The organism is Bacillus sp. R45 (assembly GCF_021729365.1).
GTDB classification, from domain to species: domain Bacteria; phylum Bacillota; class Bacilli; order Bacillales; family Bacillaceae; genus Bacillus; species Bacillus velezensis.
Genome location: NZ_CP091421.1, coordinates 1,878,069 through 1,935,739 on the forward strand (window position 1 = coordinate 1,878,069; position 57,671 = coordinate 1,935,739).

The 57,671-nt window shown below is 49.5% G+C and carries 29 protein-coding genes (2 of these 29 cut by a window edge); 3 read left to right on the forward strand and 26 right to left on the reverse strand.

What is annotated here, in order from left to right; all coding sequences use genetic code 11:
* The 12 genes from bamA to L3V45_RS09070 form a co-directional block, all read right to left on the reverse strand.
* Nucleotides 1-106, reverse strand: the 5' end (the start) of a protein-coding gene (gene bamA, locus L3V45_RS09015; RefSeq protein ID WP_236837360.1) for a bacillomycin D hybrid PKS/NRPS BamA. 11,843 nt of this gene lie to the left of the window's left edge; 106 of the gene's 11,949 nt are visible here — the first part of the coding sequence; the start codon lies at nt 104-106; its stop codon lies beyond the left edge, outside the window.
* 19 nt (nt 107-125) lie between these two features.
* Nucleotides 126-1,328 carry a bacillomycin D biosynthesis malonyl-CoA transacylase BamD gene (gene bamD, locus L3V45_RS09020; protein WP_014305096.1) on the reverse strand — a complete coding sequence of 401 codons (1,203 nt, stop codon included), beginning with the start codon at nt 1,326-1,328 and terminating at the stop codon, nt 126-128.
* Between the two features lie 555 nt (nt 1,329-1,883).
* A complete protein-coding gene (locus L3V45_RS09025; RefSeq protein WP_014305097.1) occupies nt 1,884-2,669 on the reverse strand; it encodes a 3-hydroxybutyrate dehydrogenase in 786 nt (261 codons plus the stop codon).
* Between the two features lie 12 nt (nt 2,670-2,681).
* Complete coding sequence (locus tag L3V45_RS09030) at nt 2,682-3,344, reverse strand: CoA transferase subunit B (protein ID WP_007410136.1); 663 nt, start codon at nt 3,342-3,344, stop codon at nt 2,682-2,684.
* Between the two features lie 17 nt (nt 3,345-3,361).
* Nucleotides 3,362-4,063 carry a CoA transferase subunit A gene (locus L3V45_RS09035; protein ID WP_003153920.1) on the reverse strand — a complete coding sequence of 234 codons (702 nt, stop codon included), beginning with the start codon at nt 4,061-4,063 and terminating at the stop codon, nt 3,362-3,364.
* A gap of 24 nt (nt 4,064-4,087) precedes the next feature.
* Entirely contained in the window at nt 4,088-5,533 is a 1,446-nt protein-coding gene (locus L3V45_RS09040) for a GntP family permease (RefSeq protein WP_101311965.1), read from the reverse strand.
* Between the two features lie 303 nt (nt 5,534-5,836).
* Nucleotides 5,837-7,033: a cytochrome P450 gene (locus L3V45_RS09045; RefSeq protein ID WP_088037167.1), complete on the reverse strand. Its 1,197-nt coding sequence runs from the start codon at nt 7,031-7,033 to the stop codon at nt 5,837-5,839.
* Nucleotide 7,034: 1 nt separating this feature from the next.
* Complete coding sequence (bioB, locus tag L3V45_RS09050) at nt 7,035-8,054, reverse strand: biotin synthase BioB (protein WP_003153914.1); 1,020 nt, start codon at nt 8,052-8,054, stop codon at nt 7,035-7,037.
* A gap of 2 nt (nt 8,055-8,056) precedes the next feature.
* Nucleotides 8,057-8,758, reverse strand: coding sequence for a dethiobiotin synthase (bioD, locus tag L3V45_RS09055; protein WP_024085380.1), 702 nt, complete (start codon nt 8,756-8,758; stop codon nt 8,057-8,059).
* Nucleotides 8,755-9,915: an 8-amino-7-oxononanoate synthase gene (gene bioF / locus L3V45_RS09060; RefSeq protein ID WP_236837361.1), complete on the reverse strand. Its 1,161-nt coding sequence runs from the start codon at nt 9,913-9,915 to the stop codon at nt 8,755-8,757. The genes bioD and bioF overlap by 4 nt, the downstream gene beginning before the upstream one ends.
* Nucleotides 9,905-11,251 (reverse strand): adenosylmethionine--8-amino-7-oxononanoate transaminase, encoded by a 1,347-nt coding sequence (bioA, locus tag L3V45_RS09065; protein WP_024085382.1) that lies wholly within the window; start codon nt 11,249-11,251, stop codon nt 9,905-9,907. Before bioA ends, bioF begins: the two co-directional genes overlap by 11 nt.
* A complete protein-coding gene (locus L3V45_RS09070) occupies nt 11,248-12,018 on the reverse strand; it encodes a 6-carboxyhexanoate--CoA ligase (RefSeq protein WP_060657270.1) in 771 nt (256 codons plus the stop codon). Before L3V45_RS09070 ends, bioA begins: the two co-directional genes overlap by 4 nt.
* A 278-nt stretch (nt 12,019-12,296) precedes the next feature.
* Between L3V45_RS09070 and L3V45_RS09075 the strand changes: the two genes are divergently transcribed.
* The 3 genes from L3V45_RS09075 to L3V45_RS09085 all read left to right on the forward strand — a co-directional run bounded on the left by L3V45_RS09075 (nt 12,297) and on the right by L3V45_RS09085 (nt 14,269).
* Entirely contained in the window at nt 12,297-12,704 is a 408-nt protein-coding gene (locus tag L3V45_RS09075) for a GtrA family protein (protein ID WP_014305106.1), read from the forward strand.
* Nucleotides 12,705-12,710: 6 nt separating this feature from the next.
* Complete coding sequence (galU, locus tag L3V45_RS09080; protein ID WP_043867178.1) at nt 12,711-13,604, forward strand: UTP--glucose-1-phosphate uridylyltransferase GalU; 894 nt, start codon at nt 12,711-12,713, stop codon at nt 13,602-13,604.
* Nucleotides 13,605-13,678: 74 nt separating this feature from the next.
* Complete coding sequence (locus L3V45_RS09085) at nt 13,679-14,269, forward strand: undecaprenyl phosphate transporter UptA (RefSeq protein WP_007410125.1); 591 nt, start codon at nt 13,679-13,681, stop codon at nt 14,267-14,269.
* Nucleotides 14,270-14,322: 53 nt separating this feature from the next.
* Here the strand turns inward: L3V45_RS09085 and L3V45_RS09090 are convergent, their stop codons facing one another.
* The 14 genes from L3V45_RS09090 to L3V45_RS09155 form a co-directional block, all read right to left on the reverse strand.
* Entirely contained in the window at nt 14,323-15,852 is a 1,530-nt protein-coding gene (locus L3V45_RS09090; RefSeq protein ID WP_024085385.1) for an acyl-CoA carboxylase subunit beta, read from the reverse strand.
* A gap of 17 nt (nt 15,853-15,869) precedes the next feature.
* Nucleotides 15,870-16,649, reverse strand: a complete 780-nt coding sequence (locus L3V45_RS09095) for an enoyl-CoA hydratase (protein ID WP_044053257.1) — start codon at nt 16,647-16,649, stop codon at nt 15,870-15,872.
* A gap of 13 nt (nt 16,650-16,662) precedes the next feature.
* Entirely contained in the window at nt 16,663-17,562 is a 900-nt protein-coding gene (locus tag L3V45_RS09100; protein WP_069473442.1) for a hydroxymethylglutaryl-CoA lyase, read from the reverse strand.
* Nucleotides 17,563-17,577: 15 nt separating this feature from the next.
* The gene (locus tag L3V45_RS09105) at nt 17,578-17,790 is read right to left on the reverse strand and encodes an acetyl-CoA carboxylase biotin carboxyl carrier protein subunit (protein ID WP_236837362.1); all 213 of its coding nucleotides are present in this window, start codon (nt 17,788-17,790) and stop codon (nt 17,578-17,580) included.
* Complete coding sequence (locus L3V45_RS09110; protein WP_236837363.1) at nt 17,787-19,136, reverse strand: acetyl-CoA carboxylase biotin carboxylase subunit; 1,350 nt, start codon at nt 19,134-19,136, stop codon at nt 17,787-17,789. Before L3V45_RS09110 ends, L3V45_RS09105 begins: the two co-directional genes overlap by 4 nt.
* Nucleotides 19,137-19,157: 21 nt before the next feature.
* The gene (locus tag L3V45_RS09115; RefSeq protein ID WP_236837364.1) at nt 19,158-20,798 is read right to left on the reverse strand and encodes an AMP-binding protein; all 1,641 of its coding nucleotides are present in this window, start codon (nt 20,796-20,798) and stop codon (nt 19,158-19,160) included.
* A gap of 44 nt (nt 20,799-20,842) precedes the next feature.
* Nucleotides 20,843-21,985, reverse strand: coding sequence for an acyl-CoA dehydrogenase family protein (locus tag L3V45_RS09120; RefSeq protein ID WP_014305112.1), 1,143 nt, complete (start codon nt 21,983-21,985; stop codon nt 20,843-20,845).
* 141 nt (nt 21,986-22,126) lie between these two features.
* A complete protein-coding gene (locus tag L3V45_RS09125) occupies nt 22,127-23,665 on the reverse strand; it encodes a glycoside hydrolase family 10-like protein (RefSeq protein WP_236837370.1) in 1,539 nt (512 codons plus the stop codon).
* 121 nt (nt 23,666-23,786) lie between these two features.
* Nucleotides 23,787-24,167 carry a DUF1360 domain-containing protein gene (locus tag L3V45_RS09130; RefSeq protein WP_003153891.1) on the reverse strand — a complete coding sequence of 127 codons (381 nt, stop codon included), beginning with the start codon at nt 24,165-24,167 and terminating at the stop codon, nt 23,787-23,789.
* A 75-nt stretch (nt 24,168-24,242) separates the two neighbouring features.
* Entirely contained in the window at nt 24,243-28,046 is a 3,804-nt protein-coding gene (locus L3V45_RS09135) for a non-ribosomal peptide synthetase (RefSeq protein ID WP_236837372.1), read from the reverse strand.
* Nucleotides 28,047-28,064: 18 nt separating this feature from the next.
* Nucleotides 28,065-38,840: a non-ribosomal peptide synthetase gene (locus tag L3V45_RS09140; protein WP_236837374.1), complete on the reverse strand. Its 10,776-nt coding sequence runs from the start codon at nt 38,838-38,840 to the stop codon at nt 28,065-28,067.
* A 25-nt stretch (nt 38,841-38,865) separates the two neighbouring features.
* Nucleotides 38,866-46,515: a non-ribosomal peptide synthetase gene (locus L3V45_RS09145; protein ID WP_236837376.1), complete on the reverse strand. Its 7,650-nt coding sequence runs from the start codon at nt 46,513-46,515 to the stop codon at nt 38,866-38,868.
* 15 nt (nt 46,516-46,530) lie between these two features.
* Entirely contained in the window at nt 46,531-54,228 is a 7,698-nt protein-coding gene (locus L3V45_RS09150; protein ID WP_236837378.1) for a non-ribosomal peptide synthetase, read from the reverse strand.
* A 25-nt stretch (nt 54,229-54,253) separates the two neighbouring features.
* A protein-coding gene (locus tag L3V45_RS09155) for a non-ribosomal peptide synthetase (RefSeq protein WP_236837380.1) crosses the window boundary here: on the reverse strand, nt 54,254-57,671 show its 3' portion. The gene runs 4,241 nt beyond the window's last position; only the last 3,418 of its 7,659 coding nucleotides appear in the window; its start codon lies beyond the right edge, outside the window; it ends in the stop codon at nt 54,254-54,256.

Genomic DNA, 57,671 nt, shown 5'->3' on the forward strand with positions numbered 1-57,671 from the left:
CAACCGTCTCGTTTTTATCGGATTCGATAAAACGGATCCCGCGGTCAGAGATATTGCTTCTTTCCCGAATGACATCTACTAAGGTTTGGAATTGACTGGTATACATAGGTCCCCTCCTGGGCGCTTTATTTTAAAATCCGCAATTCTTCCCAATCCGGAAGCTGTTTAGCCTCGCAAATTAATTTGCATAAATGGATCGAATGTTCGAGCTCTTGTTCTGAGAGCTCATTTTCATGTCTTTCCATTCTCTCTTTCAGCTCTTGGATTTGCGTAAATAATGCCGTCGTCATATTGGAATAAGCCGCTGAATCCTTGTTGTAATTTCGCGCAATGACGGATTGAATCATCAATTTATTCAGTTGTTTTTTGCGTAAACGGACAATATGTTTCTTTCTTTCTGCTGAATTGGAAAGCAAGTGAACATCAGATGTCTGTCCTAAGGGATAAGGTACAATGTGATTCGTTGTTTTTCTCAGCAGACCGGCTAAGACATTGTTCGGACCCATTTCGATGACTTCCGTCACTCCGTGTAAAAGCAAGTAATGCATCGATTCCGTCCATCTTACCGGCATCGTCATGTGCTGCTCGAGATGTTCGCTGATCGAATTTCCGCTGCTGTAAGGGCGTGCAGTGACATTTGAAATGATCGGCCATGCGGCATCCCGGAAGGAATACCGGTGTAATACAGTCTGGAATTGTTCAGATGCTGATCGTATCAGCGAACTGTGAAAAGGCGCACTGACATTCAAATAAGTGTATGCAGCTCCCTTTTCCTCCGCCATCTTGATGACACGTTCCACAGCTTGCCGGTGTCCGGAAATCACATGCTGCTGTTCTGAATTCATGCAGGCTACTCCTGCCGGAAAGTCTTCCGTCGACACTTTCGAACATATTTCCTGCAACGTTTGAAGAGAGAGGTGAGTCACGGCGGCCATCGTCCCCTGCTGCTGAGGATCCGCATTCTGCATAAGAATTCCCCGCTGCCTTACAAGTGTAACGGCATCCTGAAAAGAAAGGGCGCCGGCACAGACAAGCGCTGAATATTCGCCTAAGCTATGGCCTGCCAGGAAGCGGGGCTTCACCCCTATTTCCTGCATATACACTTGAAAAGCAATAACACTGACCGTTAAAATAGCGGGCTGCGCGTTCATTGTCTTTGTCAATTCATTCATATCTCCGTTAAAACACAGTTTTTTTACATCCAAGGAGATCGCATCGCTCGCTTCTTCAAACAATCTCTTTGCGAGCACAAAATCATTCCAAAATTGTTTGCCCATTCCTACAAATTGAGACCCTTGTCCAGGAAATAAAAAGGCAAGATTGTTCATGAGATTCCTCCGATCATATTGAACAGAAATACAATATCCTACAAATTATCCCTTTATCTAACATCCTAGCATGATTATAACAAATGTGTATAGAATACTTTCGGAGGAGTTATTGTTCGATTTTACAAACGAATTAGATATATTTATTCATAAAATAAAACATGGGGTTTCACCGAAAATCAGTCTTAAAGAGAGATGATGAAAAGCCGGAGTGGAGCCTGTTACCGGCTCTTCATCACTTAGGTCGCGCTCTTCATGTTTCATATGTTTTAGGGCTATTGGCATTATTGTGTCAGAAATTACATATTTTATGTTTATTGTAAAAATTCATTTGTATATCTGTGAAGGATTGTAAACTGATGGCGCTTGATTATAAATGCGGCGCAGAAATGGATCTGGATGAGAAAAATCTGCAAGGACAAAATACGCCGCAGAACATGTGAATGACCCAGCCCGGATACCGGTTGGGCAGTAAATCGGCCTATTGAGTGAACAAGTTTTTCAGGCATAAAAAAACAGCCGTTCAGAGCGGCTGTTTTTAAAAAAATATAAGAACTATTGAGCGGTATACCCGCCATCCATGACTACGGCCTGACCTGTAACCCCTTTTGCTTTGTCGCTGGCCAAAAATACAGCGTAATCAGCGATTTCCTTCACTGACAGCAGCCGTTTTTGGGGAACGAGCGGAAAGATGACGTCCTCAAGCACCCGCTCGTACGGTACATTCCTTGTTGCGGAAATGTCCTTTAACTGATTGCGGACAAGCTGAGTGTCCACATATCCCGGACAAAGCGCATTGACGGTAATGCCGTCAGCCGCGCCTTCAAGTGCGCCGACTTTCGTTAAACCGATGACGCCGTGCTTGGCGCTGTTATATGCCGCTTTCCCGTGAAAACCGATCAGCCCGTTGACAGACGCCATATTAATGATTCGCCCGAATTGCTGTTTTTTCATAATGGGGAATGTATGCTTCATTGCGATAAATGGCGCAGTCAGCATGACACGAATGAGCCGTTCAAACTGTTCGGTGGGAAATTCCTCGATGGGCGCGACATGCTGAATGCCCGCATTATTCACAAGGATATCGAGGCGTCCGAATTGTTTCTCGACCGTCTGCAGCATGTCGGCCACTTGCTTTTCATTTGTTACATCGCATGTGATGCTGACTGCTTCACAGCCTTCTTCTTTCAGTCTTGCCGCCGCTTCTTTCCCCGCTTGTTCGTTTACATCAGAGATGATGACGGCTGCTCCTTCACGGGCGAATTCTCTTGCGATTTCAAGCCCGATTCCTCCGGCTGCTCCTGTTACAACGGCTGTTTTTTCAATAAGCAATGAATGCATGACGGCACCTCCTCATTTTGGTCTGACCCCGTTTTTTAACGACTGGCTGACAGTAAAATGACCTTCTGTTTTCTCAAAGACCTCCTCCATTGTTACACCTTCCTGCAGTTCGGTGAGCGTCATACGGCCATCATGAAAATCGAATACAGCCAAATCTGTGATCAGCCGATCGACCACCTGCCTGCCGGTTAAAGGCAGCGTACATTCCGTTCTCACTTTAGATTCCCCATATTTATTAACATGCTCCATAATGACAATAATCCGTTTTGCTCCGTGGACCAGGTCCATGGCGCCACCCATTCCTTTGATCATTTTTCCGGGGATCATCCAGTTCGCCAAATCTCCCCGTTCGGACACTTCCATCCCGCCGAGGATCGCTACATCAATGTGGCCGCCGCGAATCATGGCGAAGGATTCGGCACTGTCAAAATACGAGGCTCCCTTTACCTCGGTAATGGTTTCTTTTCCCGCATTGATCAGATCGGGATCCTCCGTTCCTTCCGCCGGATAAGGCCCGATTCCGAGCAAGCCGTTTTCAGACTGAAGCAGGACGTTATAATCATTCGGTATCTCATTGGCTACAAGCGTCGGCATCCCTATCCCCAAGTTCACATTCATTCCGTCCTTAATTTCCTTTACAGCCCGTTTGATCATTCGTTTTCTGCTATCTCTCATTCTGTCAGCCTCCTTTATCATGCTTGCCGGACGGTGCGGCGTTCAATCCGTTTTTCATGAATCCCGCCAAGCAGAACGTGCTGCACAAAAATACCCGGCGTATGAATTTGATCGGGATCAAGCTCTCCGGCATCGACGATTTCTTCAGCTTCTGCAATCGTCACTTTGCCTGCCATTGCAGCGAGCGGATTGAAATTTCTCGCCGTCTTTCTGAACATCAGGTTGCCCAGAGGATCGGCTTTCCAGGCCTTTACGATGGCGGCGTTCCCTGTAATCCCTTTCTCCAGAAGATAGGTGCGCCCGTCAAATGTCTTATGTTCTTTTCCCTCGGCTACTGATGTTCCGACGCCCGCAGGTGTATAAAACGCCGGAATGCCCGCCCCTCCCGCGCGAATTCTTTCTGCGAGCGTTCCTTGGGGCACCAATTCGACTTCCAGCTCCCCGCTTAAAAACTGCCGTTCAAAGGTTTTGTTTTCTCCGACATAGGATGCGACCATTTTTTTGATCTGCCGGTTTGCAAGCAAGAGGCCTAACCCCCAATCATCAACACCGCAGTTATTACTGACAACGGTCAAGTTTTTCACGCCGCTGTCCCTGATCGCGAGTATTAATTGTTCCGGAATGCCGCACAGGCCGAAGCCTCCTGCGATGAGGGTGTCTCCGTCCTTGATCAGTGCAGCAGCATCTTTATAAGAGTCCATCACTTTTCCTTTTCCCATATTCGTTTCCCCTTTCTGTTTTGGCTACACAAGGCCCGTCAGACTGTAAATGGCGATAATGACAAACACAGCGGCTGTTTTAATGACGGTAATGGCAAAGATATCCTTGTAGGATTGGCGGTGGGTCAACCCGGTGACCGCGAGCAGTGTAATGACGGCGCCATTATGCGGAAGAGTGTCCATCCCGCCGGAGGCCATCGAAATCACCCGGTGCATGACCTCCGGCGGGATGTGGAATGTATTGATTGCTTCTGTATATGCTGCTGACATCGTGCTTAAAGCGATGCCCATTCCTCCTGATGCCGATCCTGTAATTCCGGCAAGCGCAGTGGTCGTCACCGCTCCGTTGACGAGCGGATCAGTAAACGTCTGCGATATGCCGCTGCTGACCATTTTAAAGCCGGGAAGCGCCGCAATGATGCCGCCAAATCCGTATTCGGCTCCTGTATTCATCGACGCGAGCAAGGCACCCCCGATGCCCTCATTCAGTCCTTCTTTCAAATTGAAGAGCACTTTTTTCCAATCGAACAAAATCGTTGTCATGATTCCGATGAGCAGTGCGAGTTCTACTGACCAGATCGCAGTGACGGAGGAAAGGTCAATCTTCCCGAACGCTTCTAAACCGAGCTGCGCAAAATCAAATCCGTCAGGGTACCAATGCGGGAGCCATATCGTGAAGCATTTGTTCATGACCCCCACAAGGATAAGCGGAACAAAGGCGAGCACTTGCCGCGCGGGGCTGGGTTCTGCCTCCTGCGGTAAAACAGGCGTATGTTTTTCATTAGCCAGACCTGAGGATTCCTCTGCAGCGGAAACTTCAGATTGAAATCCAGCATAGCCTTCTCCGGCATTGGCCGCTTTTTTGCGCCGGGATTCTAAATAAATCATTCCGGCCGTAAGCACAAATGCTGCGCCAATCAGTCCGAGCCAGGGAGCGGCATAAATGTTTGTTTTAAAAAAAGCTGTCGGAATGACATTTTGAATTTGCGGTGTGCCGGGAAGCGCATCCATTGTAAAAGTAAACGCGCCCAATGCAATCGTACCGGGTATCAGACGCTTGGGAATATCAGCTTTAATAAATAGTTTTTTAGCAAACGGATAAATGGCAAACACCGCTACGAAGAGACTGACGCCGCTGTACGTTAAAATCGCACCCATTAAGACGATGGCGAGAATGGCTCTTTTTGCTCCCACAAGCCTGACGATTGTTTTTGCAATCGACTCGGCGAGCCCGGATATTTCAACAACCTTGCCAAAAACGGCCCCTAAAAGAAATACGGGAAAATACAGCTTAATAAATCCTACCATCTTCTCCATAAATATATTCGAGAAGAAAGGAAGTACGAAGCTTGGATCTGTAAGAAGCACGGCAAACAGCGCACAAATCGGAGCGAATAAAATGACTGAAAAGCCCCGGTAAGCCGCGAACATCAGCATGCCTAATGCCAATAAAATAATAACAATGTCCACAAATCCCCCTCTTTTCTGCTCAATATTAGTAAGCGCTTACAAAAATCAAGAAAATAAAGCAAAAAACATGCCGATTTTGCACCGTTTCTGAGGCTGAAAAAATGTGCATCATGGTGAATTTTCCGTTTTGGCGAAAGAAAATGAGATTCTTGCTGTATGATATTGAATGGCTGAGCAGCGAGTTTTTTTAGGGATAGTGAGATGGATCAGAGAGGATTTTTGCTTTATAAATATGTATTCTTTTTTCTTTCATTTATTTCCTGCAAGAGGAACCGATAAAATCCGGCCCTCCTGCATGGTCATTCAGCCAAGGACAACCGGAAGCTCTTTGAGCGACCTAAAACCAATGAGCTTGCGGTATTCAAGGCGGTGTGCGGCCAGCCGAAGCTTAGGCATCCGCTCAAACAGTGTGAGAATTGCAATTTGTGCTTCGATGCGCGCTAATAAGGAGCCTATGCAAAAATGGGCGTTCTTTCCGAATGCAAGATGCGGATTCGGTTTTCTTTGGATGTCCATTTTATGAGGCTGATCGAATATGCTTGGATCGCGATTGGCTGCCCCTAAAAGGATATATACCTGCTCTCCTTTTTTTATGATCTTCCCATTTATTTCACAGTCTTCTGAAGCGGTGCGTGCCGTCAGCTGCGCGGGGCTGTCGTAGCGCAGACATTCCTCGACAGCAGTTTCAATAAGCGAGGGGTTTTCTCTCAGTGCGCTAAGCTGTTCAGGGTGTTTCAATAAAGTAAACACACCGTTGCTCATGAGGTTTACCGTCGTCTCGTGTCCGGCTATGACAAGTAAGATACATGTCGCGAGCACTTCGTCTTTTGAAAGCTGTTCCCTCATAATAAACCTGCTGATTAAGTCTTCCTGAGGATGTGCTTTCCGCTCGTGAATCAAATCTCTGAAATATGCAGTCAGCCTGCCTGCGGTGTCGCTTGCTCTGACTAACATCTTTCTTGACCGGGTAAGATCAATGGCCTGAATGACGTCTGCCGTCCATTGTCTGAATTGATATCTCTCCTCTTTCGGCACTCCGAGTATCTCCGCAATGATGAGGCTTGCCAATGGAAAGGCAAACTCTGAAACAAGGTCTGCGTTTTTTTTGTTTTGGATTTGATCCAACAAGTCATGAACCGTTTCTTTTATACAGGGGCGAAGTGATTCCGCCGTCTTTGCGGTAAATTCTTTACCTATAAGCATCCGCATCCGCTTATGGTCTGATTGATTTTTAAATAACAGCATATCGTGCTGGATATGCGATAGATTTTGATATTTCGTTGAAGCTTCCGGAAAAGGGACGCGGTTTTTAAACCGGGTGTCTTTCAAAATCGCTGCCGCTTCTTTATACCCGGTGACATACCAGCCCGGATGTTTTAATACGGTTCCTTTATAAACAGGATCAATGGCACGCAGTTTTTCATAAAACGGGTAAGGGTCATTCCAAAAATCCGAATCCGCATGGAGGGACGGATGTGCAGTCGATAGGCCCGCCGTCATCTTATACCTCCGTATTGCAGGCGGATTGCAGGCCGGCTTTCATTTCTTCAACGGATTCGACTTCAAACCCTAAATCATGGAGCATTTGATGATCCTCTGTTTCATGCTGCCCTGCTGTCGTTAAGTAATCTCCGACGAAAATCGAATTTGCGGCGTAAAGTCCCAGCGGCTGCAGCGAACGAAGGTTGACTTCCCGGCCTCCTGAGATACGGATTTCTTTTGACGGATTGATAAAACGGAACAAGGCGAGCACTTTCAGGCAATACACCGGATGTAATTCGCTTACCCCTTCTAACGGAGTTCCGTCAATCGCATGCAGAAAATTAACCGGGATGCTGTCGGCATCAAGCGCTTTTAAGCTGTTCGCCATATCAATGACGTCCTGTTTCGTTTCTTTCATGCCGACGATGACACCCGAACAAGGCGACATCCCCGATTGTTTCGCCGTTTCCACTGTATTGACCCTGTCGTCATACGTGTGGGAAGTCGTAATGTTTGAGTGATTCCTTTGTGATGTATTGATGTTATGATTGTACCGGTCTACTCCTGCCTGTTTCAGGCGCTCTGCCTGTTCCGGCTTCAGCAGACCGAGGCATGCGCAGATTTTTAAACCGTACGTTTCTTTAATTTCTTTGACAGCATCAACAACTTGATCTACTTCTCTGTTTGACGGTCCCCGCCCGCTGGCGACGATGCAGTATGTCCCTATATTCAAGTCATGGGCGCGTTTTGCCCCCTTAAGCAATATATGCTTATCCACCATCCGATAAGACTCGATCGGCGCTTTTGATATTGAAGATTGTGAACAGTACCCGCAATTTTCCGGACACAGGCCTGATTTTGCATTCATAATCATATTCAGCTTTACTTTTTTTCCGTAAAATCGTTTTCTGATATGAAAAGCGGCATGCATCAGCAATAAAAGATCCTCATCAGGACAATTTAAAATGGCCAGCGCTTCTTGATTCGTTACTTCCGCCCCGTCCAGAACTCTCTCTGCAAGATCCATCCATTGATTCATGTTTATCTCCCCATTTGTGTCAGATTCATGAAAGAGGAAACATCTATATGTTTCTCAATCATGTGTTGAATGTTTTCCGGTGAAACGTGATCCAGCTTCGGTGTGATTCCCAAAATCGGAACTTTGCATAATGTTTCAATCATGCTCGGGTTTGTCTTCTCGTCCAGCCCCGGCCGGCTCTTTACGCCGTTGATCATAATACCGAGAACCTCTATTCCCATGTTTTTCGCATATTCAACGGTTAAATATGTGTGGTTGATGGTTCCGAGATCAGGCCTGGCGACAATCACTGCCGGTAATTCCAAGGCTTTTATCAAATCACTGACTAAGTAATTTTCACCAAGCGGAACGGAAATGCCGCCTGCCCCCTCGACGATGAAACACTCATGACGATTTTTGATCTTACTCCAGTGGGCCATGACTTCATCCATGCTCACGGATTTCCCCTCAAGCATGGCGGCCGTGTACGGCGCAAGCGGCTCTTTCCATTCAAATGGCGTGATTTCTTCATGAGACAGTGCGGTTTGTGACATGTTTTTCAACAGCGAGGTGTCACTTTCCGGATGAGTCCGCGGCACGCCGCTTAAAAACGGCTTAAACACTCCGATATCCGCCTGTTTCTGCCTGAATGCCGCGGCAAGTCCGCAAGAAACGATGGTTTTTCCGACGCCGGTATCTGTTCCTGTGACAAAAAAACTTCTCATTTGTTTATATTCAGCTCTTTTCTAATGAAATCAAATGCTTCTGTCAGCTCGTCTATGTCCTGTAAGCTGCGATCCGCCGTAACGGTCAGCCTGATTCTGCTTTCGCCTTCCGGAACGGCGGGCGGGCGGATGGCCGGGGCGCAGATTCCCTTTTTCTCAAGCAGCGCAGCGGCTGAAACCGCTGTTTTTGCATCACCGATGATAACGGGAATAATCGGTGTATCCCCGCCTCTTACGATAAAGCCCATATCGGCCAGACGCGTTTTTATCTTTTTGACAGAAGACTGCAGCTCACGGCGCGTATCGTGCATATCTGATATGAGGTCAAATGCCGTATGCGAAGCCGCACAAATTGACGGCGGGAGGGCCGTCTGAAAAATAAACGTCCGCGCCTGATTCAGCAAAAAATCAATAAAAATGTTGGATCCCGCGGCAAAACCGCCTTCCGTTCCTACAGCTTTGCTTAATGTGCCGATGACAACATCAGGACAAACACCGAAATAGTCACTGGTTCCTCCGCCGTTTTCCCCGAGTACACCGGTTGCATGCGCGTCATCTGCTATCACAAATGCCTGGTACTGCTTTGCAAGCGCCATTATTCGGTCAAGAGGCGCGATGGTGCCGTCCATGCTGAAAACGCCGTCTGTGACGATAAAGCGGCGGTTCCGAGTCTGGACGGAGGCAAGTTTTTTCTCAAGATCAGCCATATCAATATGGCGGTACACGATGGTTTCCGCTTTTGATAAACGGCAGCCGTCAACAATGCTCGCATGGTTCAGTTGATCGCTTAAAATGACATCGCCTTTTTGAGGCAGTGAGGCAAGCACGCCGATATTCGCCAAGTAACCGCTTGAAAATAATAAAGCCGCTTCCGTCTGTTTAAAGTCCGCGATTTTTTGCTCAAGTTTTTCGTGCCACACAGTATTTCCTGTCGTTAACCGTGAGCCGCCGCTTCCCGCTCCGAACCGGCTCAGCGCTGTTTGCGCGGCTGTGATCAGCCGTTCATCTTTTGACAGGCCTAAATAGTCATTGGACGCCCAGGTCTGCGGCTTTTGCCCCTTGGTTTTAAGAGCGGTTTCCTGTGTTCGCAGCGTCCGATACAGCCCGTCTCTTTTCACCGCATCGAGCCTTCCGAGGAGCCATCCGTCAAAATCCACGGCCGGTCACCTCGGCTATCGCTTCTTTCATAATGGAAATCATGGCTTGTAACTGGTCGGTTGTGCTGGCGAGCGGCGGAAGAAAGGCGATGACGTCACCGAGCGGCCGTGTCAGCATACCCAGCTCTCTCATTTTCAAGGACACCTTGTATCCCATCCGCTTTTCAGGTGGATAAGGCTGTTTTGTCCCCTTATCCTGCACAAGCTCTATGCCGCACATCAAACCGAGCTGGCGGACATCGCCGACATGAGGAAGCAGCTTCAGATCATGAAGAAATTTCGCAGCCGTTTTTGATTTTTCGGCGACTCGTTCAACGATGCGCTCTGATTCGAATAAACGCAGATTTTCAATTGCCGCGGCACAGCCAAGCTGATTTCCTGTATAGGAATGGCCGTGGAAAAATGTTTTCATTTTGTCGTAGTCATCGTAGAAGGCTTCATAAATGGCTTCTGTGGCAAACGTCACAGCGATCGGCAAATAGCCTCCCGTAATGCCTTTCCCTGCCGCCATCAAGTCCGGCTGGACGTTTTCATGCTCACAGGCAAACATTTTTCCGGTGCGGCCGAACCCCGTCGCCACTTCGTCAACGATCATTAACACATCATATGCCGTACACAGCTTTCGTACGCCTGCCAGAAAGCCTTCAGGCATGACGATCATCCCGGATGCGCCTTGCACCATCGATTCAATCGTAAGTGCGGCAATCTCTTCGTGGTGCTTTGCAAGCAGCTGTTCGAGCGCGTGAAGGCATTCATCCCGGCACTGTACGGGGTCACCGCTTTCAGATCTGTATACATAAGGAATCGGGGCTTTGTAGCTTTCAAACATCAGCGGGCCGTACACATGGTGGAAGAGTTCAATGGAGCCGACGCTGACGGCTCCGATTGTATCGCCGTGATAGCCGTTCTGCATCGAAATAAACGTCTGCTTCTTAGGTCTCCCTACGTTTTTCCAGTATTGAAAGGCCATTTTCAGAGCGATTTCCATTGCTTCCGCTCCGCTGTCGGAGTAAAAAACGCGCGTCAGCTTTTCCGGTGTGATGCCCGTCAGCATCTCGGCAAGTTCTGTTGCGGGAACGTTCGTCATACCCAGCAAAGTCGAATGAGCGATTTTTTCAAGCTGTTTTTGAATCGCTTCATCCATTTCTTTTTTGCGGTGGCCGTGTACATTGAGCCATACTGAAGAAAAGCCGTCATAATATTCTTTTCCGCTGATGTCTTTCAGCATGATCCCGTTTCCGCTTTCAATGATGAACGGATCTTCATCGTAATCTTTCATTTGTGTGAAAGGCAGCCAAAGATGCTGTTTGCTTTTTTCAATCATTGATTGTTTCATATGTTCTCCTCCCGCTGAATGAATACAGGCTGCTTCTCTAAAAAATGGATACAGCTCTCCGTATCTATGGAGCCATCAGTAAAGAAAACCCGGCATCCGCTTTCATCTCCGGCATTCTTCATCTTGGCAATCCGCTGATATCCCAGCTTCTTTGCAGCAACGTAACCTGTTATGTAATCAGGGTCATCTGACCAGCACAATTCGGCAATAATTCCCGGATGTGCGCAAACTTTTGCCGCGATGGCATGTGCTTCTTTTATTCGTGAATTTTCCGGCATGTTGTGAGTAAAAGCCCATTTTTGAAAATCAGGTGACGGCCAATCCACTCGGGATACCCGCACACCTCTATTCCCTCTGCAGTCAATGCGTTTTCCTGCCCGGATATCAAACAGGACCGCTCCTCTTGCTTCTGCATATTCCGAAATGTTTTCGTACGCTTTCTCGATCATGTGCGGAGGAATCCCCGCCTTTTGCAGAAGCTTGCGGGCGATTGCTTGTCCTTTTTCCGGCGTGTCTGTTTGATGGAGGGCAACCGGCAAAGGGCGGATCGTTTCGATCGGTTCATGAACGCTTTCAAGCTGAATCTGCATAAAATCAGGTATCCCTCTTGAGTGTGAGAAGCCTTTATGTAATAAGCCATCTACCGCTTCCTGTAAACCGCTGTAGGTGATGAGCCGTTCTCCGCCGGAAATGTGTTTTCCGCCCTGCTCATGGGGGGCGTTTCGGGAAGCTCTCATTCTGACGCTGTAATAGGTCTCTTCCCGCATGAAATTTCCCTCCTTTCTTTTATTTCGAAATTTAATGTTAACCAAAATAATAAAAGGTTAACACTAATACAGAATATTAGTGTCTTGCACGTAATATGTCAACCTAAACTATAAAACTGTTAACTTAATGGGTTTTACAAAGCCTCATTACGTTTTCATGTTTTGTTCATATTTTAGTAATTGTTTATTCAACACTGTCCGCTAAAGTAATCCATATCAACAAATAGGACAGCGATCCGCATCTTACTTATGAAGGGAGGTCAAAACCGGATGCCGTTATGCTGAAAGAAAAAGTAAAGACAGCAGGCCGTTTTTGCACCGTGGGCGCCGGCAATACGCTGATCGATTTTGGTGTCTTCTTTCTTCTCACCGCTTGCCTTGTCCCCTATCTGCCGGCGCAGATCTGCTCCTATTCGGCAGGGATCATCAACAGCTATGTGTGGAACCGGAAGTGGACGTTTCGTGTGAAACGCAAGACTGACGGGAAAGAGATCGTGCGCTTTCTCATCATTAATCTTGCAGCGTCGGGAATCACCTTTTTGCTGCTGTACGCGTTTCAAAAAGGCGGCTGTTCGCTTTTGGTGAGTAAGCTCGCCGCCACTATCGGCGGAATGATGATGAATTTTATCGGAAACCGAATCTGGGTATTTGGAGATTCGCTGAAAAACATACAGGATCAGGAGTGAAGATGAATGAGAAAAAAAGTGAGAAAAGCGGTCATCCCCGCAGCGGGTTTAGGAACGAGATTTCTGCCGGCGACAAAGGCGCAGCCGAAAGAAATGCTGCCGATCGTCGACAAACCGGCCATCCAGTACATTGTCGAAGAAGCAAGAGAGTCAGGAATTGAAGATATACTGATTATTACAGGGAGAAACAAACGCTCGATTGAAGATCATTTTGACCGGTCGGCGGAGTTGGAAATCAATCTTGAGGAAAAAGGCAAGTCAGAGACGCTGAAGGAAATGCAGCGGATTGCCGATTTGGCCAATATTCATTACATCCGTCAGAAAGAACCGCTCGGACTAGGCCATGCGGTGCTGTGTGCGGAGCATTTTATCGGAGATGAGCCTTTTGCCGTTCTATTAGGTGATGATATTATGGTATCTGACACTCCCGCTCTTTCACAGCTCATAGACGTCTATAACCAACACGGCACAGAAACGATCGGCGTACAGCCCGTCGATCCTGCTGATGTCAGCAAATATGGTATTATACAGACGGGGCGGCAGAGCGGTCATGTGTACCGGGTTGAGGATCTGATTGAGAAACCGGCCGTTGAAAAGGCGCCCTCTCATATTGCCGTGTTGGGCCGTTACATATTAACCCCTGCCATTTTTAAAGCGCTGAAGACGATCGGAAGAGGCGCGGGCAGCGAAATCCAATTGACAGACGCGCTGCGCGAAGTATGCCGCACCCGAAGCATTTACGCGCGGGAGCTTGAAGGAAGCCGGTTTGATATAGGAGATAAGTTCGGCTGTTTTAAGGCCGGCACGGAGATCGGGCTTCTGCGGGAAGAAATGAGACCGAAACTTTTAGCTTATTTAGAAGAGGTGTTAAAAAGAGAATCTGAAGAAATCGTGCGTTAAAAAATAATTTGTAACCATTTTGCTTGTCAATCAGTCATATAATTGGGTAAAAAGATAAAGAGGTTGTGAACAGTGTGGGCAATTTTATTAGTGAAATATTATCCTGGCTGACAAGTATGGGCTATTTAGGGATTGCGCTCGGATTAATGATCGAAATCATTCCGAGTGAAATCGTTCTGGCTTACGGAGGCTATATGGTGTCAGAAGGCACGATCAGCTTTATCGGCGCCATTGTCGCCGGTGTGATCGGGGGAACGATCGCGCAGTGCTTTATATACTGGATCGCCCGTTATGGGGGACGGCCGTTTTTGGACAAGTACGGCAAGTACTTACTTCTGAAAAAGCATCATGTTGATGTTGCGGAAAACTGGTTTCGCCGTTACGGCGCCGGCGTTGTGTTCTCGGCGCGGTTTATCCCGGTCGTCAGACATGCGATTTCCATCCCGGCCGGCCTTGCGAAAATGCCTCTTTCCAAGTTTGTCATATTGACGACGCTTGCCATTATTCCGTGGTCTGTCATTTTCGTTTATCTCGGGTATCAGCTCGGGGGACAGTGGAAAGACGTAGACAGCTATGCCGGAATGTATACAACTCCGATCATTATATTGGCTCTCGTATTTATTGTTGTTTATTTTGTTGTGAAGAAAATGAGATCAAGACTGTGAAAAAAGACTGCATAAGAACGGCTGCGAGCCGGATCTATGCAGTCTTTTTTTATTTATACCGGGTATACGGGGTGTTTCCGGTGTGTGAATGTCAGTTGTTTGGACATGTAAGCAGTGAGGCGTTTATTGAGTTCTTCCCGCAAGGAATCAGCAGGAACAATGCCGTCAATCACCATTTCAGAGGCAAGCCGGTAAAGGTTAATGTCTTCCTTATATTCATCACGCTTTTCTTGAATAAAAGCCGGCCTTTCTTCAGGAGCCAGCTCGCTGATTTTGTTTGCGTAGACCGCATTCACCGCTGCTTCAGGACCCATTACGGCAATTTGCGCAGTCGGAAGCGCTAAACAGCAGTCCGGTTCAAAAGCAGGCCCCGCCATCGCGTATAATCCGGCACCGTAGGCTTTTCTGACGATAACGGAAAGCTTCGGAACAGTCGCTTCCGCCATTGCGGAGATCATTTTTGCGCCATGCCTGATGATGCCCGCCTGCTCCACCTTCGTTCCGATCATGAATCCGGGAATGTCTGCTAAAAACAGAAGCGGAATATGGAATGCGTCGCACAAAGCGATAAATTTTGCGGCTTTATCCGCCGAATCGAGAAATAAAACTCCGCCTTTGACACGCGGCTGATTGGCGATAATGCCGACCGGCTGTCCGTGAATCCGCGCGAGCCCCGTTATTAATTCCTGCGCAAATAACGGTTTAATCTCAAAAAACGAGTCTTCATCAATGACACGTTCAATTAAATCCATCATGTTGAACGGTGCGTTTTGATGTGCCGGGATGACATCTGAGAGCGGTTTTTCAAAAGCTTTCGGGTTCTTAGATTTGTTGACGGGCGCTTTTTCAGTATAATTTGCCGGAAAGTAGCTGAGATATGTCTGCGCCATCATGATTGCTTCCTGTTCCGTCGGGGCGAGGAGATCACCGCAGCCTGATACAGAACAATGCATACGGGCGCCGCCCATTTCTTCAAGCGATACTTTCTCGCCGATCACCATTTCTGCCATGCGCGGGGAACCTAAGTACATGGATGCATTGCCTTCGACCATAATGACAATGTCGCAAAAGGCCGGAATGTAAGCGCCGCCCGCAGCGGAAGGACCGAACAATAAACAGATTTGCGGAATGCGGCCCGACAGCTTTACTTGATTATAAAAGATGCGGCCGGCTCCCCTTCTGCCCGGGAACATGTCGACCTGATCCGTAATTCTCGCACCTGCGGAATCGACTAAGTACAAGAGCGGACACTGAAGCTTCTCCGCCGTCTCCTGAATGCGGATGATTTTTTCCACCGTTTTCGCGCCCCACGAGCCCGCCTTTACGGTTGAGTCGTTTGCCATCACACAAACGGTTCTGCCGCCGATGGTTCCGATCCCGGTAACGACCCCGTCAGCCGGCAGTCCGTCTGACATGCACTCGGCGAAAAAAGCGTCTTCAACGGATATGCCGTCATCGAATAAAAGCTTCAGCCTGTCTCTTACAAAAAGTTTTCCCTTCTTTTCGTTGCTTGCATGATATTTCGCGGCTCCTCCCTTTTTAATCGTTTTGCTGCGTGTCTGCCGTTCTTTTTCGTAATCCATCCGAGTCCCTCCATGTTTTATTTTCCTTTGTATTCAGGGGGTCTTTTTTCTTTAAAAGCGCGCAGGCCCTCTTCTCTGTCAAGTGTAGGGATGACTTGTTCATATGCTTTTCGTTCGATTTCGAGCCCTGTATTGAGATCTGTCTCCAGACCCTTGTTTATCGCGGATTTTGCTTGTCTGACGGCGATCGGCCCATTAGCGGCGATGCGGCCGGCCAGTGCTTTTGCTTTTTCCATAAGTTCATCGGCTTCACAAACATGCTCGATCAGCTTCATGTCTTTTCCCTCTTCGGCAGAAAGCCTTCGGCCGGTATAGATCAATTCTTTTGCCGCGCCGGGGCCGATAAGCCGGGGCAGTCTCTGCGTTCCGCCCGCCCCGGGAATGATTGCAAGCCCTGTTTCAGGAAGGCCGAGGCCCGCCCGGCTGACGGCTGTTCTGATATCGCAGGCGAGAGCGAGTTCAAGGCCTCCTCCGACAGCGGTTCCGTTCAGCGCTGCAATGACCGGCTGCGGGAGAGCTTCAATGGATGCAGCCGTTTCACCGATACGCCTGACGCTTTGCTTAACTTGTTCATGATTCATCCCAGCTCTTTCTTTTAAATCAGCGCCGGCGCAAAATGTGCTTCCGGAGCCGGTGAGAATGACACAGCGAATGGATGGCGAGTTTTTGATGTCTTCAATCACACGCTGTAAATGATCAATCATTTCTGAAGACAGCGAGTTGGCCGCATGCGGGCGGTTCAGCGTGACCAGACCGATCGTTTCTTGACAGACGGAATACAAGACGCAATCTCCCATGGCTTCTCCTTTCTCATTTCGTTCTGAATGCCTGCAGATTTCTGCTTGGCAGATCTTTGCCTATTTTATCCGCGATCCAGCGGGCGGCATCAAGAAGTTTATTCATGTCCGTCCCGGTATCAATCCCCATTTGTTCGAGCATATAAATGACGTCTTCTGTGGCGGCGTTTCCTGCTGATCCCGGAGCATACGGACAGCCGCCAAGCCCGCCTGAGGAAGTATCGAAGGATGTAATCCCCATATCAAGAGCGGGAATGATATTCGCTAGAGCCGTTCCTCTTGTATCATGGAAATGGAGTGCGATTTTTGAGGCGGGAATTCTCGGCAAAAGGGCTTCAAGCACGGCTATGACCTGCAAGGGGTTTGCCGCGCCGATCGTGTCGCCGAGCGATATTTCATCAACACCCATTTCGAGCAGTGTGTCTGACAGGCGGATGACTTGTTCGACCGGCACGTTCTGTTCGTACGGACAGCCGAACACAGTGGACAGATAAGCTCTCGTCGCCATTTTTTCAGCTTTTGCTTCAGTAATAACCCGCCTGAGCTCTTGAACGGTCCGGTCAATCGGTTTGTTTACGTTTTTTTGGTTATGGGTTTCGCTTGCAGATAAAAATACACAGGCCTGATCGATTCCGCCTTCTGCCGCATGCTCCAGTCCGATGAGGTTCGGAACGAGCGCCGCGTAGACCGTATGTTCAGACCTGGCAATGCCTTTTGCGACGTCCAGGCTGTCACGAAGAGCCGGAATCCATCTCGGATGCACGAATGATGTCACTTCGATATAGGGAAGGCCTGTTTTTGACAGCATATTGATCCACTCAATCTTATTTTCTGTATCCACCCACGCCGATTCATTCTGCAAGCCGTCACGCGGTCCTACTTCATTGATGCGGACATATTCCGGACAGTTCATGCTGCACCTCCCGTTTTATTGAAGTTCAATCAGGACCTCTCCTTCATCAGTGAAATCACCTTCTGATTTTTTCACTTCTTTCACCGTACCCGCTGTATCAGCGATAATCGGAATTTCCATTTTCATAGATTCCAAGATGGCCACTTCCTGTCCTTCTTCAATGACATCACCGGGCTTCACATGAATTTTCCACAGGTTTCCCGCCATCTGAATTTTTATGACGCTCATTTTGACGCCCCCTCGTTCATTGTTTGTAAAAAACCGGTTGTTGCCTCACCCTTTTCAAACACTTCTGAATGTGCAATTTTTGTAAGCAGCGGAATGTTGGTTTTAATCCCTTCTATATGATATTCGCCAAGGGCGGTTTTCAGTTGTTCAATGGCTTGTTTTCTCGTATTCGCCGTGACGATCATTTTGGCAATCATCGGATCGTAAAACGGAGAAATGACGCTTCCCTTTTCGACGGCGCATTCGTGTCGCACTGACGGGTGTCTTAAAACGGAAAAAGACGAGATGGTACCGGGTGACGGGTAAAAGGTGACCGGATCTTCCGCATAGATCCGCACTTCTATCGCATGACCGCGGTGGTTGATATCTTTCTGCGAGAAAGTCAGCGCCTGCCCGGCGGCAATTTTCAGCTGTTCTTCCACAAGATCCAGTCCTGTAATTTCTTCTGTCACCGGATGCTCCACTTGCAGTCTTGTGTTCATCTCTAAAAAATAGATATGTTTCTTTTGGTCGACGAGAAATTCTATTGTGCCTGCATTTTGGTAGCCGATCGATTCAGCGGCTTTAACGGCGGTTTCACCGAGTCTTTGTCTTAATTCATCGTCAACAAACGGCGACGGCGCTTCTTCTATCACTTTTTGGTGGCGCCTTTGTACTGAACAGTCACGTTCAAACAGATGAACGGTGTTGCCGAAAGAATCTGCGAGAATCTGAATTTCAATATGACGGGCATTTTCAATGACCTTTTCCATATACATTGCGCCGTCTCCAAAAAAGGACGCGGCCCGCTTTTGATTGCCTTCGAACGCTTTGGCCAGCTCTTCTTCTGAATGTACGATCTGCATGCCGATTCCGCCTCCCCCTGCAGACGCTTTCAGCATGACCGGAAAGCCGATGGCACGGGCTTCGGCTAAGGCGGAGTGAACATCGGGCAATGGCTCTGAAACACCGGGAACGATCGGGACCTTTGCTTTTTGCATCGTTTTTCGGGCTTCTATCTTGCTGCCCATCTTGGCGATGATATCACCGGGCGGGCCGATAAATGTGATTTGTTCCTTCCGGCAGCGTTCGGCGAACAGGCTGTTTTCTGACAGCAGCCCGTAGCCCGGATGAATGGCGTCCGCTCCGGCGGATTTGGCGGCTTCTATGATTCTGTCGATATGTAAATAGCTTTCATTTACTCTCGATTTACCGATCGGATAGGCCTCATCAGCCGCTTTTACATGCAGCGCGTCCCTGTCGGCTTCTGAATACACAGCTGCCGAGGGGATGCCGAGACGTTTGCAGGTGCGGATAATTCTTAAGGCGATTTCTCCTCTGTTGGCAATCAGGACTTTTTTAAACAAATGTGAAGCACTCCTTTTTCATTAAGTTAACTTGAGCTCTTCAATCGTTTTTTCCCGCAGCTTGAATTTCTGAATTTTTCCTGAGGCTGTCATTGGATATTCATCTGTAAACAAAACATACCTGGGGACTTTATAGCGAGCGATATGTTCTTTGCAAAAGGTTCTGATGTCTTCTGCGGAAGCGGTTTGTCCGTCTTTGAGCCTGACCCACGCCGCGGCCTCTTCTCCGTATTTCGGATCAGGCACGCCGACGACCTGAACGTCTGCCACTGCGGGATGCCGATATAACATTTCCTCAATCTCGCGCGGATAGATATTTTCGCCGCCCCTGATCAGCATGTCTTTCAGACGGCCCGTGATTTTGCAGTACCCGTCCTCGTCCATGACAGCCAAATCACCGGTATGCAGCCAGCCGTCCTTGTCTATCGCTTCTTCGGTCGCTTCTTGATTTTTATAGTAACCTTTCATGACATGATATCCGCGGGTGCAGAGCTCTCCTTGTTCGCCCCGGGCGGCTTCTTGGGATGTTCCGGGCCGAACGATTCTGACTTCGATATGGGGAAGCGCGCGCCCCGCTGTTTCCACTCTTCTTTCAAATGAATCATCCGTTCTTGTCTGCGTAATGACAGGTGATGCTTCGGTCTGTCCGTAGGCAATGGTAATGCCGGTCATCCCCATTTTGCCGATCACTTCTCTCATGACTTCCGCCGGGCATGGCGAGCCTGCCATAATCCCGGTTCGGACGTGGGAAAGATCATATTCAGAAAAACGGCTGTCATTTAGGAGGGCGATAAACATCGTCGGTACACCGTGCAGAGCCGTGCAGGCTTCTTGTTCCACCGTTTTCAGAACGGCCGGCGGAGAAAACTGTTCGATCGGAATCATCGCCGCACCCGCGGAAACACACGCCAGCACGCCGAGCACACACCCGAAGCAGTGGAAAAACGGCACGGGAATACATAAACGGTCACTTGAAGTAAGCTTCATGCATTCTGCGATATTGGCCGCATTATTTACGATATTAAAATGTGAGAGCATGACGCCTTTCGGAAATCCGGTCGTACCTGATGTATATTGCATATGAATGCAATCATCCTTTTTCAGGCTGTCCATCCTTCCGTCAAGCGCTGCATCCGTTACAGCTTCGCCTTCCTTCAGCAAAGAATCCCAGCGGTGCATCCCGGGCGGGCTTTTATCACCGATATATAACACCGTCCGTAAAAAGGGGTAACGTTTCGAACGCAGCCTGCCGTACTCACAAGTTTTCAGCTCCGGAATCAGCTTATTCACCATCTCAACATAAGATGTCTGCCGGTAGGAATCCATGATTATCAGGGCCGAGACGTCTGAATGCGCCAGCAGGTAATCGAGTTCTGCGATTTGAAAATTTGTATTAATGGTGACCAGAACAGCGCCGATTTTCGCCGTTGCAAATTGCGCCGCGAGCCATTCCGGTATGTTGGATGCCCATATGGCCACATGATCTCCTTTTTTAACTCCCAGCTTCATCAGCCCTTTTGCGGTTTGCCGGCATAACCGGTCAAACTCGGCATACGTATAACGAAGGCCGCGCTCAGGGTAAACAACCGCTTCGTGATCCGGAAAAAGCTCCGCGGTCCGCTCAAGCAGCTTTCCGACTGTTAAATGGATAAGTTCAGCCATATGACCTGCCCCCTTCCATCCCTGTCTTAGTAAACGTTTTCATTTCACTTCAAAAGCTGTCTTGCGATGACCATTCTTTGAATTTCTGACGTTCCTTCGCCAATCTCCATCAGCTTTGCGTCACGAAGCATACGTTCGACACCGCATTCCTTCATATAACCGGAACCGCCATGAATTTGGATGGCCTGAAGGCATGTTCTGACGGCCATTTCTGAAGCATAAAGCTTGGCGAATGCCGCTTCTTTCGTAAATGGCAGGTTTTGATCCTTCAGCCATGCCGCTTTAAGCACCATTTGTCTGGCAAGGTCAATTTCCATCGCCATATCGGCCAGCTTAAATTGAATGGCTTGAAATGACGATATCGGACTGCCGAACTGCTTGCGTTCCTTCGCATATGACAGCGACGCCTCCAGTGCGCCTTGAGCGATACCGACAGCCAGTGCCGCAATCGAGATCCGCCCGCCGTCTAATGTATATAAAAATTGTTTAAAACCTTTTTCAGGATCACCGAGCAGGTTATCGGCAGGCACCCTGACATCCTCCAGCACAAGCTCGGCCGTATCCGAGCCTCTCACACCCATCTTGTCGTACGGATTTGTGATCGTAAATCCCGGTGTGTCTGTCGGGACGATGAGAGCTGAAATGATCGGTTTTCCGGCGGAGTTCTTTCCCGTAACGGCGGTGACAATGACCGTGCGGGCGTAATTTGCGTTTGTGATCCAGCATTTTTCTCCGTTTATCACATAGTCATCGTCCTTTTTCTCGGCTTTTGTCTGGGTACCGCCGGCATCTGAACCGGCATTCGGCTCTGTCAGCCCGAATGATCCGAGCGCTTTTCCCGAAGCAAGCGGAATAAGATGTTCTTGCTTTTGCTGTTCAGTACCGAAATAGTATAATGGGCTTGCGCCGAGTGACACGGCTGCCGCGTAGCTCAGCCCCGTGCTGCCGCAGGCTTTTCCGATTTCTTCGACCGCTGCTGCATATGAAATGGTGTCACCGCCCGCCCCGCCGTATTCTTCCGGAAACGGAATTCCGAGCAGCCCGAGTTCGCCTATTTTTTTAAATGTGTCTATCGGGAAGACGGCTGATTGATCAACCTCATGGGCTTTCGGGGCAATTTCATTTTTGGCGAAATCTCTGACCATTTCGCGCACCATCTGCTGTTCTTTTGTCAGTTGAAAATTCATTAACCTTCCTCCTTCTGCTGCTTTCTACATTTTATTAATGGGGGTCTTTATTCATTCCATCCAAATAAAGTCTGAACATTCGGACTCATCCGCCGCAAAAAAAACTGACAGTGCCGCAACTGTCAGTTTTATTAATAATGGCTATTTAATCGTCCGTTTTGCGGAGGGACGGCTCTCATGGTGAAGCCTGTCAACAGAAGTAACGATATAGGTGCATGCTTCTTCCGACCGAATATCAGTATCTGAAAATGTCTGCGTCCGTGACGATGTTTTTCTGACTGTATCCACTAAATAAGGCTGCTTTCCCTTTTCTGCGCGGTAAATGGCGTAATAAGCCGTTTTTTTACCGTTGGATTTCGCATCTTCGATATAGAGTGTATGGCCTGAAGCATTCTTCTCCGCCCGTTTGACAGCCGGTTTTTTTAAAGCGGAATGTCCGAGCCAAGGCATCTCGGGAATTAATGCGGGCCGGCTGTACATGTCATTGATCAAACGGTTTTTCACATCGAGCGGATTACGGTTTAAATCCTTTAAACTGAAATGCATGCTGCCTTTTATCCATGCTGATCCTCTGTTTAGCGTAATCTGTCTTCCGTATTCTCCCGGGTCGGCCCAGGCCGGATCAGTATTGTTGTTGATTTTATAAGCTGCCTGCCCGATATATAAATGCACCGGCCGATTGTTCACTTCTTTTCCCCACCAATCCGCTAAGACGTCATATGCCGCCGCTTTAAATCCGATACTCCAGTAAATTTGCGGTGCGATGTAATCAATGTATCCTTTTTGGATCCATTCTCTTGTATCAGCATATAAGTCATCGTAGTTCCGCACCCCGGCGGCCGTTTCGGAGCCTGTCGGATCATCTGCGGCATTTCTCCATACGCCGAACGGGCTGATTCCGAATTTGACATAAGGTTTTTCTCGTTTGATGGTTTGGTTGATTTCTTTTACAAGCCGGTTGACGTTATCCCTGCGCCAGTCATCAACTGATGCAAAGTGAGCTTTTCCGTACCGTTCGTATTCCGCCTGATCGGGGAATTCCTGTCCGGCAATTTTATAAGGATAAAAATAATCATCCATATGAACCGCATCAATGTCATAACGGCTGACCACTTCTTTGATTCCATCCGTTATAAATTGTCTTACTTCCGGAATGCCCGGATTATAGTACAGCTGTTTTCCGTATGCAGCGACCCAGTCCGGATGGGAACGCGCGGGATGATCATCTGAAAGCGCATTCAAATTTGTGTGATTCATCGTGATCCGGTAAGGATTGAACCAAGCGTGAAATTCAAGATTCCGTTTATGTGTCTCTTCAACTAAAAAAGCAAGCGGATCGTAGCCGGGATTTTTGCCTTGGGTTCCTGTCAGATACTCTGACCAAGGCCCGTAATCTGATGGATAAAAAGCATCAGCCGCAGGCTTAATTTGGACGATAACGGCGTTCATTCCCATCTCTTGAACGTCATCCAGCAGCTTGCTGTATTCTCTTTTTTGCTCTTCCGGTGACAGCCCTTTTTTAGAGGGCCAGTCGATATTGGTGACAGACGCGATCCATACGGCTCGCATTTCTCTCTCCGGCTGAGTGCCGCTTGCTTGTGCGGATGCTGAGAACGTAAAGATGCCGGCTGTCAGTACAACGGCCAAAAACCATATCATGCTAAAACGGCAGCTTTTCATGTTTTTCCCCCTCTCTGCTTTACGGTATTCCGAAGCATTCCGGGCGGTGAATCAGAAAGCCTGCTTTGCTCCTCTCAGCCTAAAAGGGAAAGAAAAAAGTCCTAAAGCGAATCAAAACGCTTCAGGACTTTTTATGTTTTATGGCGGCGAGCACGTCAATGACCTTCGTTCCGACGCCGACGCATGTTTCAAGAATGGCCTGCGCTCCGGCAATGGACAAAATGAAAATAACCGGATGTGCATAGCGAGGCCAGACCAAATAGCAGATGCCGATCAATATGGCGCACCAGACGCCCGCACACCAATAACATTGCAGCATATAACCGAATGCGGAGGAAGGGACTTTTTTTTGGACGGCGCGCCCGTTTTGATCGACGGTTTTTTCTTGCTTTATAAAGGGTTTTCTTATGAATTCCGTAATCTTATCAAATACGATCAAATGGGTCAGCCGGTAGCTGGCAAGAATAATCATTACATACGTAAGCCAAGATAGGTTCGTCATCTCAAAGCCTCCAAAAAAAACTGAGTGTGATTCCCCTATCTTGCCCTTTGTCTTCTTCAGTCATTCTGCCGGATGTTACAGATTCCGCGCCAAGCGTCTTCCGCTGTTTGCGATGATGTCCAGTATGACCTCGGCATTTTTGTGTGCAAACTCGGGCTCAAACATATCTTTATGGGCTCCCTCGCCCTGATATTCCTGGTAGAGTCCCGTTGTGGCGCCTTCCCATTTCTTCGGCTCAGACTCAGCATTGTGCTCTTCCTTTAAGCCGGCCTCGATAAAATGGAGGTTTGCCGCAATTTGGCCGTCATTTATCAGTTCCGCCCAGTACGTTTGATAGCGCTCTGTTTTTCTGATGACCGCTTCCCTGACGGCTTCCGGGACATTTTCGGCTGTTGCGTTTGTTGGCTGCTGCGGCAGTGCGTCAAGCTTTCTGTACGCGTCTGCGATAATGACGTCGCTGATTTCTAAGCCGCGCTTTTCCATCGCTTTTGCAGCCTCGAATGCCGTATTGCCGCCCGCTGAATATCCGAAGAGGACATAAGGGCCTTCCGGCTGGATTTCCAGCATTTTATCAATGTATTGTTCCATTCTGCTGTCTTCTTCAATAAAGTTAAAACCGTACACAGCAGCCCGTCCATTTAATGCCGCCGCCAGATCTTTAAAGAAAATGCCGAAACCTGAGATAGGCGGAAAACAGAAAAGATTGCGGCCTTTCGGCTGATTCAGTCTGCTGATATGCTGTTCGGCAGCTTCTGACAGTGTGTTTGAATACAGCTTTTCAGCCAATTGTTCAATTGTCGGATATTCAAATATCATTTCAATCGGCACATCCATCTGCTGCCTGGTATTCAGCTGATGAATCACTTGCAATGCTTTCAAAGAATGGCCGCCCAGCTCAAAGAAGTCATCCTGTATGCCCAGCTCCCCGCAGCCGAGGATCGGCGTCCAAATGTCGATCAGCTCACGCTCTACCCAGTTTCGTGGCGGAACGGCTTTTGATGAAGCTTTTTTCCGTTCCGGCGCAGGCAGCCTGCGGCGGTCCACTTTGCCGTTTACGGTAAGCGGCATACGGTCAAGCTTCATCACATACTGTGGAATCATATAGTCGGGAAGCGACCTGGCCAATAGGGATCGAATGGCTCTTTCTTCAGCATGTGCGCCTGTATAATACGCACAAAGGGTTGCTTCTTGTCCTTCGTCTGACACGATGACTGCCGCTTCCCTGATTCCATCAATTTCAGTCAGCCGCGCTTCGATTTCGGCCGGCTCGATACGCTTCCCGCGAATCTTGAATTGACGGTCGATACGGCTGATGTATCCGATGCTTCCATCAGGCAGCCAGTGTGCCAAATCCCCTGTTCTGTAGATCTTTTCTTCAGGATGAACCGGGTGGCTGACAAATGCTTCACTTGTTAAGTCAGGCCTGTTTAAATAGCCTTTGGCAACCCCGTCCCCGCCGACACAAAGCTCACCGGGCACGCCGATCGGCGCAAGTCCGCCATTTTTATCAATGATATACGCGGTTGAATTGCTGATCGGTTTTCCGATTGGGATCGGCTGAGAAAAATCGTGCCTGATTTCGTAAAAGGTAGAAAATGTTGTATTTTCCGTCGGTCCGTATATGTTATAAAGGCTGAGATTCGGACAGCGGTGTCTGACCTTATTGATGAGCGCCGGGGACAATGCTTCTCCGCCGACATATAAGGTGTGCAATCCGGAAAACATCTTCGGATCCGCCTGGGCAAACTGGTTAAAAAGCGCCGTCGTCAAAAACAGAATCGTAATACGGTTGGAAGAAAGATAATTGCCGAACCTCTCAGGGGCAAGCATTGTCGTACGGTCAACCACATGGAGGCACGCTCCGTTCAATAGCGCTCCGAAGATTTCAAACGTCACTGCGTCAAAACCGATGGATCCTGTCAGAATGAGACGGTCCGTCGTGCCGGCTGACGTGTAATTACTGTTTGACACGAGCGATACGACGTTGCGGTTGGAAATCATCACGCCCTTCGGTTTTCCTGTTGAACCGGATGTATACATAATATAGGCAAGGTCACCAGGTGACGTAACGGTATTCAGTTTACCCGCCTCAGCTGTTTGTTTTTCAGCTGCAGCCGGGATAGAGATGATGTGAGAAAAGTCAATGTCAGTCTCAATCCCTTTTTGTACCGTTAACAGCTGTGCTCCGCTCTCAGTGAGCATTTCGGCGATCCTGTCGGATGGCAGTTCTGCATCGAGCGGAAGGTACGTCCCTCCCGCTTTCAATACAGCGAGAACAGCGATGATAAATTCCGGTGAGCGTTCGGCAAGAATCCCGGCAATTCCTTTTGGCGCCAAACCGTTTTCCAGCAGGATGCGGGCGAACGCAGTTGACCGTTCATCGAGCTCCCGGTACGTCATCGTCAGCCCGCCGGCGTGAAGCGCCTGATGGTCCGGGGTTTTCTTCACCTGTCGGCTGAACAGGCTGATGATGCTTTCGTCTCTTTCATACGTTGTTTTCGTGTCATTAAATTCGCCGATTATTCTTGATTTTTCCTTTTGTCCGAGCATCGGAAGCCGATCAGCGGGAACATCGGGATTGAAGGCGGCGCCGCGCAGCGCTTCTTCCAAGTGTCCTTTTACGCTCTCTATCCATACTTCGTCATAAACGTTCGCATTGTAGCTGAATTTGATGATCAGCTCATCGCCGGGCGCTATGATGAGGTTAAAATCGTAGCCCGATTGTTCCGAAACATTGACATTCCCGATCCGGAACGGTGCATCCGATTCCTTTTCCGCGTCTCTCATCTGCTGCTGAATCGGATAATTTTCAAACACGATGATATGGTCGATTAAATCCTGTTTCAGCTCAGTCTGAGATTGGATGTCAGCAAGCGGATGATAACTGAACGCCTCTGAATCAAGCATTTCTTTCTGGCAGCGGCCCAGCAGTTCTCTAAAGCTTTCGTCACCCGTTTTAATGCGTACCGGCACAGTATTGATAAACAGCCCGATCATGCTTTCCACGCCGTCAATGACGGAAGGCCGCCCTGATACGACGGCGCCGAATACGGCATCGTCCGTCCGGTTGTAGCGCTGCAGCATCAGGCCCCATACAGTCTGCATAAGAACCGCGAGCGTAGCGCCCTCTTCTTTGGCGATGGTTTTCAGCCTGTCTGTCAGATTTTGATCTAAAGAAAACAGGAGCTCTTTCTTACGGTAGCCTTTTTCCTGGGGACGGGCCGATATTTTCGGGAGTCCTGAGGGTGTCTCGCAGCCTGCTAAATATCCTTTCCAATACTCAGAAGCCGCGTCTTTGTCCTGATCAGTCAGCCATGTAATATACGTGCTGTAAGGCTTTGCGGGCGCCAATGTGACGGGTGAGCCTGATTCAATCGCCCGGTACATATGCATGAATTCCTGAAGGACGATGCCGAGGCACCAGCCGTCCATAAGGATGTGATGGTGGCTCCAGACGCATACATATTTTTCCTCAGCCGTTTTAAACAAAGACACACGCATCAGCATATCCTTTTGCAAGTCAAAGCCTTTTAAGCGGTCACGTTCCTTAAATCGCTGTAAGTAGGCGCTCTGTTCCGCTTCATCCAAATGTGTAAGATCTTCGCGGTGCAGCCGGAATTCCCGCTCACGCAGCACGACTTGGCGGGGGCCGTTCAGCTGAGCGACATGAGGTAAAAAAACCGTTCTGAAAATATCGTGACGGCTGATGACAGACTGTACGCTTTGCTCAAACAATTCCGGACGAAGCCGGCCTTTTATGGTGAAGACGGATTGCTCGATATATGCAGCCCCCTCCTTTTGCAGAAAGGAATGAAAAAGCATTCCTTCCTGCATTCGGCTGAGGGGATAAATATTTTGGATATTTTTTGTTTTGTCCATGTGTTCCTCCCGCTCGGTTTAGTGGAAGCTGAGTAAGTCGGCAATATCCTGCAAGGCTTCCTCAGTCAGCTCCCGATCATCAAAGTCACTGACAGTCTTCTCCGTATCGGTTTTGCTGAGGCAGTGTTCCGACAGTTTCAGGAGATAATACCGGCAGCTTTCGGACAGCCGTTCGATCGTATCTTGCCGGAAGCGCTCCGTTTCATAGGAAATGCTGACGGTCATCCGGCCTTTTGCCGCAATCGCGCTGATTTCAAGTGACTGCTCCCGTTTCCATGTATCTGTGACATCATCTCCGCCTCCCAAAGGAGAAAACTGAAACGCGTCAGGCTGTTCCGTTTCTGCCGGACTCCCGCCGGGCGCATCGAATTGTCCGAGATAATTAAAGCTGATCTCCGGTGCTTTCCCGAAAGTCATCCCGGCAAGCTTCGGCGGTGTTAAATATTTGAGGACGCCGTATCCGTTCCCTTTATCCGGAATGCGCCGCAATGTGTCTTTAACGGTTTTCAATGTGCGAATTTCATATTCTTCAAGAGGTTCATAAACTCCGCTCCGGACAAGCACCGGGTAAATGGAAGTGAACCACCCCACTGTCCTGCTGATGTCCGCACCTGCCTGCTCCGATTGGCGTCCGTGTCCTTCAAGGGCGATTTTCAAAGCGTGCCGCGGCGACCACTTTTGAAGGGCAAGCACGGCGGAAGCCAACAGCACATCTTGCGTATCCGTATTGTAGGCGCTGTGCACATCTTTCAACAGGGCGTCCGTTTCACTTTCTGTCAGAGTGAAGGATACCGTGTTCCGTTTTTTTGCAGGAGTTTGAGATAGATCTGCTTGCTCGTAAGGAAGACTTTCTGTTTCATAGTGTTCAATCTCCCGCCAATACTCCGCCTGCTGAAGAAGCTGTTTGCTTTCGGCATAATCGGCCAGCTGCTCCGTATATGTTTTGAATGACATGGTTTTCGGAGGGAGTTTGATTTCCTGTCCAGAGGCGGCCTGCTCATAAGCAGAAGCCAAGTCCTCCAATAAAATCCGCCATGATATCCCGTCGACAGCGAGATGATGGACCGTCAGAAACAAGTAATCTTCTGCTTCAGAGCGGAACAGCCCCGCCTGTACCAGCGGCCCGTTCTCCAAATCCATGTTTCTCTGAAGCTCTGCGACGCGGCGTTTTATAAAACGTTCCTTCTCATGCTCATCGCCTTCCGTTTCTAATATGGTCAGGTTGTAAAGCTGCTCATCTGCGAGGTCAGCCGGTCTGTTGAAGAGGAGAAGACCTTTCTCTTCGTCTTTTTTGCAGACAAGGCGCAAGGCATCATGATGAACGGTAATGGCTTTTAACGTTTTCCTGAGAGCCTCTTCATCTATTGAATTTGTTCTTGTCAGCATGACGGACTGGTTAAAATGATTTGCTTCCTTCATGTCTTGTGTGAAGAACCATTTGTGAACCGGCGACCACTTCACTTCTCCTTCTGCAGGAGCTTGGCTGACCGGCTGCCGCTCTGTACGGACATAAGGAGCCAGCTCTCTAATTGTCGGCCGGCTGAAAATATCTTTTACGGCGATCTGTTTTCCTGCCTGATGTAATCGGGCTGATACTTGCAGGGCTTTGATGGAATCGCCGCCCAGTTCAAAAAATGATTGATCCGCGGCAATGTTTTCAGTTCCGAGCACTTCGCTCCAAATCGCGGAAAGCTCTTTTTCCATGTCGCTTTCAGGCTCCGTAAATGCCCGTCCGGTGTGCGCTTTTTTCCGCGGCTCAGGAAGCGCGCGGCGGTCAAGCTTCCCGTTCGGTGTGACAGGCAGGGCTTCAAGTGTTTCAAAGAACGCCGGCACCATATAAGCGGGCATTTCATTTCTGAGCGCCTGCTGCACGGTTTCACTTTCTGTTCCTTCTTCTGTCACGATATAAGCGCATAGTTCCGTTTGGCCTGCTGATGCGGTATGAGCGGTGACGGCTGCTTCTTTGACACCTTTTATGCCTGTTAAGACCGATTCAATTTCTTTCAGTTCCACCCGGTAGCCTCTGATTTTGACTTGCTCGTCCATTCGGCCGATATATTGCAGCGTGCCGTCCGGCAGCCATTTTGCCAGATCGCCTGTGCGGTACATGCGCCGGTTCTTCTGGAACGGGTCTTGGACAAAGGCTTGGGCCGTTTGCTTAGGAAGATTGCGGTACCCTCTTGCAAGGCCGGAACCCGAAATGCAAAGTTCTCCCGTTACACCGATCGGCTGCGGGTGATCCCCGTTTAAAATATAAACGTGTGAATGCTCAATCGGCCGGCCGATCGTAATGTTCTCACTTTGTTCTATATGTCTTGCCGCTGTAGTGGCGACGCTGTTTTCCGTCGGGCCGTACTCATTGGCAAGCTCCGTGTGAGGACAAACCGATAAACTGCGGCTGATAATGTTTTGGTCGACAGCTTCTCCAGCTAATGTGACAATTCTGAGAGACTCTGCATCCCCCGGCTCCAGTACGTCAAGCAGTGTACGGTACAGTACGGGAACAATGATCATATGAGTGATGCGGTAAGATGCAAGATAGTGTTTAATGGCAAGAATATCTCTTGCTTCATCTTCGGCTAAAACGGCCGCTTTCGCACCGGAAATCAGCGGTGTGAACATACTTGTTACAAAACCGTCAAATGAAAATGAAAAAAGCTGAAGAACCGTATCTTTCTCATTCAGATCATAAAATCCGCTTCGCCATTGAAGGGTTTGGCTGACGGAACGATGTTCGACCATAACCCCTTTCGGCCTGCCTGTCGTCCCGGACGTGTAAATGATGTAAGCCAAATCTTCCGGTGCTGATAATGGCTGAACCGGTGATGCGTCTTGTTCTTGGATATCCTCCAGTGCGAGCACTTCACCTTTAAAATGATCAGGCACTTGATCTATTGCGCCGTGTACGGTAAGGAGAAGCGCTGTGCCGCTGTCTGAAATGATATATTGCTTGCGTTCCTCCGGGTATTCAGGATCTATCGGTACGTAGGCGCCCCCGGCTTTCCAAACCCCGAAGACTGCGGCGACTTGTTCCGGTGATCTCGGTATCACAATGCCGACGGCGGCATCCGGTCCGATCTGCCGTTTTTGCAGAGCTCTGGCGATTTTATTCGACCATTCATCTAATTCTTTATATGTGACCAACGTTTCCCCGCTGATAAGGGCTGCCGCATCCGGTGTTTTTCGCGCCTGAGTGATGAACAGTTCATGAACTGTTTTTTCAGGCAGCTGTTTATCCGTCATGCCGTTAAAGTCCGAAAGAATTCGGTCCCGTTCCGCAGCAGTCAGCATGCTGATCGCTTGTATAGAAGTTTCCGGTTCACGGACAATGTGTTCAAGCATCGTCATAAAGTGGGAAGCCCAGCGCTGCATCGTTTCTTTCCGGAATAAAGACGCCGCATATTCAAACAGAAAATGAATCTGTCCCCCGCCTTCAGAAGCCTGCAAAGTGACATCAAATTTGGAAACCGGACGGGACACGTCTGCAGGCTGAATATGCAAACCGTCCAACAGCAATTCCTCATGTTCCATATTCTGAACGACAAGCATGGCATCAAATAGCGGATTACGGCTTGTGTCCCGCTGCACGCCGATCCGCTCCACAAGCTCTTCAAACGGGTAGTCCTGATGCTCATACGCCTCAAGCGCCGCCTGGCGGACTTCCGCCAAATAATCGGTGAACCGTTTGTCCCCCTTCGGCTCCGTTCTGATGGCAAGCGTGTTGACGAACATCCCGAGAATCGGTTCAAGGTCTTTGTGCGGACGCCCGGCAATCGGCGAGCCGACGATGATGTCTTCCTGCCCGCTCAATCGCGCGAGTAACGTATTGTACGCGGCGAGAAGCACCATATACAAAGTGGAGCCGTGATCCCGGGCGATGCGGTGAAGGCCGGATGCCGTTTCAGCGTCAAGCGTGCACGATACGCTGCCGCCCGCAAAGCTTCTGACCGCCGGACGGGGCTTGTCAGCCGGAAGTTCAAGCACCGGAAGCTCTCCTTCAAGCCGCTTCAGCCAATAGGCTTCCTGCTTCTGGTATCCTTCCTTCTCCTGAAACGACCGCTGCCAGACGGCATAGTCTTTATATTGAAGGCGCATCGGCGCAAGCGAACGGCCTGCGTACAGCTCGCCGAATTCTTTAATCAAGGTGTTGACGGACACACCGTCAGAAATTATATGATGCATATCCGTTAATAAAAGATGGCGTTCATCCGATTCTTTCACGAGAGCCGCACGGAAGAGCGGCGCTTCTTCCAGACAAAACGGCCGGACGAATGCGTCAGCTGACTCGGCCTCATCGAGCTGAAACGGTACGCTGTCATGGATGCGCTGCACCGGTTCGCCGTCAGGCCCCGTTTCAAAGGACGTTCTGAGCGACTCATGCCGCTCAACAAGCTGCCGGAACGTCTCCTCCAGCCGGCTGCGGTCAAGCGGGCCCGTCAGTTCCAGCACAGCCGGCATATTGTAGCCGACACCGCCGTCTTCAAGCTGTTGGAGCACATACATCCGTTTCTGCGCTGAGGACACCGGGTAGGTGTCCTGTTTTTTCGCAGGCTGAATCGCTTCATACGGGCTCTCTTCCAAGTCCTGAATAACCGAAGCGAGCTCTTCCACCGTCGGCCGGGCGAAGATGTCCTGTAACGGCACCTGAACACCGAACTCTTTGGCGATGCGGGAGACGAGAGCCGTCGCTTTTAACGAATGGCCTCCCCGCTCAAAAAAGTGATCCCGGATGCCGACGGGGCCGTTTTTCAGCACCTCTTCCCAAAGGGCGCAAAGCTTCATTTCCGTGACGTTCCGCGGGGCGGTGTACGCCTGTCTGTCTGCCGCTCCGCCGGGAGCCGGCAGCGCGCGGCGGTCAAGCTTTCCGCTCGGCGTGACCGGCCATTCGCTCATCTCTATAAACTGAGCCGGCATCATGTAGGCCGGAAGACGTGTGGCAAGCTCCGCCCGCACGTCATCGCTTTTTCGTCCTTCAATATAGGCGTAAAGCGCGGTTTCGCCGTCTTCGGTCCGGGCAGTGACTGCCGCCTCACGAATGCCGTCGATGCGCCGGATCGCCGCTTCGATTTCCCCCGGTTCAATCCGGTAGCCGCGGACTTTCACCTGTCCGTCTGAACGACCGAGCCATTCGACAAGGCCGTCTTCTGTCCAGCGTACGATATCGCCCGTCTGATACATGCGTTCTCCCGGATAAAACGGATCATCGAGAAAACGCTCCTCCGTCAGCTCAGGCCGGTTCAGATAGCCGCGGGCCACGCCGGTCCCCGCGATGTACAGCTCTCCGATACAGCCCGGCGGCAGAAGCTGTTTCTTTTGATTTAAAATATACAGCCGCATGTTATGTCCGGAACTGCCGATCGGAACATTGTGAAATTCCTTTCCTTGCGGCAAATCGAAGTACGCCGCTTCTACCGTCGCTTCCGTCGGACCGTAGGAATTTGTCAATTCCGTTCCCGGCAGAAGGTCATAAAAACGGGAAACCAAGTGCGGGCCCAATTGTTCGCCCCCGGCAAAAACCCTTTTTAAGCAGGTCTTTTTGATCGGCTGTTTTCTGGAATTTATATATTCCAAGAAAGCATGAAGCATGGATGGCACAAAATGAGCTGCCGTGATGCGGTTTTTCTCCAATGCGTTCAGTATCATTTCAGGGTCCTTCTCGCCGCCTTGCGGAAGGAGAAAAACAGAAGCTCCCGCGATCGGCCACCAAAACAGCTCCCAAATCGAAGCATCGAAAGAGTATGATGTTTTATGCAAAATGGTGTCGGAATCCTTTATTCCATAACGCGTTTGCAGCGAGTATAAAAAGTTTACGGCTGACTGATGTTCAACCTGCACGCCTTTTGGGCGTCCCGTAGAACCGGATGTATAGATGATATAAGCCAATGAATCAGGCTTTACCGGAACATTGGGGTTGGCCGCAGCTTCCGGGTTTCCTGTTTGTCCGCTTTTCAGAGAGATCGTTTCTCCCTTAAAAAGATCTGGTGCGAAAAGTTCTGGTTCTGCCAGTAAGAATTTCACGCCGCTGTCTTTCAGTAAAAAGCGAATCCGCTCTTCCGGGTAATCCGGATCAATCGGCAGATATGCACCGCCTGCTTTTAAGACAGCGTAAATGCCGATCAGCATGTCAGGAGAACGCCGGCCCATAATGGCAGTTTTATCCTCCAGCCTTATCCCCCGTTTGATCAGCCGGTGCGCAAGCTCATTCGCTCTTTCGTTCAGTTCCTGATACGTAATCGAAATGTCATCAGTTAAAATCGCCGGACGGTCCGGCGTTTTTTCCGCCTGTTGTTCCAGCAGCTCATGAAGAGGCTGATGAAGCGGAAACGCTGTTTTCTGCAAGGGGCTGAAATTTTGAAGCAGAGACACTTCTTCTTTTTCTGACAAAACAGAAATATCGTCTAATTCCAAACCCGGATCAGCTGCGGCGTTTTCGGCAAGTGTCGTGAAAAATTCCGCCCATTTTTGAATCGTTTTTCTCTCAAACAAATCAGTGCTGTATTCAAACTGGCAGTACAATTCACCGGCGTTTTCGGAGATGTACAGCGATAAGTCAAATTTAGAAATCGGCAGGCTGACGTCTGCCGGCTGCAGTTCAAGTCCGGCTGCCCTAAGCTTCTGCTGTTCCATATTTTGCAGCGCAAATGTTGTGTCAAACAGCGGATTTCGGGACATGTCCCGCGGCACACCGAGCTTATCGACGAGCTCTTCTAACGGGTAATCCTGATGCTCGTAAGCCTCAAGCGCTGTTTGGCGAATTTCCTTTAAATATTCTTTGAACGTCATGCTTCCGTCGGGACGCGTCCTGAAAGCGAGCGTATTGACAAACATGCCCAGAACGGCGTCAAGGTCGGCATGAGGCCTTCCTGCAATCGGAGACCCGACAATCATATCTTCCTGTCCGCTTAAACGGGCTAACAGAACCGTGTACACACCGAGCAGCGTCATATAAAGTGTGCATTTGTTTTCTTTCGCCAGCTTTTTCAACTGTGCTGTATGTTTTTCGCTGATGACAAATGACACCCGGTCACCGGAAAAGCTCCGCACCGGGGGACGCGGCTTATCAGCCGGCAATTCAAGCACGGGAATCTCCCCGGCAAGCCGGTTCAGCCAGTACTCCTCTTGTTTCCGATATGCGGCGCCCGCCTTAAATGATTGCTGCCAGACGGCATAATCTTTGTATTGAATCCGTAACGGCGGCAGACTTCTCTCGGCATACAGCTCACTGAATTCACGTATCAAAAGATTGACGGATACGCCGTCTGAAATAATATGATGCATGTCAGCTAAAAGCAGATGCCGGTCTTTTTCTATTTGGACAAATCCCGCCCGGAAAAGAGGCGCTTTGCCGAGATCGAACGGCCGGATAAACGCTTCGGCTGATTGTTCTTTTGTAAATGCAAACGGCACTTCGTCATGAATCCTCTGCACAGGCCGGCCGTTTTTTTCTTCAAAGGACGTTCTGAGCGGTTCATGCCGCCGGATCAGCTCCTTGAACACGGCTTCCATCCTGTCTCGGTCAAACGGCCCCTTCACCTCTAAAACGGCTGGAATGTTATAACTGACACCGCCATTTTCAAGCTGGTGAAGGACATACATCCGTTTTTGAGCGGATGAGACAGGATAAGTTTCTTTTGCTTCTGTCTTTTCTATGGATGCGAACGGATTCTCTTCTGCTTCACCGATGATTTTGGCGAGTTCTTCTACAGTCGGATAGCTGAAGACATCACTCAGCGGGATTTGCACGCTGCACTCTTTAGCTATTTTTGCAACGAGTGCCGTCGCCTTTAATGAATGGCCGCCAAGCTCGAAAAAGTGATCGTGAACGCCGATCGGGCCGGTTTGAAGCACTTCTTCCCATATGCGGGTAAGCTTCAGCTCGGTCACATTCCGGGGAGCTGTATATTGACGGCCCGCTGCGTACGCTGAAGCTTCCGGAAGGGCCCGCTGATCGACTTTACCGTTCGCAGTGAGCGGAATCGCGTCAACGAAAGCCCATTTGACCGGAATCATATAATCAGGCAGCTCTTTGGCCAAATCACTTCGCAGCTGAGAAGGATCAGTCGCTTGTGAGACGCTGCAGTAGGCGCATAATTCATTTTCGCCCGACTCATTCGTTTGAATCAGCACGGCAGCTTCTTTCACGGCATGATGATTTGCCAGAACGGTTTCAATTTCCTTCGGTTCAATCCGGTACCCTCTGATCTTCACTTGATCATCTGTCCGGCCGATGTATTCAATTTGGCCGTCCGCACGCAGTCTTGCAAAATCTCCGGTCCGGTACATGACGGCGCCCTTTCTGAACGGATCCGGCAAAAATTTCTCTTCCGTCAGCGCCGGATTGTTCACATAGCCTCTTCCTGTATTCGCTCCGGAAATATACAATTCTCCCGCAATTCCGAGAGGCTGAAGCTGTCTGTTTTTGCTGAGAATATACATCTTGTTATGATGGATCGGTTTCCCGATCGGCGGATGTTCAGGTATGTCATCTCCCGCAGAAATCGTATACGTTGAAACCACATGGGTTTCTGACGGGCCGTAATGATTATGCAGCTGCATACCGTGTAAACGGAGCGTCTGCCTGAACAAACGTGAGATAGTCAGCTGCTCCCCGGCCGTAATGACATGCTTCACACAGCGGGGAAAAGACTGTGCATAACCTTCTTCATTGAAAAGCATCTTGATAAACGCAGTCGGGAAAAACACCACTTCCGTTTTGTGCTGATCGATAAACGAATACAGCTGAGAAACATCCCGTTTGATTGATTCGGGCACGATACAAAGGGTGCCGCCGCTCAAGAGTACTGAAAATAACTCCTGATAGCAGACGTCAAACGCCAAAGATGCGTACTGCAGCACATTTGTGCAAAAATCAATGCCTGTGTTCGTCAATTGGTCAGAAAGAAGGTTGGCCATATTTTTATGTTCGAGCAGCACGCCCTTCGGTTTCCCTGTCGTACCGGATGTATAAATCATATAAAGGAGGTCGTCCGCCGTATTAATGGATTGCACATTGCTTCCGTCCGCTTCCGTCCCGGCCTCTTCTATATATGTAACCTGCAGCGTTTGTTCCGCGGGGAGTGACTGATGCCGCTCTGTTACAACATGGATGCAGCCGCTGTTTTCAATAACATATCGGATACGCTCCTTTGGACTGCCCGGATCTATCGGAACAAAGGCGCCGCCCGCTTTTAAAATACCGAGAACGGCCGCCGCTAAAGAAGGAGAACGGCCGAGCATGACGCCTACCGGCTCCTCCCGCTTTAATCCGCGTTTTTGCAGCAGACGGGCCAGCTTATTAGCCGATTCATTCAGCTCTTTGTACGTCACTGACCCGCCTTCATACCGGATCGCGATTTGATCCGGCGTTTGCGCGGCCTGCCGTTCAAACATCGCATGAATCGTGTCATACTTAGGCTTTTCAGTTTCTTCAGAAATCGGAGCAAGCAGCTGCTCTTTTTCCTCAGGAGTGATGATTACAAGCTTATCCGGCGTGATATCAGGTTTGTCGAGAATCTGGGAAACGATATGTGTCAAATGACCTTTGATATTTTCGATAAATTGGCGGTCATACACGCTTGAATCGTATCTCATTTTCAAGTGAATCTCGTCACCCGGCGCCACCATCAGGTAAAAACTGTAATTGGTTTCGTCTTCCATGCTGAAATCATGGATGTGAAAAAGGTCTTTCGTGTCCCCCTTGCTGTTCAGTACATCAAGCTCTTGTTCAACCGGATAATTCTCAAAGACGAGAATATGGTCAATTAAGCCTTGTTTTACCTGTGAATTCGCCTGTATATCATAAAGCGGATGATAGCTGTATGCCTGTCCTTTCAAAGCGTCCTTTTGCACGTTTTTGATCAGCTTTTGAAACGGGATGTCCGCCCCGCTGATCCGGACAGGCACGGTATTAATGAACAGGCCGATCATTCGCTCGATGCCTTCGATTTCAGACGGCCTTCCGGAAATAACAGAACCAAAAACCGCATCTTCTGTCTGGTTATACGCCTGAAGCAAAATGCCCCAGAGCGTGTGGAAAATGGTGCTCAGCGTGACCTCTTCTTTCACGGCCAGATCTTTCAGCTTAGCCGTGTCCTCTTTTGAAAAGGAAAACGTCACTTCCTCTTGTCTGCTTTCGCCGGCTTTTTTCTGCTTCGGCAGAACAGTCTGCTGCTCAAAGCCTTCAAGGTATCGCTCCCAGTACGAAGCGGCTTTTTCTTTATCTTGCTCCATCAGCCACTTGATGTAGGTCCCGTACGGCACAGCAGGCTCAAGCGTTAACGGTGTCCGGCGAAGCCGCGAGGCATATATCTGGAAGAACTCTTTCAGCACGATCCCTAGACACCAGCCATCCATAATAATGTGATGAAAACTCCAAATGCACGTATATTCACATTCTCCGGTTTGAAGCAGCGTCACCCGCATCAGCATGTCTTTTTGCAGGTGAAATCCTTTCTTTCGGTCTCTTCGTTTGGCTTCTTCAATATGCTTGATTTGATCAGCCTTGTTTAAATTGGTGAGATTTTCCTCAATGATGCTGACGTTCCGCTCTTTTAATACGACCTGCTGCGGCACTGACACGTTCTGGCTGATAAAAATCGTTCTGAAAATATCATGTCTTTCGAAAAGGGCATGAACGCTCTCTTCAAACACGCGGGTGTCAACCTTCCCCGTTATTGAAAAGGAGGCCTGCTCGGCGTAAGCCTGTGATTCCTTTTGCAGGAGGGAATGAAAAAGCATTCCTTCCTGCATATAAGACAGCGGATAAATATCCTGAATTGCATTCTTTTTTGTCATGTTATAATCTCCCCGTCGCCTTTTTCTACAGTTCCTCGACAAAACTCGCTATGCTGTCCAAATCATCAGATGTTAACGTTTTGCTGCTAAAATCACTAACGGTTTTTTCTGCTTCCTCTTTGCCTGTGCAGTGCGCCATAATATCACGCAAATATTGCTGTAAAGTTTGCAGCAGCTGTTCCATCGTTTCTTTGCGGAAACAGCTCGGCGGATAGCTCAAACTGAAGTGCAGTTTATGTTGAGCGGCCATCGCGCTCATTTCCACCGCTTGTTCCCGCTGCCATGTCGGCGTGATGTCGTGCCCGCTCGCAAGACCGGATAAACTGAATGTGTGCAGATCTTCTGTATCATTGAATTGCCCTAAATAGTTAAAGCTGATTTCAGGCGCTTGTCTGAAGCGGATTGTTTTTTGTTCAGGCGGTGTCATGTATTTTAAAATGCCGTAGCCTATTCCTTTATCCGGTATTCTTCCGAGTGTGTCTTTGACCGTTTTTACAGCCGTTCCAAGCTCAGCGCCTGCTGTGTTCAAGTCAATGAGCACCGGGTACATGGAGGTAAACCAGCCTACGGTGCGGCTGATGTCGAGCTCCGGCATGATGTGCTCTCTCCCGTGCCCTTCCATCGCGATGCGCAGTCTGCCGTCCCCTGTCCAGTCCCGTAAAGCCAAAGCTGCGGCAGTCAGAAGAATATCTTGCGTATCGGTATGGTAGGCCCGGTTGACCTGCTGAAGCAAAACGGACGTTTCTTCTTCTGTAAGCGTAAAGCTTACCGTTTGCCGAATGCTGTCGGCTCCCGTCTGATGCTGCGGTTTTTCATAAGGAAGTCCGGCGGCTGTTTCTTCTTCAATAAAACGCCAATATTCTTCTTCACGCATCAGCTTGCTGCTTTTTGCGTATTCTGAAAGCCTTACGGCGTATTGCTTAAACGAATCGGTCTTTGGCGGAAGCTGGACCGGCTGACCTTTTACGGCATGAGTGTAAGCGGCAGATAAATCCTCCAGCAGAATACGCCATGACACTCCGTCAACCGCCAGGTGATGTACGGTGATGAATAAATAATCCCCTGACCGGGTTTTGAACCAGCCGGCTTTTAATAACGGCCCTTTTTCAATATCCATCCGCTGTTGGAGCGCAGCCACTTCATCTTCTATTTCTCTTTCCCAAGTATCTGTCTCAGACAGATCCCAAATGTCCAAGCTGTACAGTTCATCTTTTTGAATACCGTGATTGATTTGTCTGATACTTTCGTTTTCTGAACTGACAGTGATCCGGAGTGCATCATGATGAATGACAAGATGCTCCAAGGCTTGTTTGAGCGGCTGTTTATGCAATGCGTCAGAGCTGAACATCATGACGGACTGATTGAAATGATTTCTGTTTTCCATCCGCTGTGATAAAAACCAGTGCTGAACGGGTGTCCAAGGTATGTCTCCTTCCACCGGCCGCTGATCGATGACTCTTTCCGCTTTCCGGATAAGAGGCGCGAGTTCCTTAATGGACGGATGCCGGAATAAGTCACTTGCCGTCATTTTCCACCCGTAGCGTCCGAGCCGCGCGGCAACTTGCAGCGCTTTGATTGAATCGCCGCCCAACTCAAAAAATGAGTCCTCAATCCCGACTTGTTTTGTGCCGAGCACTTCCTGCCAGATCACGGAAAGCTGTTCTTCAAGCTCATTGCGGGGAGCTGTGTACGCGGTTTGAAGCGCGAGCTCCGGTTCGGGCAGATTTTTCCGATCCAATTTACCGTTCGGCGTAAGCGGCAGCTTCTCAAGTTCCATCATATAGGCCGGGACCATGTAATTCGGCAGTTGCTTAGAAAGTGATGAACGCACTTTTTCTGTATCCATGTCCGTCTGCAGACTCATATATGCGATCAGTTCTTTATTGCCGGACTGCCCGGTTCTGACTGACACGGCAGCTTCTTTCACGCCGTCCAGGCTCCTTAGTGCGGCTTCAATCTCTCCCAGCTCGACCCGATAACCGCGGATTTTCACTTGATCATCCATCCGTCCGGCATATTCAATCGTTCCGTCCGGCAGCCAGCGGGCTAAATCTCCGGTGCGGTACATCCGTTCTCCGGGAACAAAAGGATTAGGGACAAATTTTTCTTCCGTCAGCTCAGGGCGGCCGAAATATCCTCTTGCCACACCGTCTCCGCCTGTGCATAATTCGCCGATGACGCCGATCGGCTGCGGTGTTCCCCTGCTGTTTATGATATATGCAGTTGAATTTCCGACAGGGCGGCCGATCGGGATTGAATGATCGTATGATTGTTCAATCAAAAAGCAAGTCGAGAACGTCGTGTTTTCAGTCGGTCCGTATCCATTCCATATTGAAAGATGCGGCAGCGTTTTCCGAACCCGGTTTACATGACTTGGGGACAGTGCTTCCCCGCCGATAATCAATCGGGATAATCCGGAAAACACGTGTTCATTTTGTTCTGATAGATGATTGAACAAAGACGATGTCAGCCACAGTGTCGTAATGCCGTTTTGCTGTATAAATGTTTCCAGAACATCAGAGTCGAGATAGGTTTCCTGGTCACTTACATATAAAGAAGCGCCGTTTAAAAGCGGACCGAATATTTCAAATGTCGTTACATCAAATCCTAATGATGAAGTAAACAACAGTCTGTCTTTCGGCGTAAAATCAATATAATTGCTGTTTTTCACAAGACGGATCACGCTTCGCTGTTCAATCATGACTCCTTTTGGCGCACCTGTTGACCCGGATGTATAAATCATGTAGGCCAATGATTCAGGTCCGCCGAGCGGTTCGGGATTTTCCGAACTTAAGCCGGCCTTTGTTTGAATATCCTCTATGAATAAACGTTTTCCGGAAAGCAGCAGACCGTCAAGTTTATCAGATTGGAGAAGAATATCAGCTTTACAGTCTTTAAGCATCCATTCAGCCCGTTCCCGAGGCACATCGTCACCGATAGGCAAGTAGGCGCCTCCCGCTTTTAATATTCCGAGGATTCCGGAAGCAAGCTCTGTTGTGCGGCCGGTTAATAAGGCGACAACACTTTCCGGACCCACGCCATTTGATCGGAGAGCCGCCGCTATTCTGTTAGCCCGTTCGTTCAGCTCACGGTATGTCAAGATTTGTCCATCATATACAACTGCCCGGGCATCGGGGGTTTCTTCAGCCTGCCGCTCAAATAAACGGCTGATGGTTTCATGTCTTGGGTAATCGCTTTTCGTCTGATTAAACTGATAAATAACGCGATTTGTTTCAGCATCATCCAATACGTGAATGTCACCAAGCGGTATTGTTTGGTCTTCAATTACTTTTGTAAGAATACGAGTAAAGTAAGAAAGCCATTTTTCGATTGTCTGTTTTTGATAGATATCTGTATTGAATTCAAAATCAAAGCTGATGGAACCGTCAGACCCTTCCGCCGCGTAAAGCGTGGCATCAAACTTTGCGGTTTTATGACCTGTATCCGCGGCTTGAGTCAAATGCAGCTCATTTAAATTCAGGGATTCACGCTCCATATTTTGGAGCACAAACATCACGTCAAACAGCGGATTGCGGCTCATGTCCCGCTGAACGCCGAGCCGTTCCACAAGCTCTTCAAACGGATAGTCCTGATGCTCATACGCCTCAAGCGCCGCCTGGCGGACTTCCGCCAAATAATCGGTAAACCGTTTGTCTCCTTTCGGCTCCGTTCTGATGGCAAGCGTGTTGACGAACATGCCGAGAATCGGTTCAAGGTCTTTGTGCGGGCGCCCGGCAATCGGCGATCCGACGATGATGTCTTCCTGCCCGCTCAATCGCGCGAGTAACGTATTGTACGCGGCGAGAAGCACCATATACAAAGTGGAGCCGTGATCCCGGGCGATGCGGTGAAGGCCGGATGCCGTTTCAGCGTCAAGCGTGCACGATACGCTGCCGCCCGCAAAGCTTCTGACCGCCGGACGGGGCTTGTCAGCCGGAAGTTCAAGCACCGGAAGCTCTCCTTCAAGCCGCTTCAGCCAATAGGCTTCCTGCTTCTGGTACCCTTCTTTCTCCTGAAACGACCGCTGCCAGACGGCATAGTCTTTATATTGAAGGCGCATCGGCGCAAGCGAACGGCCTGCGTACAGCTCGCCAAATTCTTTAATCAAGGTGTTGACGGACACACCGTCAGAAATTATATGATGCATATCCGTTAATAAAAGATGGCGTTCATCCGATTCTTTCACGAGAGCCGCACGGAAGAGCGGCACTTCTTCCAGACAAAACGGCCGGACGAATGCGTCAGCTGACTCGGCCTCATCGAGCTGAAACGGCACGCTGTCATGGATGCGCTGCATCGGTTCGCCGTCAGGCCCCGTTTCAAAGGACGTTCTGAGCGACTCGTGCCGCTCCACAAGCTGCCGGAACGTCTCCTCCAGCCGGCTGCGGTCAAGCGGGCCCGTCAGTTCCAGCACAGCCGGCATATTGTAGCCGACACCGCCGTCTTCAAGCTGTTGGAGCACATACATCCGTTTCTGCGCCGAAGACACCGGGTAGGTGTCCTGTTTTTTCGCAGGCTGAATCGCTTCATACGAGCTTTCTTCCAAGTCCTGAATAACCGAAGCGAGCTCTTCCACCGTCGGCCGGGCGAAGATGTCCTGTAACGGCACCTGAACACCGAACTCTTTGGCGATGCGGGAGACGAGAGCCGTCGCTTTTAACGAATGGCCTCCCCGCTCAAAAAAGTGATCCCGGATACCGACGGGGCCGTTTTTCAGCACCTCTTCCCAAAGGGCGCAAAGCTTCATTTCCGTGACGTTCCGCGGGGCGGTGTACGCCTGTCTGTCTGCCGCTCCGCCGGGAGCCGGCAGCGCGCGGCGGTCAAGCTTTCCGCTCGGCGTGACCGGCCATTCGCTCATCTCTATAAACTGAGCCGGCATCATGTAGGCCGGAAGGCGTGTGGCAAGCTCTGCCCGCACGTCATCGCTTTTTCGTCCTTCGATATAGGCGTAAAGTGCGGTTTCGCCTTCTTCGGTCCGAGCGGTGACTGCCGCCTCACGAATGCCGTCGATGCGCCGGATCGCCGCTTCGATTTCTCCCGGTTCAATCCGGTAGCCGCGGACTTTCACCTGTCCGTCTGAACGACCGAGCCATTCGACAAGGCCGTCTTCTGTCCAGCGTGCGATATCGCCCGTCTGATACATGCGTTCTCCCGGATAAAACGGATCATCGACAAAGCGCTCCTCCGTCAGCTCAGGCCGGTTCAGATAGCCGCGGGCCACGCCGGTCCCCGCGATGTACAGCTCTCCTGCCACGCCCGCAGGCTGGATGGTTCCTCCGCTATCTAATACATACAGACGGGCACCCGGAACGGGTTTTCCGATCGGAAGCCGCGTTCGTCCGCTGTCCTGTTTTCGGTCACAGACGTAAAACGCCGCATCAACCGTCGCTTCCGTCGGTCCATAGCCGTGAATAAGCATGGTCTCCGGCAGAAGATCGGCAAACCGGGCAGCCGTAAGCGGGGAAAGAGCTTCCCCTCCGGCGAACACGCGTGTCAGTGTTCTGCCGAGGCGTGCTCTTGTTTCCTCAGGCTCCGTTTCTAGCGCGTCTAAAAAGCTGTTGACCATCGCCGGAATAAAATGCGCGGTCGTCACCTTTTCTGAGGCAAACGCTTCAATCATCCGCACAGGATCTTTCTCCCAGCCGGCAGGAAGCAGATACACGGAGGCGCCTGACATCGTCCACCAAAACAATTGCCAGATGGAGGCGTCGAATGAAAAGGATGATTTCAGCACGATAACATCCTCTTCCGTTAACGGAAACTGCCCTTGCATCCCTGATAAAAAGGCGGAGGCTTGACGGTGTTCAACAGCTACTCCCTTCGGTGTTCCCGTCGAACCGGACGTATAAATGATATAAGCGAGCGAATCAGCATCCGCTTCGTCAGAGACAGCCCCTGTCTCCGTCTCATTTGTCAGAGAAGAAAGAGACACTTCTAGCGTTTCACCGGAAAAACCGGAAACGGATAATCCCGGCTGTGCAAGCAGGAGACAAGCGCCGCTGTCCTCAAGCATATATCGCAGCCTGTCCTCAGGATAGTCCGGGTCAAGCGGCACGTAGGCGCCGCCCGCTTTTAACACGGCAAGCACTGAAACCACCATCTCCGGCGAGCGTTCAGCGAGTACGCCGACCATGCTTTCTTTGCGGACGCCTTTTTGTCGGAGCCGGACGGCAAGCCTGTCTGTGTACTGGTCAAGCTCGGCGTACGTCAGCATACCGTCCGGAAAACGGAGCGCCGGACGATGCGGCGAAAGCGCGGCGCGGCGGGTAAACAGCCCGTGAAGCGTCGGAGCAGGCGGTTCAACCGCTTCTGTATGGTTAAATGCATCCATCATACTTCTGGCTTCACACGCATCCAGCAATGCGATCTCGGAAGCGCCGATTTCAGGGTCGGAAATGACTGAGTTCACCATATGCCGTAAAAATGTTTCGATATTCTTCATAAAAACATCGTCGTATATACCGGTATCAAATTTTAAGCGGATATAAAGAGAATTGCCTGGAATCACCTTTATGCTGCATCCGTAGTTTGTGACTTCTTCCATCGTGAAATCCTCTACCGCAAAATCAAATGAACCGGCCTGACTCACATTTTCAATTTCACGCTGGGCCGGCACATTTTCAAACACGATAATATGGTCAAACAGCGCTTGCTTCAGAGGGCTTTGCGCCTGAATGTCATACAGCGGATAATAGCTGTACGCTTCTGCTTGCAGCGTCTCCTGCTGCAAATGCCTGACGAGCTCCAGAAAAGAAAATGAACCGCTTTTCACCCGTACGGGAATCGTATTGATAAACAGTCCCACCATTTTTTCCACGCCTGCGAGATTCGACGGCCGGCCGGAAACGACAGAACCGAAAACGGCATCATCACAGCGGCTGACACGCTGCAGCAAAATGCCCCACAGTGCCTGGAACACTGTATTCAGCGTTGCTCCCGCCCTTGCCGCAATGTTCTTCAGCTCATTTGTCTGTTCTTCAGAAATGGTGAAAACCGCCTGCTCAAGTTGGCCGTTTGGTTCCGCGGATTTTTTCGGAAGAGACGCCGTTTGCTCAAGATCGGCAAGTCTCGTTTTCCAAAAAATCTCGGCTTCTTTACGATCCTGCTTCATGAGCCATTTAATATACTTCCCATATGGCTGAACAGGCTCGAGAGACGGAAGCCGTCCGTCTCCGAGAGATTGATAGATCATCAGAAATTCCTTCATGACAATTCCGAAGCACCAGCCATCCATGACAATATGATGATGGCTCCATATACAAACATAGCGTTCAGGCGCTTTTTTCAAAATGGAGACTCTCATGAGAGGGTCTGATTGCAAATCAAAGCCTTTATCTTTATCTTCTTTTCTGAACCGGTCGGCATATTTGTCTTGCGCCTTCTCGTCCAAATGAGAAATATCATGAAACTGAACGCGGCTCGGCCTGTTTTTCAACACGACTTGTCGGGGCTTTGCCACATTCTTGTGAATAAATGTCGTACGGAAAATATCGTATCGTTCAAAAACAGTGTCTATACTTTTTTGGAACCGTTCCCGGTCAAGCTTTCCGCTGATCGTAAACACCGCTTGTTCGAAGTAGGCTCTTGAGTCATGATCCAACAGAGAATGAAAAAGCATGCCCTCCTGCATAAAAGACAAAGGATATATATCTTGTATTTCCGGTTGCTGCCCCATTGCGCCACTCCTTTTCTATAGTTTGTTGACGGCTCCCATAATGTCACTCAGATCTTCTAGCGTTAACTCCTCGTCACTGAAATCAGCGGCGCTCCATTCACGCTCCTCTTTGCCTGTGCAATGCGTGATGATCTGCTTGAGAAAGGTATGAAAATATCCCGTCAAAACTTCAATCGTTTCTTTTTGATACTGAAAACGGTTGTACACGACATGCATGCTGAGACATTCCGACGATACGGAGCCGCTGATATCAAGTGTGTACGGACGTTCCCAGTCTGGGCTGACTTCATTTCCCGCTTTTACGGGAGAAACACCGAAGCCGCTGGAACGGATTTCCCGGTCAAACTGTCCCAGATAGTTAAAACTGATTTCAGGAGAATCAGATTCAGTTTCTCCCCAGAGTTTGCTTATATATTTCAGCACCCCGTATCCCGCTCCTTTATGCGGTATGCGGCGCATCATGTCTTTTGTCCGCTTAATGTGATAGCCGAGACGCTCGCCGTCATCAGGCTGATCTTGAAAACTTGCGTCAACCAATACCGGATAAATTGACGTAAACCAGCCGATGGTTCTGCTGATATCAAGATGCTCCAGGTGCTCTTCCCTTCCGTGGCCTTCCATGCTGATTTTGAATGTCTCGTTTCCGGTCCATCTGTTCAGCGCTAGGCTTAACGCGGCAAGCAATAATTCGCCCGTCTCTGTTGTGTATGCTCTGTTCGCTTCCGTTAACAGCTGCTCGGTCTCCTGTTTTGTCAATGTAACGGTCATCACATCTGTATCTTTCAGAAGATTGGAAGAGATGCGGGCATCTTTCGGAAGCGGTTTGACCGCCGCTTTTTCTCTTTCGGACCAGTAGTCTGCTTCCTGTAACAGCCGGCGGCTTTTTGCATAATCAGAGATTTGCTTTGCATAAGTCTGATAGGAATCGGTTTTCGCCGGAAGCGCGGCTTCTTTTCCTTCGAGCACCTGCCTGTAGCACGCGGTGAGATCTTCAAATAAAATCCGCCATGACACTCCGTCAATGACAAGGTGATGAATGGAAAGCAGCAGATGATCGCCATCAGCGGCATGAAATAAACCGACAGCTACGAGCGGACCCGTCTCCAGCCGAATGGAAGTTTGAATACGGGCGGCCGCCTGTTCAATTGCGGCGTGTTCCTCTTGTAATGACCCTTTCCCTCTCACGTCATGCGTTTCAAACGTAAAGAGTTCTTCTTCAGAAAGGTTATCCGCTCTGTTATATTGAATCACTGATCCGTTTTGTGTGCCGCATACCATCCGTAATGCGTCATGATGAACCGCGAGCTGTGCCAGCGCTTTTCTCATAGCAGATTCATTGATTCTGTCCGCACTGCTGAGCATAACGGACTGATTAAAATGATCATGCGGCAATGATTGCGAAAAGAACCAGTGCTGGATCGGCGTCAGCGGCACGTCTCCCGTGACGGGAGCCTGATCAATCACGCGGCGGACTTTCCGGAGCCGCATCGACACTCCTCCCAGTGTCTGATGCTCGAACAGCTCGCGGACGGTCGTTTCATAGCCCTGCTGTTTCAGCCTCGCACATACTTGCAGCGCTTTAATCGAATCCCCGCCGAGATGGAAGAAATGAGCATTGGGGCCGAGTCCTTCAACACCTAAGAGTTCTTCCCAGATGTCAGCCATCATTTCTTCAGTTTCATTTCTCAGGCTGATATCATCTCCAAGGCTTTCATTTAATTCAGGCTGCGGGAGCGCCTTCTCGTCCAGCTTCCCATTCGCCGTCAAAGGCAGTTCATCAAGCTCTATCAAGCGGGCGGGAATCATATATTCCGGCAGAAAAGCTCTGAGAGAGGCCTGAACCTCTGCTTCTTTTATTTTTTCATTCCCGTGTAAGACCGCGTATGCGTAAATGGAGTGCTGACCGTGCTGATCAGCACGTGTGATCACGGCGGCCTCTTTCACGAAGGAAAGCTCCTGCAGCGCTGATTTTATTTCTCCCAGCTCAATTCTGTGGCCTCTGACTTTTACTTGCGCATCTTTCCGCCCGACATATTCCAGCTCGCCATTTGAGAGTCTTTTGGCAATATCGCCCGTCCGGTAGAGCCGCATGCCGGTAATGTGCGGATTCGTGATGAACCGGGAGGCGGTTAAATCATTCCTGTTTACATATCCCCTCGCGACGCCTTCCCCGCCGATATAAAGCTCACCTGGAATTCCGATCGGCTGCGGATTCATATAGGCGTCCATGACAAAAGCATGGAGGGTTTCCAGCGGTCTGCCGATATTGCTTTTATTTCTCTCAATATCATCCATATTCATTTTTTTGCATGTGACGTGAACCGTGGTTTCCGTAATGCCGTACATATTAACAAGCTCTGTCTCCGGGTACTTCTCTTTCCAGCTTTTCAGCATGCCGGGCTGAAGCGCTTCTCCGCCGAAAATGACATATCGAAGCTTCAGCTTGTCCGCATGCCCGGCTTCTTCATGAATGAGTCCGGAAAAAGCCGTCGGCGTTTGGTTCAGCACCGTTACGCCTTCACTTTGCAGCAGCTGCCGGTACAAATGCGGATCACGGGCTGTTTCTTTCGGCACGATAACTACCTTTCCGCCGTATAAGAGCGCGCCGAATATTTCCCAGACAGAAAAATCAAAGCAATAGGAGTGGAACAGGGTCCAGACGTCTCCAGAGCCGAAATCAAACGGCAGTCCTTTATGTGTGATAAGGCTGATGACATTGCGGTGTTCCGTCATAACGCCTTTCGGTTTTCCGGTTGTGCCCGATGTGTAAATCACGTAAGCCGGCTGTTCAGGCGTTATCATTTCTTTCGTTCTGTCTGCTGAAACGGATTCAGGCTTATCGATGTATAAAACCGGAAGCCCGTCCATTCCGGATATCCCAAGACCCGATTGTGTCAACAGAACACGCGCGCCGCTGTCAGTCAGCATAAATGAAATCCGCTCGTCCGGATAGTCAGGATCAATCGGCAGATAAGCTCCTCCCGCTTTTAAAATACCGAAAATCCCGATCAGCATTTCAGGAGATCGTTCGGTCATAATTCCGACAATCTGTCCGGAGCGGATGCCGTTTTCCGACAGCATATCGGCGATTTGATCCGCCTTTTCATTGAGCTCGCGGTAGGTGAGACGCTCATCGGACATAACGGCTGCAATTTGATCCGGCATTTTTTCCGCCTGTGCTTCAAATAAACTGACGATCGTCTCATGCCTCGGATACTCAGCTGTTTGATTTTCCGCTTGAAGAAGCATCTGCCGCTCATTTGTGTCCAGTAAATGAATGTCAGACAGCTTCCGCTCATCATCCGCTGCGATTTGTCCTAAAAGCTCTTTAAAATGACCGGCCCACCGTTCGATCGTACCTTTTTCAAACAACGCGGTACTGTATTCAAAATGAAAATCCAGTGAGCCGTCCGGCTGTTCCTCGGCATGAAGCGTCAAGTCGAATTTTGAAATGTCATGTTTCACTGCATGTGAAGAAACGGATAAGCCCGGAAGGTTCACTTTGAAATCATCACTGTTTTGCAAAACGAGCATGGCATCAAACAGCGGATTGCGATTGACTTCCCGGTGTGTATCAAGCTTTTGGGCAAGTTCTTCAAACGGGAAGTCCTGATGTTCGGCTGCGCCGAGGGCGAGCATTTTCACCTCTTCTAAATAAGCGCGGAATGTTTTATCCCCTTTCGGCCTGCTTCTCATTGCCACGGTATTTACAAACATGCCGATGACCCCATCAAGCTCAGCGCGGCTTCTGCCGGCCGCAGGTGAACCGACGACAATGTCCTCCTGCCCGCTCAATTTAGAAAGGAACAAGGAGTAGCCTGCCAAAAGAATCATATACAGTGTCGAACCCGTCTCATCCATGAGCCGGCGCAAATTCTCCGCCGTTTCTTTTTGTAGGCGCGTTCGAACAACGGACCCGCTGAAATCAGGAAGCTGCGGGCGCTTTTTATCGAGCGGCAGATCAAGAACGGGAATATTTTCCCCGATCGCATCCAGCCAATACCGCTCATGTCTTTTGAATTCTTCAGCGGCGAACCGCTCATGCTGCCAGACGGAAAAATCTTTGTACTGAAGTTTTAACGGCCGCAGCTCTTTTCCTCTGTACAAATCCGTCAATTCTTGAATCAGAACGCTCATTGACACACCGTCTGCGATAAGATGATGCATATCAAGCAGCAGAAAATGACGTTCTTCAGTGGCTTTGGCTAAAGTCACTCTCAAAAGCGGCGCTTTTTCCACGTCAAACGGTTTGACGAAAGTTTCCATCGCCTCTTGAAGAAGTGTCCCGGATGGCATGTGAATCTCTGTGAGATCGAGATCGACATGTGAATGTACGTGCTGCATCGGCTCCCCGTTTCGTAAAACAAATGATGTCCGTAACGCTTCATGCCTTTGTAACAGCGCTGAAAAGGCTTCGTGCAGACGATCCCGGTTGAGTCTGCCGCTCAGTTCCAGACAAGCGGGCATATGATAGCCCGTGCTGTCCGCCGCAAGCTGATGAAGGGCATAAAGCCTTTTTTGCGCAAAAGATAGCGGGTACAAGTCCTTTGCCTCCGCAGGCGTGATTTCTGCATATTCTCCTCTTTTCCTCTGTTCTAGGAAGCGGGCCATGCTCTCGATGGTCGGATGTTCAAAAACATGGCGGACGGCAAGTTCAATTTGCAGCCGTTTATGTATCTTTGAAACAAGCGACGCCGCTTTCAGCGACTGTCCGCCGATTTGGAAGAAATCATCTCTCATACTGATGTGTTCCCGTTTCAGCACTTCTTGCCAAATAGACAGCAGCTCAGTCTCAAGCATTGTGCGCGGAGCTTGATAATCACCGGTTCTCTCGGCTTCTTTCGGCTCAGGAAGTGCGGCCCGGTCAAGTTTTCCGCTCACAGACAGCGGCATTTCCGTCAATTTGGTAAAGCTTCCCGGGATCATATAAGCAGGTAATCTCCCGGCCAATTCGGCATGAGGATCAAATGTCACACCCGCGTTTTCCAGTACGGCATAAGCTGCAAGCTCCTGTTCCCCGTCCGCCGTTTTGCGCACGATGACTGCCGCCTCTTTTACCCCGGACAGACTTCTGAGTGCCGTTTCGATTTCTCCTAATTCAATTCTGTAACCTCTTACCTTCACCTGATCGTCAAAGCGTCCCATATATTCAATCGTTCCGTCCGGTAAAAATCGGGCTGCATCTCCCGTTCTGTACAGCCGTTCACCTTCACGAAACGGATGAGGGGTAAAGACTTTGTCCGTCAGCTCTTTTTGCTGAAAATATCCGTCCGCCAGGCCTTTTCCGGAAATACACAGTTCACCGACGGCTCCGACCGGCTGCAGCCGATCTCCGTGCATCATATAGACAGAAGTGTTGGCAATCGGGCGCCCGATCGTAATCCGGCTGCTTTTTTGCAGGTTGCGCAGAATCGTCGTGGCCACACTGTTTTCCGTCGGGCCGTATTCATTCAGCAGCTCGGCATTCGGGCATATGTTGCGGCTCGCTTCCACGATATCAGGAGTGGCCGCTTCCCCGGCAAATGTCACCGCCCGAAGCGTCTGCGCATCCTTTTTCGTCAGCGAATCAAGCAGAACGCGATACAGAGACGGAACGATCAGAAGATGGCTTACCCCGTGGCGGGCGATTTTCTGTTTTATTGAAAGGACGTCTTTCGCATCATCTTCATCAGTTAACAGTACACAGGCGCCCGACAGAAGCGGAGTGAAAAGACTCGTTAATGACCCGTCAAATACGTATGAAAAAAGATGAAGCGCTATGTCTCCTTCTGTCATCCCGTATTCTTCACGCCGCCATTGCAATGTATTGCTGATCGCTTTGTGTTGTACAAGCACCCCTTTCGGCCGGCCTGTCGTTCCGGAAGTGTAAATGACATACGCCCAATTTCCGCTGTCAGACACCGGCGGAAGCGGTGCAGTCTGCTGGGAAACCGTTTCCTCCATGATGACGACGCTGCCCTTGAAATGCGGCGGAATGAGGGGGAGCAGGTCTTTTTCAGTCAGGAGCAGTGAGGCTTCACTGTCTCTCAGTAAAAATGAAATCCGTTCAGGCGGAAATTCCGCATCAATCGGCATATAGGCGCTGCCCGACTTCCAAATTCCGAGCAGAGCGGCAACCGTACTCATTGATCGGCGCAGCATAACAGCGGTGATCTGATCTGAACGGGCGCCTTTTTCCCTTAACGCATGGGCAATCTGATTCGCCCGCTGATTTAATTTCTTGTAGCTCCAGCTTACCCCGTTATATCTCAACGCCTCTTGGTCAGGCGTTTTTGCCGCCTGTTCTTCAAACAGCCCATGAACGGTTGTCTCAGGGTACGGACGGTTCGTTTCGTTAAACGAATGAATCAGGGCTTCTTCCTCCGGAGGTACGAGACTGATGCTTGATAAAAGCCTGTCCGGATCTTCCGTTACACAGGAGATGACCTCCAGAATATGACCTTTGATCCGTTTCATGTCTTCCCGATCGTAGATGCCCGCATTGTAGCTGAATTTCACATAAAACTCTTCTCCCGGAACGATGACGACGTTAAGATCGTAATTGGTTTCCTCCGCCATCGAAAAGTTTTCAAGTGAGAGCGCACTGCTTTCCGTTTGCTGCCAGCCGTTTACCGCAGCCTGCATCTGAACCGGATAATTTTCAAAAACCAGGATGTGATTCAAGAGATCTTTTTGCAGGCCGCTCTCGTTTTGAATGTCATAAAGCGGATAATAGCTGTGCTCTTCCGCAGCGAGTGACTCTTTTTGCACCTTTTTGAGAAGAGAAGAAAAAGTCATATCACCAGCCGCGCGCACCCTTACCGGCACGGTATTGATAAACAGTCCGGCCATGGATTCAATGCCGCTGATAGCTGACGGCCTGCCGGAAACAACTGAACCGAAGACCGCATCTTCAGTGCCGTTGTAACGATGGAGAAGCAGACCCCAAATGCCCGTAAATATAGTATTCAGCGTGACCCCGATGCCTCGGGCAATGTCTGTCAGTTTTTGTACGGTTTCAGGCTCAAGGGAAAATTGGAAATGCTCAGATGCATAACCGTTTTGCGCCGTCTTATTCTTCGTTTGCTGAACGGAAACGGATTCTCCGTAATCTTCCAAGCAGCGCGACCAGAACGCTGACGTTTCTTCTTTATTCCGGCTTCGGAGCCATTTGATATAAGAGCTGTACGGAGCCGGACTGCCGAGGTTTACAGGCCGCCCGTTCCGGATCGCATAATACATGCTGAAGAAATCTTTCAGCACAATGCCCAAGCTCCAACCGTCCATCATAATGTGATGATGAGTCCAAACGCATGTATGGCGGTTTTCTCCCGTTTGAAAAAGAGTCAGGCGCATTAAGGGGCCTTTTTGCAGATCAAACCCCTTATGCCGGTCGTTTTCCTTAAATTCGTCAATGATGCTTTGCTGCCGTTCTTCCGAATAATCTGAAATGTCTTCAGTCCGTACGGCAGTGTCACGGCGTGAAAGGACAACCTGCTGCGGCCCTTCAAGGTCAGGCACTTCTTTTATGAAAATCGTTCTGAAAATATCATAACGGCTGACAAGCATATCCAGACTTTTTTGGAATGTATCAATGCATAAATCCCCGCTGACTGTAAACGAAATCTGCTCGACATATGCGTTTGATCCGGAATCCAGAAGCGAATGAAACAGCATGCCTTCCTGCATATATGATAAAGGGTAAATATCTTGAATTTCTGTCGCTTGTGTCACGAATGCCACACACCTTTTTATGAAATTAAAGTCCTTTTACGAGATCTTCAATGCTTGATAGGGCTTGAGCGGTCAATTCTGTATGGCTGTAATCCGTTAATGTTTTTTCCCGCTCTTTTTTGCCGGAACAGTGGGCGATGATGTCCTCGAGGTGAGTATGGAAACGATTCATGAAGAACTCGATTGCCCCCGGTGCAAATACATCGGTATAAACGGCTTTTACCTCCAGTTGCCCGGCCGCCACCATCGCATTAATATCCAGATCAAACTCGCGGATGCGCCCGGCCGCTATATCATGCTGCGGCTTGAACGGTGACATCTTCAGCGTCCCCTCAAGACCGTCAAACGCACCGAGATAGTTAAAGCTTATTTCTGGGTCTTTATAATTAATGTTTCGCGAATATCTCAGCAGCCCGTAGCCGGTTCCGTGATGAGGAACCCGTCTCATCATGTCTTTTACCGTCTTTATGCGGTGCGCGGTTGTTTCGCCTGAGCCGTCCGGCACTCTCATATCCAAAAGCACCGGGTAAACAGATGTAAACCAGCCTGCGGTTCTTGACATATCAATGTCAGGAATATGCCCCTGGCGTCCGTGTCCTTCAGTGCTGATAAGGATCTGTTCGGAACCCGTCCACTCATGAAGCGCCATTCCAAGCGCCGTTAAAAGCAATTCATGAACATCCGTTCCGTACGCCTGCTGTGTTTCCAACAGCAGCTGCTTCGTGACTTCGCTGCTTAATATCCATGATGCAGTGCGCGCGTTTTCCTGCAATCGTCCGGCGTTTTCATCAGTTATTTTCGGCAGCGGCGCTGTTTCACCAGACATCACGCTGTCCCAGTATGCGGCTTCCTCCAGCAATGCTTTGCTCTTGGAAATGTCAAAAAGCTCTTCGGCATACTTTATATAAGAATCGCTTTTCGGCGGCAGTTCGATTTGTTTGCCGTTCAATGCCTGCTGATATGCTGTCTGCAGATCTTCAAGCAATATTCTCCACGACACGCCGTCCGTGATAAGGTGATGAATCGTGATGAGCAGATGGTCGGCTTCTTTCAGCCGGAACACTCCGAGATGAAACAGAGGCCCTTGATCAAGGCGCATAGCCTGCTGTATTTCTTTTTCCTCAGCGGCTATCCGTTTTTCCGGCTGTGTTTCTTCTGAAAGATCTATGACGTTAAGCGTAAAGATTTCTTCATGCTGCTCTGTGATTCCGCGGTTATATTGAACAACTTCCCCATGCTCATTTTCAGTGAAAGTCATTCGCAGCGCATCATGATGTTCTGTCAGCGCGCAAACCGCCTGATACAGCGCATCTATTTCGAGGCTGTCTTCACTGCACAGCATGACTGATTGGTTATAATGAAGCTCAAACGCACCCGGCTCCTCAAAAAATCTCTGCTGGATCGGTGTCAGCGGAGCGCTTCCTTCTATCGGGCCCTGATCAGCCGTTGCAACAGCCGGCGTGAGGTGCTTCGCGAGTTCTGCAATCGTCGGGAACTGAAACAAATCGCGGATCGACATGTTCCAGCCTTCTCCGGCGAGTCGGGCTGACACTTGAAGCGCCTTAATGGAATCTCCCCCAAGCTCAAAGAAAGAGTGATGAATTCCCGCTTTCTGAATATGAAGCACATCTTCCCAAATTCGGCATAACATCGCCTGTTTTTCATCGCCGGGCGCGACAAATGCCTGTGATGAATGTATCTCTTCTGCCGGCAATGCCGATTTATCAAGTTTGCCGTTCAGTGTAAGGGGCATGCTGTCTAAACCGATAATATGAGACGGCATCATATAAGCCGGGAGCTCCTGCATAAGAGACTGGCGGAGTGATGATATATCGGCCTCTTTAGGAACGATGTATGCCGCTAATCGGGCTTGTCCTTCGGCATCTTTCATCACGGTAACAGCCGCTTCTTTGACTTGACCGTGTTTCAAAAGCACACTTTCTATTTCTCCCGTCTCAATTCTGTAGCCTCTGATCTTCACCTGCTTATCGATCCGCCCTTTAAAACGAAGAGTTCCATCCGGCAGCCAGCAAGCCTGATCTCCGGTTCTGTAGAGCGTTTCTCCCGTTTGTAACGGGTCACTGAATGCGTCCTCTGTCAGCTCAGGCTGTCCCCAATATCCTTTGGCGACGCCGGCGCCTCCGATATACAGCTCTCCGAAAACGCCGATCGGCTGGACCTGTTTGTCTTTGTTTAAGACGTACATTTGCACATTCGGAAGCGGAACACCGATCGGCACATCATCTTCCCGGGGCTCTTCGCTCATTTCGGCTTCATAATACGAAGAATCAATTGTCGCTTCTGTTACACCGTAGCTGTTAATGATCCGCATTTCTTTCCCAAAGCGTTCATGAAGCGTATAAAAATCTTGCGACTTGATCATATCTGAACCAAGTACCAGTATTTTTACGCTTTGCAGCGCGAGTTTCCGGCGGTATATATATTCCATAAACGGAACAATCAGCGCGGGTGTCGACTCCATAAACGTGATACGGTGCTGATCAATGAGCCGATAAAGCTGCTGCGGCTCAAGCCGGACGTCATCCGGACAAATAACAAGCGTTCCCCCGTTTAGCAGGGCGCGTGCAAGATCCCCTGAAAATACATCAAATGAGAAACTCGCCATCTGCAGCGCTCTGACCGGTATAAGATCAAGCTCATAAATCCTGCGCCATGCAAGTGCTGCATGCGTAAAGCTGCGATTTCTGACTTCGACTCCCTTCGGCGTTCCCGTTGTTCCCGAAGTATATATGATATATGCGGTATCATCCGGTGACGCTGCCGGCTGAATATTCTTTGCGGAAATATCGTATTGATCTTCATGATCAAGCTGAATGAGAAATAAATTGTGATCCGTCAGCTGTGAAGCAAGTTCTTTGTATTCTGACTGCACCATCAAGACGGAGGCCGCGCTGTCTTTTAATAAATAGCGAATCCGTTCCTCAGGATAATGGGAGTCAACCGGTATATACGCCCCTCCTGATTTCATGACCGCAAGAACACTGACGATCGCTTCAATCGAACGGTTTGCTAATATGGCTGCTCTTTTTCCCGGACCGAATCCATTTTTCTGCAGTGTTCGGGCAAGACGGTTTGCCCGCTCATTGAGCTGGAAATAGCTGATCTGTTGTGCTCCTTCAATAACAGCGGTCTGATGAGGCGTTTCTTCTGCTTTCTCTTCAAACAGCTGGTGAAACAGTTTGTGTTTTTCCATGAATTCGGTTTGTGTGTTATTAAACTCAATCAGTAACTTTTGTTTTTCTTCTTCATTCAAAATGGCAGCTTTCGATAGTGTGACTTCCGGTTCGGCGGCAACATGGCGCAAGAGATTCAGTAAGTGGCCCATCCAGCGTTCAATCGTTTCTTTCATAAAAAGCTCGGTGCTGAATTCCATCTCAAAGCGGATGTTTCCATCGGATTCAGCCGCTGATAAGGTCAGGTCA

Bases quoted from the DNA above. Each gene is read 5' to 3' on its own strand.
- bamD (WP_014305096.1), bottom strand. From the start codon at position 1,328: ATGAACAATCTTGCCTTTTTATTTCCTGGACAAGGGTCTCAATTTGTA.
- L3V45_RS09025 (WP_014305097.1), bottom strand. From the start codon at position 2,669: ATGCATTCATTGCTTATTGAAAAAACAGCCGTTGTAACAGGAGCAGCC.
- L3V45_RS09030 (WP_007410136.1), bottom strand. From the start codon at position 3,344: ATGAGAGATAGCAGAAAACGAATGATCAAACGGGCTGTAAAGGAAATT.
- L3V45_RS09035 (WP_003153920.1), bottom strand. From the start codon at position 4,063: ATGGGAAAAGGAAAAGTGATGGACTCTTATAAAGATGCTGCTGCACTG.
- L3V45_RS09045 (WP_088037167.1), bottom strand. From the start codon at position 7,033: ATGACGGCGGGCCTATCGACTGCACATCCGTCCCTCCATGCGGATTCG.
- bioB (WP_003153914.1), bottom strand. From the start codon at position 8,054: ATGAATCAATGGATGGATCTTGCAGAGAGAGTTCTGGACGGGGCGGAA.
- bioD (WP_024085380.1), bottom strand. From the start codon at position 8,758: ATGAGAAGTTTTTTTGTCACAGGAACAGATACCGGCGTCGGAAAAACC.
- bioA (WP_024085382.1), bottom strand. From the start codon at position 11,251: ATGAAACAATCAATGATTGAAAAAAGCAAACAGCATCTTTGGCTGCCT.
- L3V45_RS09070 (WP_060657270.1), bottom strand. From the start codon at position 12,018: ATGCGGGAAGAGACCTATTACAGCGTCAGAATGAGAGCTTCCCGAAAC.
- L3V45_RS09075 (WP_014305106.1), top strand. From the start codon at position 12,297: ATGCTGAAAGAAAAAGTAAAGACAGCAGGCCGTTTTTGCACCGTGGGC.
- galU (WP_043867178.1), top strand. From the start codon at position 12,711: ATGAGAAAAAAAGTGAGAAAAGCGGTCATCCCCGCAGCGGGTTTAGGA.
- L3V45_RS09090 (WP_024085385.1), bottom strand. From the start codon at position 15,852: ATGGATTACGAAAAAGAACGGCAGACACGCAGCAAAACGATTAAAAAG.
- L3V45_RS09095 (WP_044053257.1), bottom strand. From the start codon at position 16,649: ATGGGAGATTGCGTCTTGTATTCCGTCTGTCAAGAAACGATCGGTCTG.
- L3V45_RS09100 (WP_069473442.1), bottom strand. From the start codon at position 17,562: ATGAACTGTCCGGAATATGTCCGCATCAATGAAGTAGGACCGCGTGAC.
- L3V45_RS09105 (WP_236837362.1), bottom strand. From the start codon at position 17,790: ATGAGCGTCATAAAAATTCAGATGGCGGGAAACCTGTGGAAAATTCAT.
- L3V45_RS09115 (WP_236837364.1), bottom strand. From the start codon at position 20,798: ATGGCTGAACTTATCCATTTAACAGTCGGAAAGCTGCTTGAGCGGACC.
- L3V45_RS09120 (WP_014305112.1), bottom strand. From the start codon at position 21,985: ATGAATTTTCAACTGACAAAAGAACAGCAGATGGTGCGCGAAATGGTC.
- L3V45_RS09125 (WP_236837370.1), bottom strand. From the start codon at position 23,665: ATGAAAAGCTGCCGTTTTAGCATGATATGGTTTTTGGCCGTTGTACTG.
- L3V45_RS09130 (WP_003153891.1), bottom strand. From the start codon at position 24,167: ATGACGAACCTATCTTGGCTTACGTATGTAATGATTATTCTTGCCAGC.
- L3V45_RS09135 (WP_236837372.1), bottom strand. From the start codon at position 28,046: ATGGACAAAACAAAAAATATCCAAAATATTTATCCCCTCAGCCGAATG.
- L3V45_RS09140 (WP_236837374.1), bottom strand. From the start codon at position 38,840: ATGACAAAAAAGAATGCAATTCAGGATATTTATCCGCTGTCTTATATG.
- L3V45_RS09145 (WP_236837376.1), bottom strand. From the start codon at position 46,515: ATGGGGCAGCAACCGGAAATACAAGATATATATCCTTTGTCTTTTATG.